Origin of the sequence: Helicobacter pylori, assembly GCF_003637685.1 — a bacterium.
GTDB lineage: Bacteria > Campylobacterota > Campylobacteria > Campylobacterales > Helicobacteraceae > Helicobacter > Helicobacter pylori_CJ.
In genome coordinates this window covers 115,343-166,970 of sequence record NZ_MVWW01000003.1, presented here as the reverse complement: position 1 = coordinate 166,970, position 51,628 = coordinate 115,343, and the positions used below count along the sequence as shown (strand labels likewise).

Annotated in this window: 28 protein-coding genes, 1 other RNA gene and 2 pseudogenes (1 of these 31 only partly in view); 20 read left to right on the top strand and 11 right to left on the bottom strand. The window is 39.2% G+C overall.

Annotation, left to right across the window (positions count from 1 at the left end):
• Positions 1 to 155: 155 nt before the first annotated feature.
• The gene (locus EAL44_RS03685) at positions 156 to 7,661 is read right to left on the bottom strand and encodes a vacuolating cytotoxin domain-containing protein (RefSeq protein ID WP_121074811.1); all 7,506 of its coding nucleotides are present in this window, start codon (positions 7,659 to 7,661) and stop codon (positions 156 to 158) included.
• Between the two features lie 80 nt (positions 7,662 to 7,741).
• Positions 7,742 to 8,740, bottom strand: a complete 999-nt coding sequence (gene gap / locus EAL44_RS03680) for a type I glyceraldehyde-3-phosphate dehydrogenase (RefSeq protein ID WP_121074808.1) — start codon at positions 8,738 to 8,740, stop codon at positions 7,742 to 7,744.
• 144 nt (positions 8,741 to 8,884) lie between these two features.
• Here gap and EAL44_RS03675 point away from each other — a divergent pair, with 144 nt between their 5' ends.
• From EAL44_RS03675 to hofG, 5 genes are all read left to right on the top strand, one after another.
• Positions 8,885 to 9,577, top strand: a complete 693-nt coding sequence (locus tag EAL44_RS03675; RefSeq protein WP_121074805.1) for a Bax inhibitor-1/YccA family protein — start codon at positions 8,885 to 8,887, stop codon at positions 9,575 to 9,577.
• A 96-nt stretch (positions 9,578 to 9,673) separates the two neighbouring features.
• Positions 9,674 to 12,931 carry a carbamoyl-phosphate synthase large subunit gene (carB, locus tag EAL44_RS03670; RefSeq protein WP_121074802.1) on the top strand — a complete coding sequence of 1,086 codons (3,258 nt, stop codon included), beginning with the start codon at positions 9,674 to 9,676 and terminating at the stop codon, positions 12,929 to 12,931.
• A 4-nt stretch (positions 12,932 to 12,935) separates the two neighbouring features.
• Entirely contained in the window at positions 12,936 to 13,367 is a 432-nt protein-coding gene (locus EAL44_RS03665) for a Sua5 YciO YrdC YwlC family protein (RefSeq protein WP_121074832.1), read from the top strand.
• 171 nt (positions 13,368 to 13,538) lie between these two features.
• Positions 13,539 to 15,977: a TonB-dependent receptor domain-containing protein gene (locus tag EAL44_RS03660; protein ID WP_121074798.1), complete on the top strand. Its 2,439-nt coding sequence runs from the start codon at positions 13,539 to 13,541 to the stop codon at positions 15,975 to 15,977.
• A 247-nt stretch (positions 15,978 to 16,224) separates the two neighbouring features.
• Positions 16,225 to 17,769 carry an outer membrane beta-barrel protein HofG gene (gene hofG / locus EAL44_RS03655; RefSeq protein ID WP_121074795.1) on the top strand — a complete coding sequence of 515 codons (1,545 nt, stop codon included), beginning with the start codon at positions 16,225 to 16,227 and terminating at the stop codon, positions 17,767 to 17,769.
• Between the two features lie 682 nt (positions 17,770 to 18,451).
• Here the strand turns inward: hofG and alpB are convergent.
• Positions 18,452 to 20,038 (bottom strand): Hop family adhesin AlpB, encoded by a 1,587-nt coding sequence (gene alpB, locus EAL44_RS03650; protein WP_121074792.1) that lies wholly within the window; start codon positions 20,036 to 20,038, stop codon positions 18,452 to 18,454.
• A gap of 21 nt (positions 20,039 to 20,059) precedes the next feature.
• Positions 20,060 to 21,625, bottom strand: coding sequence for a Hop family adhesin AlpA (alpA, locus tag EAL44_RS03645; protein WP_121074789.1), 1,566 nt, complete (start codon positions 21,623 to 21,625; stop codon positions 20,060 to 20,062).
• Between the two features lie 122 nt (positions 21,626 to 21,747).
• On the opposite strand from alpA, the pseudogene EAL44_RS08110 reads away from it, so the two are divergent.
• Positions 21,748 to 21,935: pseudogene (locus EAL44_RS08110) on the top strand (hypothetical protein).
• A gap of 591 nt (positions 21,936 to 22,526) precedes the next feature.
• Here EAL44_RS08110 and EAL44_RS03640 read toward each other — a convergent pair.
• The 3 genes and pseudogenes from EAL44_RS03640 to EAL44_RS03630 form a co-directional block, all read right to left on the bottom strand.
• Entirely contained in the window at positions 22,527 to 24,557 is a 2,031-nt protein-coding gene (locus tag EAL44_RS03640; protein ID WP_121074786.1) for an ATP-dependent helicase, read from the bottom strand.
• Between the two features lie 3 nt (positions 24,558 to 24,560).
• Positions 24,561 to 25,712, bottom strand: coding sequence for an Eco57I restriction-modification methylase domain-containing protein (locus EAL44_RS03635; RefSeq protein ID WP_162970344.1), 1,152 nt, complete (start codon positions 25,710 to 25,712; stop codon positions 24,561 to 24,563).
• A gap of 76 nt (positions 25,713 to 25,788) precedes the next feature.
• Positions 25,789 to 27,116: pseudogene (locus EAL44_RS03630) on the bottom strand (RNA-guided endonuclease InsQ/TnpB family protein).
• Positions 27,117 to 27,152: 36 nt separating this feature from the next.
• On the opposite strand from EAL44_RS03630, the gene tnpA reads away from it, so the two are divergent.
• From tnpA to EAL44_RS03605, 5 genes are all read left to right on the top strand, one after another.
• The gene (tnpA, locus tag EAL44_RS03625) at positions 27,153 to 27,569 is read left to right on the top strand and encodes an IS200/IS605-like element IS606 family transposase (protein WP_000717702.1); all 417 of its coding nucleotides are present in this window, start codon (positions 27,153 to 27,155) and stop codon (positions 27,567 to 27,569) included.
• Positions 27,570 to 27,816: 247 nt separating this feature from the next.
• The gene (locus tag EAL44_RS03620) at positions 27,817 to 27,981 is read left to right on the top strand and encodes a hypothetical protein (protein ID WP_121074783.1); all 165 of its coding nucleotides are present in this window, start codon (positions 27,817 to 27,819) and stop codon (positions 27,979 to 27,981) included.
• 9 nt (positions 27,982 to 27,990) lie between these two features.
• Positions 27,991 to 29,463 (top strand): disulfide bond formation protein B, encoded by a 1,473-nt coding sequence (locus EAL44_RS03615; RefSeq protein WP_121074779.1) that lies wholly within the window; start codon positions 27,991 to 27,993, stop codon positions 29,461 to 29,463.
• Between the two features lie 35 nt (positions 29,464 to 29,498).
• Positions 29,499 to 29,814, top strand: an RNA gene (rnpB, locus tag EAL44_RS03610) — RNase P RNA component class A.
• Positions 29,815 to 29,939: 125 nt separating this feature from the next.
• Positions 29,940 to 30,518 carry a tumor necrosis factor alpha-inducing protein gene (locus EAL44_RS03605; RefSeq protein WP_108393307.1) on the top strand — a complete coding sequence of 193 codons (579 nt, stop codon included), beginning with the start codon at positions 29,940 to 29,942 and terminating at the stop codon, positions 30,516 to 30,518.
• A 2-nt stretch (positions 30,519 to 30,520) separates the two neighbouring features.
• Here the strand turns inward: EAL44_RS03605 and pbp1a are convergent, their stop codons facing one another.
• The 4 genes from pbp1a to EAL44_RS03585 all read right to left on the bottom strand — a co-directional run bounded on the left by pbp1a (position 30,521) and on the right by EAL44_RS03585 (position 36,826).
• On the bottom strand, positions 30,521 to 32,506 hold the full coding sequence (gene pbp1a, locus EAL44_RS03600; RefSeq protein ID WP_121074776.1) for a penicillin-binding protein 1A: 1,986 nt from the start codon (positions 32,504 to 32,506) through the stop codon (positions 30,521 to 30,523).
• Positions 32,507 to 33,628, bottom strand: coding sequence for an aminotransferase class I/II-fold pyridoxal phosphate-dependent enzyme (locus tag EAL44_RS03595; protein WP_121074773.1), 1,122 nt, complete (start codon positions 33,626 to 33,628; stop codon positions 32,507 to 32,509).
• Positions 33,629 to 33,650: 22 nt separating this feature from the next.
• Positions 33,651 to 34,952 (bottom strand): chemotaxis chemoreceptor TlpD, encoded by a 1,302-nt coding sequence (tlpD, locus tag EAL44_RS03590; RefSeq protein WP_121074770.1) that lies wholly within the window; start codon positions 34,950 to 34,952, stop codon positions 33,651 to 33,653.
• Positions 34,953 to 35,056: 104 nt separating this feature from the next.
• Positions 35,057 to 36,826, bottom strand: coding sequence for an ATP-binding cassette domain-containing protein (locus tag EAL44_RS03585; protein ID WP_240448880.1), 1,770 nt, complete (start codon positions 36,824 to 36,826; stop codon positions 35,057 to 35,059).
• Between the two features lie 169 nt (positions 36,827 to 36,995).
• On the opposite strand from EAL44_RS03585, the gene EAL44_RS03580 reads away from it, so the two are divergent.
• The 9 genes from EAL44_RS03580 to EAL44_RS03540 all read left to right on the top strand — a co-directional run.
• Positions 36,996 to 38,528 carry a flagellin A gene (locus EAL44_RS03580; protein WP_121074764.1) on the top strand — a complete coding sequence of 511 codons (1,533 nt, stop codon included), beginning with the start codon at positions 36,996 to 36,998 and terminating at the stop codon, positions 38,526 to 38,528.
• A 117-nt stretch (positions 38,529 to 38,645) separates the two neighbouring features.
• The gene (locus EAL44_RS03575) at positions 38,646 to 39,302 is read left to right on the top strand and encodes a 3-methyladenine DNA glycosylase (RefSeq protein WP_121074761.1); all 657 of its coding nucleotides are present in this window, start codon (positions 38,646 to 38,648) and stop codon (positions 39,300 to 39,302) included.
• Positions 39,299 to 39,916 (top strand): hypothetical protein, encoded by a 618-nt coding sequence (locus EAL44_RS03570; protein ID WP_162970343.1) that lies wholly within the window; start codon positions 39,299 to 39,301, stop codon positions 39,914 to 39,916. The genes EAL44_RS03575 and EAL44_RS03570 overlap by 4 nt, the downstream gene beginning before the upstream one ends.
• Before the next feature lie 68 nt (positions 39,917 to 39,984).
• A complete protein-coding gene (hemE, locus tag EAL44_RS03565) occupies positions 39,985 to 41,004 on the top strand; it encodes a uroporphyrinogen decarboxylase (protein ID WP_162970342.1) in 1,020 nt (339 codons plus the stop codon).
• 9 nt (positions 41,005 to 41,013) lie between these two features.
• A complete protein-coding gene (gene hefA, locus EAL44_RS03560; RefSeq protein WP_121074755.1) occupies positions 41,014 to 42,447 on the top strand; it encodes an efflux RND transporter outer membrane subunit HefA in 1,434 nt (477 codons plus the stop codon).
• 10 nt (positions 42,448 to 42,457) lie between these two features.
• The gene (hefB, locus tag EAL44_RS03555) at positions 42,458 to 43,162 is read left to right on the top strand and encodes an efflux RND transporter periplasmic adaptor subunit HefB (protein WP_121074752.1); all 705 of its coding nucleotides are present in this window, start codon (positions 42,458 to 42,460) and stop codon (positions 43,160 to 43,162) included.
• A gap of 12 nt (positions 43,163 to 43,174) precedes the next feature.
• A complete protein-coding gene (gene hefC / locus EAL44_RS03550) occupies positions 43,175 to 46,261 on the top strand; it encodes an efflux RND transporter permease subunit HefC (RefSeq protein WP_121074749.1) in 3,087 nt (1,028 codons plus the stop codon).
• Entirely contained in the window at positions 46,258 to 46,821 is a 564-nt protein-coding gene (locus tag EAL44_RS03545) for an outer membrane beta-barrel protein (RefSeq protein ID WP_121074746.1), read from the top strand. Before hefC ends, EAL44_RS03545 begins: the two co-directional genes overlap by 4 nt.
• 162 nt (positions 46,822 to 46,983) lie before the next feature.
• On the top strand, positions 46,984 to 51,628 hold the beginning of the coding sequence (locus EAL44_RS03540) for a vacuolating cytotoxin domain-containing protein (RefSeq protein ID WP_121074743.1). Its footprint extends 4,919 nt past the window's final position; only the first 4,645 of its 9,564 coding nucleotides appear in the window; its start codon is at positions 46,984 to 46,986; the stop codon falls past the right edge of the window.

The following is a 51,628-nucleotide window of genomic DNA, read 5'->3' as shown; positions in this document are numbered from 1 at the left end:
GACTGATAGAATATTCAACGCCCACGCTCGCATACGCCCCATTTTCTTCAGCGATACAATAAGATAAAAATAATAAAGATAAAGGAAATAAGGTTTTTTGAAATTGCATGGGTGATCCTGCTATGAACTTGTTAAAAATGGGCTTAATGATACCATTAAAAAGCATAGCGCATACCAATGTTTCCGGTAATATTAATATCTTTATAATCAAGCCCAAACCTAGCCCCAATGCCCGCATTCACATAAAAGGTTTTGAATAACCTTATCTCCCCGCCTGTGATAATGCTGGCAAAAGTGTTGTATCTGCCACCATCTCTATAGCTTAGGGTGTTATTACCAATAAAACGCACCATTTTATCCCCCATAGAATTAATGAATAAATCTCTGCCCACATCCGCAATCACAAAATAATAGGAGTTTTTATTGAAATAATGCCGACTTTCTAGGGCAAAATTGATCGTTAGAACGGATTTTTTATTAGGATCAGCATTGGCTCTGAATTGGTTGTAAATAGGATCATCCATAATACCCCTTAAACCAGACAAACCAATGTAATAATAGGCTAAGCCTACTTGGGGTTTAAAAATAACGCTTTTATCTTTAAACATGAAATCATAGCCATAATTGATTTTAGCGTCAGTCGTCCAAGTGTCGTATCTGTAAGACTGATTGATGATTGAGAGTAGGGGGTCATAGGAGTTGATGAAAGTCTTATTGTATCCCCAAGTCTCATTCAAGCTCATGGTTAATTCGCTTCTTTTGATAAACGCTCGGCTATAAACGCCTATATTGACATTGCTAGAGCCTGATTGAGTGATATTTCCATGAAACCCGCTATACCCATAAGCGGCATAACCTCCCACAATCACGCCCTTAATAAATCGGTCATACCCTACATTGATACCATATAAAGTTCCAGTGCCTCCATTAATGAAACTAGCCCCTCCAACTCCTGTCGCCCATACATTATTTTTGACTCTGTTTCTTTGAGAGTATTTTAAAATCACATCCATAGCGTTAGGGATCGCATCAGCGAATCGCTTGTTTTTAAGGGCTTCTAAGCGTTCTAAGAAATCAGAACGAGCGAAAGTTGAAGTGTCAGAGAGCTTGGCTAAACGACTCATTTGCTGCGTGTAGGTGTTGATCTGTAAAATATTAGTGGCGTCATTTTTAAAATTAGGGTTAGCGATGACTTCTAAAGTGTTGGCAATATCTCCAGCGATCGTGGTTAAATCTTTTGTGGAATGGCTTTCTAAATAATAGGGAGCGAATAAAGGGCTTCCTTTAGTTTCAAAGATTTTATTGAGCCAATTAATCGCTTGATTGCCTCCAGCTTGATCAATATTATCCACGCTTTGAACGCCCTGAATTTGAGCGATATATTGTTTTAAAGTGGGGGCTTGTAGGTTATTGATAGGATCATTAGAAACAGCGATTTTCACTTTATTATAAAGAATGGAAGTGTAAATGTATTGATTTTGAGAGTCCTTAAAGCCTACCACTAAACCGCCATCTTTAACGCTCACGGCTTGCCCGTTATAAGTTAAGCCGTTGTCGCTCATCACCATGTGCTTGCCATTAATATCAATGAGCGCATAAAGCTTAAGGTAATTATCCAGGCTGCTGCCTCCTGTGATTTGGTTGTTATAGCCGTAATAAATGGCCTTAGCGCTATCAATCAGCGTGTAAGTGCCGACTTCTTTTGAAGAAGTGTTGAACTGGATTAAGGGGTTATTGTCATTAGCCATGATTGTCGCTGCGCCTTGAGCGTTGATAATAGCATGGCTAGCTGAATGACTGAGATTAAACACCAAATCACCATAGCTGTTAAAATTCCCCATGACATTCAAACCACTAGCGTTAGTGCTTAAAGTCGCTTGTTGGTTTAAGGTGAAATTACCATTAATATTGGCCGTAGAGTTAGAGGCGTTGTTAAAAGCGTTAGTGATCGTCAAATTATTGGCTTGCAAAGTCGCGTTTTCATTGAGATTGAGCGTGCCTATAACGCTATTATTTGTTACTTGAGACAAATCAATAGCCCCATTAGAGGTGATTGCGCCTAAGAAAGTGAAATTATTAGCGCGCACGCTTAAAGACTCATTAGTGGGGGTTACGCTAGAGTTTGTAGAAGAGCTGTTTTTGGTTGTAGGGCAACTGGCTAAATTGATACAAATTTCCCCTTTTTGAACGCTCACGTTATTCAAACCCGCATTAAGGCTTAAGCCATTCGTAGCGTTTAGGGTGGTGATATTGATATTAGAAACATCGTTAGAAGCAAAAATCAATGCGCCTTGATACTTGCTAAAGTCAATCGTATTATCGCCATTAAAAATAATAGACTTGTTAGCGACAAAATTCAAACTGCCCCCTGTGGCGTTGCTAAAAGAGCTGTTATTGACAAAAACATAGCCATTGCTTAAAAAGTTAAAATACCCTTTTTGCCAAAAATCATGCAAGCCTCTAGGCGATAAAAGAGCGCCTAAATCGTTTTCTTTGAGCGCATTTTGTAAAGAGGGCGGCAACACGCTCCCTAAACCTTGATTATAAACGCCGCTTAACCCGCCTTGAGAAATGATATTATTGATGATATTGCTCACTAAGCCTTGACTTTCTAGCTTTTTAATGACATCTTGTCCTAAAAACTCGTTCAACAAGTCGTTCGCTACCACACCAATGTCTTTTTGCAAGCTTGTAGGGGGGTTAGTAATATCCTTTAAAATCACGCTTAAAATAGAGCTTAATTCAGAAGCGTCTATATACCCACCGATAAAATTCAAAAGCCCTTTATCGTCTAGCATGCTTTTTAAAGACTGCTTAGCAAGGTAGTTTTCTATGAATGATGGGGTAACAAAATTGCCAAAAATGCTTAGTTTTTTACTGATAATATTTTGGATTTCATTCATGACTCCGCTATTATTCAATAAATTGTCTAAGTTATTTTGACCTATAAGTTGGCCCAAGGTTTCATCTTGCAAACTAGCGGGTAATTCCTTACTCAAAGGGCTTAGAGCGTTTTCTATAAAGTTTCCTAAACCGCCGGCTTGCTTGATTTTTTCCATAGCCACTTGACTAAGGACATTCGCTAAATTCCCTTGATTAAAGATTTTATCAATCCCTTCTTGGCCCAAAAGATTAAAGATATTGTCTGTAGCCTGAGCTTCTATGTTAGCTTTATTCAACACTAAGTTATTAGCGCTTTGAAAGGTTACATCCGCACTCCCTCCGCTTTCAAAGGCGTTACCACTTCCAATTGTTCCGGTAATATAAATGCTTTTAGCTTTAAAATCAGCGTTAATGTAGCCTAAATAAGGGGAAGTTGAGCCTAATAATTGCCCCAAGTAAGTGTTTCTAAAAGAAGAACAAGTGGCGCTATCTAGCGCGCAAGGACTGCTATAGCCATTGCCCCCAAACCATATAGAGCTAGTAGAGTTTGTAACATTATCTTGAGTAGCGCCTATAATTAGATTCCCGTTATTAAAGGTTTGATTGATGTTGTCAGTCAAATGGTTGATCGTTTCTAGGAGCGCTTGCTTTTGCGCTTGGGTGATCTTAATCTTATCCAAGAGTTGCAACACTTCATTAATATTAGTGATATTGTCTAGTTGGTTGGATTCAATCATTTCTTTTAAGGTAGCGGAATTTTGAGAAAGGATCCCTAAAAGCGTTTTTAAATTCTTGCTAGAAAAACCCTTATTGTAGATATTTAAACTATTCAAAGGCTGGTTAAACGGGCTATAAGTGCCTGGGGTTTGAGGAGTTTGAGAGCCTTTAGGGGTGAAAAGGCCTTTAATGTTGCTTGTCAAGTAATAAGTGCCTGCTTGATTGTCGCTATAATCATAGCTATAGCCGGTAGGATTTTGCTTAGAAGCTTGGTAATTATAAAGCTCGGGAGCGATATTAAAAATAGTGTTAGAAGCCGAGTTAGGGTTATTTAAAACTTCTATGGTTAAATCCCCATTTTTAATGCTCTCTTGAATGATTTGAGAAGAATTGAGAGGGTTTATAAACGACCAAGTTTGAATGTTGTTATTGTCGCTATAGGTAGCGTTTTGGATTTTCATGCCATAAAAAAGGATTTTTTCATAGCCATTAGCCCCACTAATGCCAGTGATCCCTTTTTGAGTGTTTAGGATGTTGTAAGTTACAGATTTTGTGATGTTGTCAAAAATATTGATGTCAGATAAATTAATATCCCCATTATTCCCTAAAACAAACTGCCCGCTAACGTTCATTAAAGCCTTAGTTAAAGAGGGCGCATAACCATTAAAATTTAACGCTCCATTAGCCGTAAGGTTATTAAAACTCAATGAGCTTGCGCTGTCAAAATTAAAGCTTGCTGTATCAGTAGTCGTGTTCCCTCCAAAATCAGCCTGGCTTGTGCCTTGAAAATTGATATTAGCGTTTAAAGAGTTTGTGTTATTGGCTGATAAAACGCTATCGTCTAAATTAATAGTGGTGTTGTTTGAAAAACTAGCGTTAGAAGCACTGAGCTTACTATTAGCGTTAAGACTGAGTGTCCCGCCATTAAAAGAGAGATTGCTAAAGGTCGCTTGACTCCCATTATAGATATTGAGACTCGCTTGATTGTTAAAAGCGCTCGCGCCACTCGCATTCAAAACGCTTTGATTGTCTAAACTCAAATTAGAATTATTATCAAGCGTTAAAGAATTTTTAAAAGTAACTTGACTTTTATTGCCAAGCGTGATATTGGCGTTGTTTTGCAAGGTTGTATCGCCATTAAAATTCAGCAAACTTTGAGAGCTAAGCGTGAAACTAGTGTTACCTAAAAGCTGTGTCGTAGCGTTAAAATTGCTTGTCCCCCTAGAATACAAAACATTAAAAACCGCTTGCGTGTTATTGAAAATAAGGCTATTAGCCTGCAAATTATAAACTGCCCCACCATTCAAACGAGAATTGATAAAGCTTAAAGAATTAGAAGCATTCGCGCTGATAGTGCTTGATCCTCCAGGGTTTGTAAAGCCGCTGAACGAAGCGTTAGAAAAGGAAATATTCTTAGCGCTAAAACTGAATTTCCCCCAAGTCATATCGCTAAAACTAGAATTGGTTACGCTGATATTATTCAGAGCGTCAAAAGCGGCATAGGAATGCTGACTAGCCCCCGTTTGAATCATTTTAGTAACGGTTTCAGCGTCATTATAATTCAAGCCATCCATAGTGATATTATCGCTTGCTTTAAAGGTGATGTTCGCTCCCCCACCATCTGAATTTGAAACGCCTTCACCGGTTTTAAAATTATTGGTCAAGTAAATGTTAGCCGCACTAAAAGTCCCCGTAATATAGCCAAAGCCTCCATGCCCTATCCAAATCAACCCATTATCATTCACGCTCTCTGTATCATTCCCTATAATTAAAGTGCCATTTTGGATATTAACGCCAAAACTTCTTCCAAACAAATTGGCTGTATAAGTGCTGAGTGTGTTCCCGCTTTGACCGCTCTGTCCTGAAAGGTTAGGATCAATATAATAAATGCCTTTGTTTGAGTAAATTTGATTTTGAAGATTATAGACCCCATTCCACACATTTGTTTTAGGTAAATTTTGATTAGGGGGAGTGTTTTGCGTTGTGTGTTTTGTGGGAGTTGGTGTTGGGCTTGGTGTCGGATTTGGTGTGGGGCTTGCATGTTTAGCTTTAGCTATCGCTTGTTTCAATCCCTCTTGTTCAGCGTTAAAAGCGTTTTCATCATTTTGTAAGGTTTGTTCATCTTGTTGTTCTTGTTTTTGAGCTTGAGTGAAAGCTTGTTCATTAAAGCCTGTGGTGGAGTTGGCTAATTGCTTGATTTGAGCTAAATCTTTTTCTAAGGCTTGCTCATCTTGAGCGATTTTTTGGTTGGTGTTTTCTAAACTTTGAGCGTCTTTAGCGACAGTAGCGTTTTTGCTTTGAGTGTAGCTTGTATCATTGCTTGCGATCTTATTATCACTAGTAGCGTTATTTAAAGCGTTTTGTGAGTTACTCAAGTCTTGTTGATAGGTTTGTTGGGCTTGTTGTTGAGCTTGTTTTTGTTGTTGGGCTTGCGCTTGTTGTATCGCTTGTTTCAATCCCTCTTGTTCAGCGTTAAAAGCGTTTTCATCATTTTGTAAGGTTTGTTCATCTTGTTGTTCTTGTTTTTGAGCTTGAGTGAAAGCTTGTTCATTAAAGCCTGTGGTGGAGTTGGCTAATTGCTTGATTTGAGCTAAATCTTTTTCTAAGGCTTGCTCATCTTGAGCGATTTTTTGGTTGGTGTTTTCTAAACTTTGAGCGTCTTTAGCGACAGTAGCGTTTTTGCTTTGAGTGTAGCTTGTATCATTGCTTGCGATCTTATTATCACTAGTAGCGTTATTTAAAGCGTTTTGTGAGTTACTCAAGTCTTGTTGATAGGTTTGTTGGGCTTGTTGTTGTAAATCGTCTCCTAAAAATTGGGTAATGATGGATTGTTTGTTAAAGGTTTCTTGTAAGGTTTCATCTTGCCCGTTAATATCAAAGGTTACATCATAGGTGTTATTGCCCACTTCAACATGGCTAATGGCTTTATCGCCCTTATAGTTGATTAGATCCCACAAATAGCTTTGATAAACCCCATACTGGATCGCTCCGTTTGTAGTGAGAATGTCATAGGTTTGATTATTATTAAGGGTTTGATTGAGGTTAAAGATCGCACCAGAATTAAAAGACACACTGCCTTTAAGGCTAGCAAAAGGCGAACTTGAATTTAAAGTGTTTGTGCCTGAAAAACTCACCTTGCTGGTATTAAAGCTATAAGACCCTTGATTGAAGGTGTCGTTATTAAAGCTAGCGCTGTTACTAAAGTTATAAGTCCCTTGATTGAAAGAGCTGTTTTCAAAAGCAGATTGGGTGCTGTTAAAATGATAAGTCCCTTGATTGAAACTGGTTTGATTGAAAGAGATGGTGCTATTATTGTTATTACCACTGAAACTAAAGCCCCCATCAGTATCATCTTTAAAGCTAGAGCCACTGACCTTGATATTAGAGCCTTTAAAATTCATGTAAGATTTTTGCGTCCCTGCATCGCTGTTATCCAAACTCGCTTGATTGATAGTGATATTATTGGCCGCATTAAAATTGAGCGTGGCCCCACCACCATCAGCGTATGAGTTTCCGGTTGTTAAATGGCTTGTCAAGTAAATGTTAGCCGCATCATAAGTGCCTGTGATATACCCTACATCACCTCCATTAATACCTGTGCCTCCAAAGCGGATATTCCCCCCTATATCAAGCGTGCCGTTATTGAATTTTTGCGTGAAACTAGCCCCACCAGTGCTATAAGTGGTAAGAGTGTTTAAATAATAAGTCCCAGAGCCTTGAGTGCTACTAAAAAGACAATAAGAGTTGTGCGTGGGTGAATTAGGACCGCTTTCAATATTGTCTTGATAATTCCAAGACGACCATGACCAATAACGGCATTCGTTAGCCCTTAGGTGGGATAATCCCCCTAACGCTCCTATCAATAAAACCGAAGCTTTTAAAAAAGATTTGTTGCGATTAGAGAGCTTTTTAATAGGTTTTAAAGCTTTTTTATGGCGTTTTAAGGTTTTTTCACGCTTTAAGATTTGATTCAATTTGAAAATTTTCTTTGAGATCTTATTCAATTTGAAAGATCCTTTTGAAATAAACCTAGAAATCAATCTGGCCTTTTTAAACGCCATTTAAAACTCCAATCGTTTTTATTAAATCCCACATTATACAATTTGATGTTAAACAAACTCAAAAAGATTCGCAAAATGACTTAATAATGATACATAAACTGCGCCATATCCACCAAACGATTAGAATACCCCCATTCATTATCATACCACCCCATGATTTTGACCATATTCTCTAGCGTGAAAGTCAAATCAGGTGCGATTATCACGCTATGCGGATTAGAAATGAAATCAGAACTCACCCTTTCTTTTAAATCTATCTCTAACACGCCTTTTAAAACCCCTTTGGAAGCTTCCATCAATAAATCATTGATGGAAGCTTTAAAGGCCTTTTTTTCTAAAAACAAACTCAAATCTATCATGGACACATCAAGGCTAGGCACTCTCACGCTATGCCCATGCATTTTATTTTTGAGATTGGGTAACACTTTATGCAAGGCTAGAGCGGCTTTAGTGGTGGTGGGGATAATGTTGCTTGCGGCTGCTCTTGAGCGCCGTTTATCCAAAGGGTGGGCCAAATCAATGAGTTTTTGATCGCTCGTGTAGCTATGAATGGTCGTTAGCATGCCCTCTTTAATATTAAAAGCTTTGTCTAAAATCGCACAAATGGGCGCGATAGCGTTAGTCGTGCAAGAGGCGTTAGAAACAATGGCTTGGTTTTGATAGAGAAAATGATTGACCCCATACACTAAAGTGGGGTATTGTTTTTCATCGTATTCGCCCATAAAAGGAGCGGACAACAACACCTTTTTAGCCCCAAGCAAAAGGTAATTTTCTAGCGTTTTAGGCTCTAAAAACTTCCCTGAACACTCTATGATAACACCCACGCCTTTCAAGTCTTTGATGCTATTAAAAACAGGGATTTCTAACGAGCCGATAATAAGCTTGTAATTAGAGTAACGCACCTCTTTAAAAAGCAGCCCATGCGCACTGTCATGCTCTAAAAGATAAGCGAGAATTTCCCAATTAGCGGGGTCATTGATGCCTATCACTTCTAAGTTAGGGTTTGTATCATTGCGTTCTAAAATCGCTCTTAAAACGCATCTCCCAATGCGGCCAAATCCATTGATAAAAATTTTCATCGTAACTATGATCCTATTTCCAGACTTCAATTTCAATTTTAGGGGGTTTTGTTTGGTATTTTACTACATTTTGCGCTATTATATTGGACCTAGCTATAGGGTTAATTAAAATTATTTATTGAGTTGAAATTCAAGGAGTAAAACATGGCATTGTATGACAGAGCTGATTCTCGTAATGCGTATGCAGAAAATTCTTTATTGCATGAAAGCGAGCTGGTGGGTTTTGTTAAAACGACTTACAAGTTCTTTGCGGGCAGTTTGTTATTAGCGACTATTGGGGCGTTACTGGGTTTAATGAACTTTCAAGCCGTAGTGCAGTATAAATGGGTGTTTTTTATCGCTGAAATTGTGGCGTTTTTTGGTTTGATGTTTTCTAAATCCAAACCCGGATTGAATTTATTCATGCTGTTTGCTTTCACTTCATTATCAGGGGTTACTTTGGTGCCTTTGTTGGGTATGGTGATTGCAAAAGCTGGTTTAGGAGCGATTTGGCAGGCTTTGGGCATGACAACTATTGTCTTTGGTTTGATGAGCGTGTATGCCCTTAAGACTAAAAACGACTTAGCGAATATGGGTAAAATGCTTTTTATCGCTTTGATTGTGGTGGTGGTGTGTTCGCTCATTAACTTGTTTTTGGGTAGCCCCATGTTCCAGGTTGTTATTGCGGGAGCGAGTGCGATTTTATTCAGTCTTTACATCGCTTATGACACCCAAAACATCGTTAAAGGCATGTATGATAGCCCCATTGATGCGGCGGTGAGCTTGTATTTAGACTTTTTGAATGTCTTCATTTCTATCTTGCAAATCATTGGTATTTTTTCAGACAGAGACAAATAGTTTGAAAAAATAGGGGGGGACGCCACGCAAAAACCTAATAAAAAATATTTTAAAACTAATAACGCTTCGTTTATATTCTTTCTTTAAGGATGAGTTATGCCTAAACGCACCGATATTTCCAACATTCTACTGATAGGATCAGGCCCTATTGTGATCGGGCAAGCTTGTGAGTTTGATTATTCAGGGACTCAAAGTTGTAAAACCTTAAAATCTTTAGGTTATAGAGTGATCTTAATCAATTCTAACCCAGCCACCGTGATGACTGACCCTGAATTTTCTCATCAAACTTATATCCAACCCATCACCCCAGAAAATATCGCCGCTATCATTGAAAAAGAAAAGATTGACGCTATTTTACCCACAATGGGCGGGCAAACCGCTTTGAATGTGGTCATGCAAATGCACCAAAAGGGCATGTTAGAAGGCGTGGAGCTTTTAGGGGCTAAGATTGAAGCGATTAAAAAAGGCGAAGACAGGCAGGCTTTCAAAGAAGCGATGTTAAAAATCGGGATGGATTTGCCTAAAGGGCGTTACGCTTATAACGAGTTAGAAGCCCTAGAAGCCATTAATGAAATTGGCTTTCCAGCCATTATTAGAGCGAGTTTCACGCTAGCTGGGGGAGGGAGTGGGGTCGCTTATAATATTGAAGAGTTTCAAGAATTGGCTAAAAACGCCCTAGACGCTTCGCCCATTAATGAAATTTTGATTGAAGAGTCCTTGTTAGGGTGGAAAGAATATGAAATGGAAGTCATACGAGACAGCAAGGACAATTGCATCATTGTGTGCTGTATTGAAAACATTGACCCCATGGGCGTTCATACCGGTGATAGCATCACGATCGCTCCAAGCCTCACCTTAACCGATAAAGAATACCAACGCATGCGCGATGCGAGCTTTGCGATTTTGAGAGAAATTGGCGTGGATACGGGCGGGAGTAATGTGCAATTTGCGATCCACCCAGAGACTTTGAGAATGGTTGTGATTGAAATGAACCCACGAGTGAGCCGCAGCTCCGCTCTAGCTTCAAAAGCGACCGGGTTTCCCATTGCAAAAGTGGCTACCATGCTTGCGGTGGGTTTTAGCTTAGATGAAATTAAAAACGATATTACCAACACCCCAGCGAGCTTTGAGCCTAGTTTGGATTATATCGTGGTGAAAATCCCTCGCTTTGCGTTTGAAAAATTTGCCGGTGTTTCTAGCACTTTAGGGACTTCCATGAAAAGCATTGGCGAAGTGATGGCGATAGGGGGGAATTTCTTAGAAGCCTTACAAAAAGCGTTATGCTCTTTGGAAAACAATTGGCTAGGGTTTGAATCGTTAGGCAAAGATTTAGAGGTGATAAAAAAGGAAATCCGCCGGCCCAATCCCAAACGCTTGCTTTATATCGCTGATGCGTTCAGGCTCGGCGTTTCTGTAGATGAAGTGTTTGAATGGTGCCAGATTGACAGGTGGTTTTTATCTCAAATTCAAAAGCTAGTCAAAGCAGAGGAGGGCATCAATTCTAGCGTTTTAACGGACGCTAAAAAATTAAGAGGGCTTAAAAATTTAGGCTTTAGCGATGCCAGGATTGCCGCTAAAATCAAAGAAAATGAAAATTTAGAGGTCAGTCCTTTTGAAGTGGAATTAGCTAGATCTAATTTACAAATCGCGCCCAATTTTGAAGAAGTGGACACTTGCGCGGCGGAGTTTTTATCGCTCACGCCTTATTTGTATTCCACCTATGCCCCTAACCCTTTGCCCCCTATGGAAAACAAACAAGAAAAGAAAGAAAAGAAAATCCTAATCATAGGCTCAGGGCCTAATCGCATCGGTCAAGGCATTGAATTTGATTATTGTTGCGTGCATGCGAGCTTTGCTTTGAAAGATTTAAACATTAAAAGCGTCATGCTCAATTGCAATCCAGAAACCGTAAGCACAGATTATGATACCAGCGACACGCTCTATTTTGAACCCATTCATTTTGAGTGCGTGAAAAGCATCATTCAAAGGGAGCGAGTGGATGGCATTATCGTGCATTTTGGGGGACAAACCCCTTTAAAACTCGCTAAAGATTTAGCCAAAATGCAAGCCCCCATTATTGGCACGCCTTTTAAGGTGATTGATATTGCAGAAGACAGGGAAAAATTTTCCCTCTTTTTAAAAGAGCTTGACATCAAGCAGCCTGAAAACGGCATGGCTAAGAGTATTGATGAAGCTTATAGCATCGCTAATGTGATTGGTTTCCCTATCATTGTGCGCCCTAGTTATGTGCTGGGCGGCCAACACATGCAAATTTTAGAAAACATTGAAGAATTGCGCCATTATTTAGAAAGCGTTACGCATTCTTTGGAAATTAGCCCTAAAAATCCGCTCCTCATTGATAAGTTTTTAGAAAAAGCGGTGGAATTAGATGTGGATGCCATTTGCGATAAAAAAGAAGTCTATATTGCCGGCATTTTACAGCATATTGAAGAAGCCGGTATCCATTCAGGCGATTCTGCATGCTTTATCCCTTCCACTTTAAGCCCTGAAATTTTAGGTGAAATTGAGCGAGTGAGCGCGAAAATCGCTCTGCATTTAGGCGTAGTAGGGCTATTGAATATCCAATTTGCTGTTTATGAAAATTCGCTGTATTTGATTGAAGTCAATCCTAGAGCCAGCAGAACCGTGCCTTTTTTAAGCAAGGCTTTAGGCGTTCCTTTAGCCAAAGTGGCGACTAGGGTTATGGTGTTAGAAGATTTGAAAGAAGCCTTGAAGTTTTATGATAAAAAAAATATCGTAGAATATTCTAAAGGCGTTTATAAGCCTAAAATGCCTCATTTTGTGGCTTTAAAAGAAGCGGTTTTCCCTTTTAATAAACTTTATGGGTCGGATTTGATTTTAGGGCCTGAGATGAAAAGCACCGGCGAAGTGATGGGGATTGCTAGATCTTTAGGGCTTGCATTTTTCAAGGCGCAAACGGCTTGCTTTAACCCCATTAAAAACAAGGGGCTTATTTTTGTCTCTATTAAAGATAAGGATAAAGAAGAAGCGTGCGTTTTAATGAAGCGATTGGTTGAGTTAGGCTTTGAATTGTGTGCCACAGAAGGCACGCATAAAGCTTTGGAAAAAGCCGGGGTGAAGTCTTTAAAAGTGCTTAAAATCTCTGAGGGCCGCCCTAATATCATGGATTTAATGATGAATGGGGAAATCAGCATGGCTATCAACACTAGCGATCACAAATCGCAAGATGACGCCAAACTCATTCGTGCTTCTGTGCTTAAAAACCATGTGAGTTATTTCACGACTTTAAGCGCGATAGAAGTCTTACTTTTAGCGTTAGAAGAAAGCTCTCAAAAAGACGAGTTGTTAGCCTTGCAAGATTATTTGAAGTAATTTGATGGCGTTAGTGTATCTCGTTCAAAGCGATACCACTATAGGACTGCTTTCTAAAGACAGCGAAAAGCTCAACGCCTTAAAAGGCCGCCCTAAAAACCAAAGCGTTTTAATAGAAAGCGCTGATTTTACTACCCTAAAAAGCCTAGTGCGCGCGCCCAATGCGTTTAAAAACCTCATTAGAAGAAGCGCTAAAACCACTTTTATTTACCCTAATTCTAAAGCCGTTCGTGTGATTAGGGGTAGGCATGGGGATTTTTTAAAGCGTTTTAAAACGCTTTATAGCACCTCAGCCAACCTCACCCAATGCACTTATGATAAAGAGATCGCTTTTAGTCTTGCTGATGTCATTGTGAGCGATGAAAGGGGTTTGTTTGAAAGCGCTAGTTCTAAAATATTCAGGCTTTATAAACATAAAAAAGTGAGAATAAGATAAAAAAACCTTTCGCATTCTGCACGTTTTGAAAGGGGTTTTTGTGGAATTTTTCTAAAAGTTTATCATTTGTTTATCAAAAATGGCTAGCTCTTTTAAGGTGATTGTAATATTTTTTTGATTATAATAACACCTTTTTTAAGAAAAATTATTATTATAAGTAGGATTTTAAGAATGAATGACAAGCGTTTTAGAAAGTATTGTAGTTTTTCTATTTTTTTGTCCTTATTAGGAATGTTTGAATTAGAGGCCAAAGAAGAAAAAGAAGAAAAAAAGACAGAAAGGAAAAAAGAAAAGAACGCCCAACACACTCTGGGTAAGGTTACCACTCAGGCGGCTAAAATCTTTAATTACAACAACCAGACAACCATTTCAAGTAAAGAATTAGAAAGAAGGCAAGCCAACCAAATCAGCGACATGTTTAGAAGAAACCCCAATATCAATGTGGGCGGTGGCGCGGTGATAGCGCAAAAAATTTATGTGCGCGGTATTGAAGACAGATTGGCTAGGGTTACGGTGGATGGCGCGGCGCAAATGGGCGCAAGCTATGGGCATCAAGGCAATACGATTATTGACCCTGGAATGCTTAAAAGCGTGGTGGTTACTAAGGGGGCGGCTCAAGCGAGCGCTGGGCCTATGGCTTTAATTGGCGCGATCAAAATGGAAACTAGGAGTGCTGGCGATTTTATCCCTAAAGGTAAAGACTACGCCATAAGTGGGGCTGCCACTTTTTTAACTAACTTTGGGGACAGGGAAACCATTATGGGCGCTTATCGTCATAATCATTTTGATATGCTTTTGTATTACACGCACCAAAATATTTTTTATTATCGTGATGGGGATAACGCGATGAAAAATCTTTTTGACCCTAAAGCGGATAATAAAGTTACAGCAAGCCCTAGCGAGCAAAACAATGTGATGGCTAAGATCAACGGTTATTTGAGCGATAGAGATACCTTAACGCTCAGTTATAACATGACTAGAGATAACGCTAACCGCCCTTTAAGAGCGAATTTTACAGGCACTTTTTTACCCTATTCTTGCGGTGATTTCAACGCTTTCCCTAACGAACAAAACCCTGATGATTGCTTGTTTGAAAATGACGCCAGTTTGTTTAAAACTTATAGCGTCAATTTAGTGCATAACGTGAGCTTGAATTATGAAAGGGAAGGGGGGAGTCGCTTTGGCGATCCTAAATTAAAAATCAATGGTTATACAAGTATTAGGAATGTCCAAATTGATCCGCTTTTCAGGCCTAACGATATAGCGGCTATCATCCCTTTCACCCCAAACCCGCAGCTCTCTCAAGGTGGAGAAAATCAATGCGTGGTGCAAGGGGGCATTTATGACGCTACTAAACAAACCTGCTCCATCACTTTTAAAAGCCTTGGAGGAGGATCTGTGGTCGCTAATAAAAATTTATTCATCATCAATTCTGGGTTTAATGCGAACGTGATCCACACCATAGATCATAAGAATGACAATCTTTTGGAATACGGGTTGAATTACCAAAATCTAACCACTTTTGATAAAGCGATCCCTAATAGCGAATTAGTCAAACCGGGCGATGCCCCTGATGCATGCTTAAGGGTTACAGAACCCAATGATCCTAACATGAACGGGCGCTGCCAACGAAATGGCGCTACGGCGAATGTAATTGGGGTGTATGCGCAAGCGAATTACACTTTGCATCCTATGGTAACTTTAGGGGCAGGGACTCGTTATGACGTTTATACTTTAGTGGATAAAGACTGGCAATTGCACATAACTCAAGGGTTTAGCCCTAGCGCAGCTTTAAACGTCTCGCCTTTAGAAAATTTGAATTTCAGGCTTTCTTACGCGTATGTAACTAGAGGCCCTATGCCTGGAGGTTTGGTGTGGATGCGTCAAGATAATTTGCGCTATAACCGCAATTTAAAACCAGAAATTGGGCAAAATGCGGAATTTAACACCGAATACAGCAGTCAGTATTTTGATTTCAGGGCTGCCGGTTTTATCCAATTGATTTCTAATTACATCAACCAATTTTCTTCAACGCTTTTTGTAACCAACTTGCCCGCGCAAGATATTATTTATGTGCCGGGTTATGAAATTTCAGGGACGGCTAAATACAAGGGTTTTTCTTTAGGCTTGAGCGTGGCGCGATCATGGCCTTCTTTAAAGGGGCGTTTGATCGCTGATGTGTATGAATTGGCGGCCACGACCGGCAATGTGTTTATTTTAACGGCAAGTTATAAAATCCCACGCACCGGCCTTAGCATCACTTGGCTTTCACGCTTTGTTACGGATTTGAGTTATTGCTCTTATAGCCCTTATCGTAACGGCCCTACGGATATTGACAGACGGCCTAGCAATTGCCCTAAAACGCCCGGGATTTTTCATGTGCATAAGCCCGGCTATGGGGTGAGCAGTTTCTTTATCACTTACAAGCCTACTTATAAAAAACTCAAAGGGTTGAGCCTGAATGCGGTGTTTAACAATGTTTTTAACCAACAATATATTGATCAAGCAAGCCCGGTGATGAGCCCTGATGAACCCAATCAAGACAAATACGCAAGGGGCATGGCAGAGCCTGGCTTTAACGCTAGATTTGAAATTTATTATAAGTTTTAATAATAAAGCTAAAAAATGAGGATTTCATGGGTAGCGGATCTAATCAAAAATAAAACATTCTTTAGAAGTAACAAATATATGATTTTAATCCTTTAATTTTAAACCAATTTACAATAAAGGGTTTTTCTTTGTAAAATAGGGTTGTGGGTTTTAATTAATATCTTAACTTCATGCTGTTTTTTTTTTTTTTGATTATAATTATAATCTCAACAAAAAAGATCATACAATTAAAATTAGGGAGAGTTTAGTGAGGCAAGAAAAGTATTTTTTGACTTCTTCTTTATCGCTTTTATCGTTTTTATTATGTCCTGTAGAAGCTTTTGATTATCGGTTTAGTGGTCGTGTGGAGAACTTTTCTAAGATTGGTTTTAACAATTCTCAAATCAATACCAAAAAAGGGATTTATCCTACTGAAAGTTTTATAGATATTGTTACTTTAGCGCAAGTCAAAGTCAATTTACTCCCTAAAGGCACCGAAAACCACAGGCTTTCTGTTTCTTTGGGTGGGGCGATTGCAGCCATTCCTTACGATAAGACTAAATATTATATTAACCAGGCTAACGGGAAGGTTTTTGGCTCAATTGTAGAGAATTTCATTGGGGGCTATCATGGATACTTTTTTAATAAGTATCTTGGCCCTGCTTATGCGGGGACTTCTCAATCAGCGAGCTATCATGCAAGGCCTTATGTGGTGGATACCGCTTTTTTACGATACGATTACAAAGATGTTTTTGGGTTTAAGGCGGGGCGCTATGAAGCGAATATTGATTTCATGAGCGGTTCGAATCAAGGGTGGGAAGTGTATTATCAGCCCTATAAGACTGAAACGCAAAGGTTAAGGTTTTGGTGGTGGAGCTCTTTTGGGAGAGGTTTGGCGTTTAACTCTTGGATTTATGAGTTTTTTGCGACCGTGCCTTATTTGAAAAAGGGAGGCAACCCTAGTAACAGCAACGATTTCATTAATTATGGCTGGCATGGGATCACCACAACCTATTCTTATAAAGGCTTAGACGCTCAATTTTTTTATTATTTTGCGCCTAAGACTTATAACGCTCCCGGTTTTAAGCTAGTTTATGACACGAATAGGAATTTTGAAAATGTGGGCTTTCGCTCTCAAAGTATGATCATGACGACCTTCCCTTTATACTATAGGGGGTGGTATAACCCAGAAACAAACACTTATAGTTTAGAAGACAGCACGCCCCATGGCTCGTTGTTAGGAAGGAATGGCGTTACTTTAAATATCCGCCAGGTTTTTTGGTGGGATAATTTCAACTGGTCCATTGGCTTTTATAACACCTTTGGCAATTCAGACGCTTTTTTAGGCTCTCACACGATGCCAAGGGGTAACAACACTTCCTATATCGGTAATGAAATCTCAATAACGACTAGGCATGCCGGAATGATCGGCTATGATTTTTGGGATAATACGGCTTATGATGGGCTGGCTGATGCGGTCACTAACGCGAACACTTTCACTTTTTACACTTCTGTTGGAGGGATTCATAAGCGTTTTGCATGGCATGTTTTTGGGCGCGTCTCTCATGCGAATAAAAATGCGTTAGGGCAAGTGGGGAGAGCTAATGAATATTCCGTGCAATTCAATGCGAGCTATGCGTTCACTGAATCGGTTCTCCTTAACTTTAGGATCACTTATTATGGGGCCAGGATCAATAAAGGGTATCAAGCAGGGTATTTTGGAGCGCCCAAGTTCAATAATCCTGATGGCGATTTCAGCGCCAATTACCAAGACAGAAGTTACATGATGACCAACCTCACGCTGAAGTTTTGATTTTCATCAAGTGGTAGCGTTAAGATTACTACTAAAACTATCGCTATAAAAATAATTTTCATGGTGGTGTCTCCTAACGGAGTGTCGTCCGCTTGCATTCTCCCAACCCATTTATTCAATGTTTTTACTTTGCTCCAATTGAGCATGATGATAAAAAATATTTTTAGTATTTTTTACAATCAATACTAAAGAGTCTGTGCAAGCAAGCGAGAGTTTCTTAAAAGTGCTTCCTAGAGGTTAGGGGGATTTAGTTTTGGGGGGGTTTCAAAATGCCCCTTATCCCCTTAAAAATGGGTTTTACCATAAGATTTACAAAATAAAGTTTTAAACCACAGAAATTCTAAATATCTTTAGCGTTTGAGCGCTTTCGCCATTAAAGCGTTATTAGGGGGTAATCTCAATATTTGACAACATTTGATAAATATTTTGGGTTGTTTTTCTAAGTATAAAAATTTTGAAGCGCTAAAGTTTTTTAAAAGTTTTTAATCAAGCGTTTTAAAATCTCAATAAGCCTTGAATGTTAAGCTTTTTGTGAGTGGTAGCTTTTAATAAAGCGTTCTTATTTTTAAGCGTTATTAGGGGGGGTCAATTCCATTATTTGATTATTTAATAAGGGTTTAAGTTGTTTTTAAAGTGGGGGTTAAAGGGTTCAATCAAAGCCTATAAAAGGCCTTGAGCTTTTTTAGAAGGCGTAGCCATAGACCCAATACACGCTATAAGGGCGGAAGTATTTCACTTCAGCGCCGCCAGCTTTATAGTAAGTGTTGTAAATCGTAGGGATTTGCACACCGATTTCTATAGAATGCTGGTTATGGCTTTTTAGGTCTTTTTTCAAGATACCAAAGTTCATGCGTAAGCCTAAGTCAAACAAGAATTGGAATTTCGTCGCTGTAGGCCTATTCGCAAGCTGAGGGCTGTTTCTTAGCGTGCTGATATAAGTGTCCCCTGCGAGTTGGATCCCCCCAAAGAAGCCCGCATTAAGACTTCGGCTACCAAAAGAGCGGCTAAACACATTGTAAAGCACATCAGTCCCCACCCCATAAGTGAGCAGATTGACTTGATTGTAAGTAGGGCCATTACCCACGCCCGCACCGTTATAGCTGAAGAAGCCGTAGTAGCGTAAGCCCACATTCTTGTTTTCCCCAAAGAATTGCTTATAACCGATTTTAGTGATAAACCCGTTAAACGCATTCACTTGAGAGCTGTTACCGGCAGCGAAATTCCCAAGCCATGGGTTAGCTTTAAGCTCGTTATTCAAAGCGGTAACTTTAGCCAAAGTGTTTGTGGTGTTGTTTAATAGTTGGGTAGAGCGCGCTTGATCAATATTCCCGCCATAGCTCACTTGATAGCCGGTTGAATTGCTGATGTTAGCGTTGTTGGCTAGCGTTAAAGCGTTTTGAGAATTACTGACGATGTTTTGCACCAAGCTAGTGAATTCCTTAGCGCTCAAATCATTCCCAGCGTTAGCGGAGTTGAAGACATGTTGCGCTAAAGCGGCATCCAAAAACGCTTGCGCAGCCCCGCTATCACCGCTTGGCCCCATGGTGATTGAAGCTTGCTTTAGGACATAAGCGATTTGTTGGGCGGTAACCCCATTCCCATAAACTTGATTGGTGTTATTTTGAAAAATCCCACCCGCTTGGTTGTTGGCGTTTAAGAAGGAGTTCATGTAAGTCAAATAAACGCTAGCGGTGTTAAGCTCGCTGAGCTGATTGGAGAGGTTTTGGCTCGTGGTGTTGTTGTTGCCTTGAAAAATATTGTTTTTGATTTGCTGGCTCAAGGTTTTGATAGAACTAACCATTTCCTTATAAAGATCCAGGTTGCCTTGGAAACAAGGGCTATTGTTAGTAGCGGCAGCTGCGGTCGTACCACTAGCGGCTGTGCCGTTACTACCACATTGTTGAACACTAGCGATATTCAAAGTAGGATACAAATCAATCAAATTGCCCAATTGGTTCATAAAGAGGTTACCCAAAGTCCCAGCGACATTACCTCCTGTGCCTGCAATATTGATATTGGTGTTGTTTGTTGTGGTAGAGTTTAACAGGCCTGCTAATTCTTCGGCTTTGATTTTACCCGGGTTTTTCACTTGCTGGACCACCTGACCTAATTCATACCCAAAGGTCATAAAGCCCCCATCTTCTTCAGCGCCCACCGGATTGAAGCTCAAGCTTAACGCTAGGCTTAAAGGGGCTAAGAATCTTACTTTTTGAGATTGTGTCATTAAATTTTCCTTAATCATTTTGAATGGCTTTAAATTTTGTTTCATGTTTGTCTCTTCCCCCCTTTCTTAGAATGAATACCCATAAGACCAATAAACGCTATAAGGACGGAAATACTTCACGGTAGTCCCTGCGGATTTGTAATAAGTGTTATAAATCGTAGGCACCACTACGCCAAATTCCACCGTGTGCTGGTTGTGGCGGTTGGATTTCCCGTCCAACTTACCGAAGTTCATCCTCATACCGAAGTCAAAGAGGAACTGGAAGTGCGTGTTATTGACTTTCCCATGCAATTTCACATTGGGGTCATCTCTGAGCGTGGATTGGACGGTTTCGCCGGCTAATTGGATACCGCTAAAAAAGCCCATATCCACAGAGCGGTTTTGATACGAGCGGCTAAAGATATTATACAACACATCTGTGCCTACCCCATAAGTGTATAACCCTACGCTATTTTGAGTGGATCTAAAGCCCACGCTCGCTCCGTTATAAGAAAAGAAGCCGTAATAGCGTAAGCCGATATTTCTTTTCTTCCCGAAGAATTGCTTGTAGCCTATTTTGGTGTAAAACCCATTCAAAATATTCGTTGAACGGCTGTTACCGGCTCTGAATTGGGGCAAGTAAGGCATGCTTCTCACTTGATTATTGAGCGCATTGATTTTATCCAAAGTTACTTGCGCGTTATAAAGAGCGTTAGGGAGCTGACTGGCACGCGTGTTCACAGCGTTGGCTTGGTTGGAATTTATCCCAGCGCTATTAACCGCGCTCCCGCTAATGGTGTTTTTAGTCAGCTCGTTATAAACCGCTTGAGACTGATCAATAATGCCTTGCACCAAACCTGTAAAAGCGGCTGAATTGAATTCCTTATTCCCAATGTTGGCGGCTACGGCGGAGTTGAAAGCTTCTAAGAGCAATTCATCTTGCTTGAGCAAGTTCGCTGCGTTATTGAGGATATTTTGTTGGTTTTGAAGGTATTGGATGGCTTGTGTGGAGTAAGTTTGACCATCTGAACCAGTCGCACCATTAGTTCCACTAGCACTACTAGTTCCATTCTTATTCATTGTCTCTAAAGCCTTATTCATCGCATTAAAAAACACATTCCCCGCGTTCAAGTAGGTGAGCTGTTGTTGCATGTTAGGGAAATTGGTGTTCGTGCCGTAGTTAGTCTGGCTGCCGATCGTGCTTAAAATCCTGTCAGTCAAGCTAGGGAGCCAGTAATAGCCCGCAGCGGTACAAGCGCTTTGACTATTATCAAGAGAGCTACTATTAGCCGTCCCTGCAGCCGCGCAAGTCCCACTGCCTACCGCACCCTGTAAAAGAGCGTTCGCAGACACATCGTTACCATTGAGTTTTGTGGGGTAAGCCCCTAAAAGCGAATAAAGGTATTGGGAGAAAGCGTTACTCAACGCCCCTGCGACATTGCCTCCGGTGTTGTTGTTTAAAATGTTGTTCGTTACATCAGCGTTAAGCTCTCTGGCGAGTTCGTCGCTTTTAGCACCGCCTGGGTTTTGGACATCTTGCATGACTTGTCCGAGCTGATAACCGACGGTGAAAAACCCTCCATCATCTTCGGCATAACTTATGCTAGCACAAAGGGCTAGACTAAGAAACAGCGTTCTATTCTTCTTTATCATAATTTTCCTTATCAATGGGATGCTCCTTGATTGAGATTAAATTTGGGATTTAGTTACATCAGAGCTTGTAAATAATGTTTAGTAATACAAATTGTTAGATGTAATTGTGATATTCTCACATAATGAAAATTAAACTAACCTTAAAAACCCCCTTAAAGACCCCTTATAAAGGAAATAAAGTTACAACAATTGAGACGCTTTTTACAAAAAAAAAAAAAACGGGATTTCATAGGGGATTAGCCTTAAATTTTGGGGGGTTTTAAAAACGCTTTTTAGCATTTCTAAGTTTTTTAATGTAAAATCACGCTAACGCAAATAGTCATTTTAAGTTATCTCTTTTGTTGCGAAAATTTGGAGCATGTTTAGGGTTTGGGATAATAGTGGGTGGTTATCCCAGAAAGGAGATAACCAACTATGAAGTTACTATTAGTAATCATAGTTTTAATGGCCATCGCAACGCCATTATACTAAAATTTTGGCTCTAGCGCAAGCTAGAGTTAAAATCTATGGTTGCTAGCGTTTTTTTGTATTTTTTGACTAGCGTCAATCTCTTTGATTGTTGATTATAAAAAACACACTTTCAACATCTTTCTAGGTTTTTTAAACTATAATCGCACCAACGCAAATAATAATTTCTAGGTTTCTCTTTTGTTGCGAAAATTTGGAGCATGTTAGGGTTTGGGGTAATAGTGGGTGGTTACCCCGGAAAGGAGATAACCGACTATGAAATTACTATTAGTGATCATAGTTTTAATGGTCCTAGCGACACCATTATACTAAAATTTTGGCTCTAGTGCAAGCTAGAGTTAAATCTATGGTTGCTAGCGTTTTTTGTATTTTTCTTACATCTCATAAAAATCCCATTATAATACTCATTAAACAAACAATACAAAAATCAATTTTATTTTGAATCAGGCTTCAAAAGCCCCGCTTCATACAAAAACACCGAGGGCTTATGCTCTTTGGGTTTGGCGTTTTCCCTCAATTCGTTTTTCGCATAAGAAAGCCATAAATTTTCCTTAGCCCTTGTGATAGCGACATAAAAAAGCCGCCGCTCTTCTTCAATACCCCCACCGGTATTCATGAGCTTATGGTTAGGGAAACGGCCTTCCATTAAATCTATAATATAAACGTCTTTAAACTCTAAGCCTTTAGAAGCATGCACGCTCAATAAATTCACGCCCTCGCCTTGCGTGGCTTCATTAGCACCTATTAAAGTGCCGTTTAAAAAACGCCCTAAATTTTGGTAATTTCTCGCTAAAGAACTCAGCAAGTCCATTTTTTCATTGAAGCGTTTTTGCGCTTGGAGTTTTTTAAATTCGTTATAAGATCCGTCCTTATTTTTAGAGCGCTCTTTTAAAAGGCGTGTTTTAAAGGTTTGAAAAAACACGCTTTCTAGAATGTGTTTGACTAAAGCGCTAGGGGAATGGGTAGGGGCTTTGGTATAAAGAATGAAAAAATCGCTAAGCATTTTAGCCCCATTGAGTGAGATTTTAGGGTGCATCAATACCGGGTGCGAATAAAACGCCTTGTCTATCACGCTATTAAACCTTGAGCTGTTTTCTAGGGCAAAAATTTCTTCAAAAAGCCCCATAGAGGTGATTTCTTTTTTCTTCGTGTAAATTTTGGCTTCTTGATTGGGCTGAGTTAAGGCCAATTTGAGATCGCCATTGCCTAAAAGCATTAAGGCTTCATGAATGTCTTTAGCGGTGTTAGAGCCAATATCGCTGATATAGCTTAAAATGTGGATTGCTGCCATAATGTCTTTAGGGTTAAATAGCAGCATGCAAATATCTAACGCTAACGCCACTTCTTTGGATTCAAAAAAGCTCGCGCTCCCTTTTCGTTTGCTTGGCACGTTGTGGGATCTTAAAGCGGCTTCTAATTGATCCGCGCTGGCGTTATTCCTAAAAAGCACCGCCACTTCTTTAAAATTTTTTCGCATGACAATGCGTTTAGCAATATCTTGGCATTGCGCGATATTGTCGTTGTAATTTAAAAGCGTGGGTTTATTGAATTTCCCTGATTTCACCACTTCTAAATTTTTAGGGTAAATGCGCTCATTGTGCTGTATCACTTGATTAGCGAGATCTAAAATCTCTTTAGAAGAGCGGTAGTTTTTAGTGAGCGTGAAAACCTGGGCGTTTTTGTATTTTTGAGTGAAATTAGAAATGATAGAAATATCCGCCCCATTAAAAGCGTAAATGCTCTGATCGTAATCGCCCACGCAAAACAAACTAGGAGGGTTGATAGCGTCTAAAATGGATTCTTGTAAGGGGTTAGTGTCTTGAAATTCATCGCAAAGCACTTCTTTATAAGGGCTAGGTCTTTCTAGCATCGCTTTTTTAAATAACAGCAGTAAGTCGTTATAGTCAATATAATTATGCTTTTTTTTAGTGTTTTCAAATTCTTCCAAAATGTTTTCATAAAAGGCGGCGTATGGTGCGTGTTCAGGGTTTTTATTAGAAAGCCATGCGCTAAAATCTTCTTGTTTTAGAGCGTTAGTGTAAAGAGAATAGAGGGCGTATAAATGCTGTGAAGTGTAGGGCTTTTTATCGTCATCTGTTAGCGCGTTTTTAGTGTCCACAATGCTTTCTAAAAGTTTTCTCAATTCTTTGGGTTGCTTCAGGCTTAAGTTTGGGTAATGCTCTTTTAAATAGCGATACGCTACCGCATGGAAAGTGCCCGCTTCAATTTTGGAGCTTAATTTAAAATATTTAGCCACCCTGGCGATCATTTCATTACTCGCTTTATTGGTGAAAGTCAAAAGCAAGATTTCTTCAGACTTGATGCCGTTATCAAGCAGGTATAAAATGCGCCCCACAATCGTAGAAGTCTTTCCTGTGCCAGCGCTCGCAATGACTAAATTATGCCCTTGTAAAGCCGAAGCCGCTTTTTTTTGCTCAGGGTTTAATTGCAAAGTTTCTAACAAGTTTTATCCTAAATTGAAAAAGTCTTTAGGCAAAAGAGCGTTTTCTAAAGAGCGCTGCGAAAACAAAAAACGCCCATCGCACACAAAGCCCAATTCTTGCCAGTTGATAGCGTTGAGTTTGTCGCAGAGGTTTTGTAAATCCAAGTTTTGGTCATAAGGGAATAGCGCTAAAATAGAGCCGTCATAATTAGGGCATTGGTGGATGAAAAAGGGGTTTTTTTGGCGCGTTTTGGCGTTGACATAAATGCGTTTTTTAGGGGATATGTGATGCATTCTCCCCCATTCAAACCAATTACTTTCATTGAATTTTTTAATCTTTCTTTGCATCAAGCTGTCTTTATGTTGGAGTAAATAATCATTAGGTTTATTGACAAAAACCATTTTTTCTAAAACATTGGTTCTTTTGGTGATTGAGGTGACAAATTCTAAATTCCCGTATTTTTCATTTTTAAAAATTCTATCGCACCCGCTCACTGCCCCCACTTTAACCTTAAAAATCTCGCTTAATTTTTGCGTGTAAGATTGGTTGAGGAAATACAAAATGCCTTTTTTGCACACAAATTGCAAACCATCGTTGGCGATTCTACTGAAATTGCCCTTACAAAAACGAAAAATCACGCAATTAGGCATGGCGTTTGGGAAAATCTTTTGATCGCCTAATTCAAAAAAATGCGTTATCGTGCCTTCTTTGTAAATCCATTCGTTTAATTTCACGCTGGAAGTGGATTTTAAAAAATCCCTTGGGGTGATGAAAACCAATTCACCTTGAGGCTTTAAATGCCTGATCGCTTTTTCTATGAAAAACAAGTAGAGATTACTCCTTTCATCAAAAAGGCCGTAATGGAGTTTTTCTTTCGTGCTTGGCGCAATATCCTTGTGCTTGACATAGGGCGGGTTGCCAATAATGGTGTCAAATTGATTTTCTAAAGAGTAGTCAAAAAAGTCCATGCAAAGGGCATTTTTAAGGCAGATTTTAGGATCGATTTCAATCCCTACAGCCTTTTTTAAACGCTTTAAAAAACTCCCATCGCCCGCGCTTGGCTCTAAAACACTCCCATGATTGTGTTTGAGAGTGAGCATGAAATCCACTATATTGTTAGGGGTGAAAACCTGCCCTAAAGTTTTAATCTCTAATTGATGCAAAAAATTCTCCAAAAACTTCTTTGAACGCTAAGTGAAACCGCCCCTTGCTAAAGCAAGGAGCTTCCTAACTAAAGCGCCCTAATGGACACTAACACGAAAGGCTTTGTTCTTTAAAGTCTGCATGGATATTTCCTACCCCAAAAAGACTTAACCCTTTGCTTAAAATATTGTTCGCAGCGTTGATGTCTCTGTGTTCTCTATACCCGCATTCTAAACACCAATATTGCCTGTGATTCAATTTAAGCTTGTGGTTGATATTCCCACAACAATGGCAAGTTTTACTCGTATATTGTGGGGGAACTTTCACTAACAATTTGCCATTATGCTGTTGTTTGTAGTCTAAAAAAGAGATGATTTGATAGAATGAAGCGTTTAAGATAGATTGATTAAGACCACTCTTTTGTTTAACATTTTTGAGTTTAGCTCTTTTAGTCATGTTTTTTACTTGCAAATCTTCAACTACTATCCATTCAAATTGCTTTGAAAGTTCGCTTGTGATTTTATGGTATCTGTCTGTTTTTTGATGACTAGACTTGTCAAAGGCTTGGTTTAATTTCTTTTGCGTTTTGTAAAAATTACCTCCTAATTTGGTTTTGTTTTGTTTAGACTTTAACACCCTACGGCTTTGTTTTCTTTGCAATCTTTTAAATTTTTTAGAGTATTTTTTTAAAGAATACAATTTGGAATAAGTAGGGATAAGTCGTTTAGTATCCAACTCTTCATCTATTTCTATCCCTAGTAATTCTTTCATGTCTGTTTGGTATTGCTTAAAGTCCGTTAGTTTTTCATGGTTGTTTATGCCACAAGAACAAGCTATATCAAGGATATTCAAATCTAGCCCCACACCATTTTTAGGGTTTTTGATGATAGTAATGTCTTGTTCGTATTCCACGCTAAAACTAACGAAATATTTTCTATGGCTGCAAGAGATACTAATTTGTTTCACTTTAAAATTAGGGGGAAGTCTCTATGCATGCGCATGAGTAAAGGCATTTTCATCAGAGTGAATGTCTTGAAGCGCTCATCATCGCTCTCTTTGATAGAGAAGCCTTGATTGTTCCACAAAAAAGATTGTTTGGCGAATTTAGAGTTTTTGAATTTAGGAAAGCCCCTGTTTTTAACTTTAAAAGCATCTTTTAAAGCCCTTTCAACATTCATGCGTGCTTGTTGGGCTATCACACTACTAAAGCTTAACCCCCTAGCGTTCAAGTGGTGTTTAATCGCTTTGTCTAACTCGCTTGATTTTTTCCACTTTCTTTCTTTGGGAGGTAAATCTTTGTTTGTTTCATATTGCTCTTGCAGTAAATTCAAGCCAATATTATAAGCTTGATTATAGACAAAAAAAGAGTGTTGCAACTTATCTTGTTGTTCTTTAGTGGGATACAAGCGGAATTTAAAACCCTTATTGACTTTCATAGAAGTATTTTAACCTCTTTTTGTTAAAATAGGTCTATGAAAAAAATTGATGATATGAGACACGGAAGACATTGTGTTTTTTTAATGCATGCGCATTTGGTATTTGTTACTAAATACCGGCGTAAAGCGTTCAACAAGGAAGTGATAGATTTTTTAGGATCGGTGTTTGCTAAAGTGTGTAAGGACTTTGAGAGCGAATTGGTAGAATTTGATGGGGAGAGCGATCATGTGCATTTGCTTATCAACTACCCTCCAAAAGTGAGCGTGAGCAAGTTAGTTAATTCTTTAAAAGGCGTTAGCAGTCGTTTGACTAGACAACACCATTTCAAAAGCGTTGAAGCTAGTTTGTGGGGGAAGCATTTATGGTCGCCTAGTTATTTCGCTGGGAGTTGTGGGGGAGCGCCTTTAGAGATGATTAAGCAATACATACAAGAGCAAGAAACACCGCATTAAATTAGCTAACTTTGATTTTTAATAGAATGCGCTAAAAAGCGAATGGATCTAGGTGAAACGATATTCAAATAGCCTAACGGCTAAACGCTTACATCTCCGCCCTAAAGGACGGAGTTTTTCGCGCTAGTGGGATAAATAGGGCTTTCTCCCTTAATATAATTTTCTCAAAAGTTATCCACTAGATATTTTTTTATTTATTAAATAGTTTGTTTTTGAGTATAATCCTACGAAAATTTTAAGGAACGGCATGGAGTTTTTAGGACTGATTTTAAGTCTAGCCGCTATTTGGATAGCGTTAAAAAAGCCTGAAAAAGAAAATTGGGCGTTTGGGATTTTGGTTGTGGTGTGGTTAGTGGAGCTTATTATTTTTATAGCCCATAGCTCTAGCGTTTTGCCTAACATGAATCTATAAGGGGGATACATGAATAAAGAAACCCGATTTTATAATCTTTTTTCTTTGGCGGTTTTAGGGATTTTGATCTTTCCTGTGGGTTTGGCGAATTTTTATTTTGGTTATGTTTTGAAAGATTCGCCTTGTATTTTTTGCTGGGCGCAACGCATCAACATGATTTTAATAGGGGCGGTGGCGCTTTTGGTGGTGCGTTTTGGGTTTAAACCTAAATACATTGCTTTGCTGTTACTTATGGCTAGTAGCGGGCTGTATGAGAGCTTTTATCATACCGGTAGCCATGCTTTAGAAGATGTGGGGCAGGGCTTCGCGCTCGCTATTTTAGGCTTGCACACGCAGTTTTGGGCGCTTTTTGTCTTTTTTAGCGTGATAACGCTTTTAGGGGTTTTACTCTTTTTTGCCCCTAATGCCCAACCTTTTAAAGATCGTTTGTTAAATGCGCTCCAAAAAAGCGCTTTTTATGTTTTCTTTATGGTGGTGGGTTCTAATGCAATACAGGCGTTTGTTTCTACTGGGCCTTTCCCTTACATAGGGCAAAGCGATCCCGTGCGTTTTTCGTGGAATTTGAAAGAATCGGTCTGGTCTATGGAGAATTGGGATCATTTGAAATTCCCAAGAAGCGTTTTGGGCAGAAGAGATGTAGGCGAGCCTTTGAAATTGAGCGCTTTGCCTAAAGATAATGATTATGAGCATTCGCCTCTAGAAATCGCAAAATCGCTGAAAATTGAGAAAAAAGAAGAGCTTTCTTTGAAATTGAATGGAGCGATCACGGATTTGAGTTTCAATGAAGACAAGGCGATCCTTACCACAGAAAACCAAGGGCTTTATCTTGTAAGTAACGATTTGAAAACCATTCATAGCTACATGGTGTTGGATAGTTATTATAGCGCGACGGTGGGGGCGTTTGTGGGGGCGGATTTTAACGAAGATGAAAACATTGTGATCATGGGCAATAATAAAACGAGCGTAGAAATCACTCCTAACAAAAACGCCAATGCACTTAAAAACTTCCCTTATTTTTTAGAGGGGGCTAACTCTTTTGATGAAGTGGAACGCAGCCGCTTAAAAACTTCTAGGGCGAAAAACTATTATGTTAGCGCTGTAAGAAGAGGGGCTAAATTCACTTATTTAGCCACCGCTCCTAACAAGCGTTATAAGGATTTGATCATTATCTCCATGCTCAATAGCGACAAACAGGTGCATGGGGAGTTTTTACTTGAACTAGGTAATGCCAAACTTAAAGAAAAAAGGAAACTGGGCGAGTTAGTCATCAGCGCGCTAGCTTTAAAGGATAATAAGCTTTATGCGTTCAGTAAGGAATTTAACACGCTTTTAGTCATAGACCCTACAAAAGAAGAGATCCTTGAAGTTTATGGATTGCCTAAAGAGATTAAAAATATCAGCGCTTGTGGGTTTAGGGATAATGAGCTTGTCCTTGTGAGCTATGAGAATAATAAAAATATTCTCTATACCCTTAGTTTTTAAACTCTTTTAAAGCTGCTTTTTTCTAATATATTAACGCATTAGAAGATGGTCGCTATTTTAGAATAGAGGAAAGTCCGGGCTACATTAGACAAAATTCCATCTAACGGATGGCTAGCGCAAGCTAAGGGAAAGTGCCACAGAAAGCAAACCGCCTTTTTAAGGTAAGGGTGAAAGGGTGGGGTAAGAGCCCACCAGAGCTAAAGCAATTTAGCTTGTTTAGGCAAACCCAATTTGTAGCAAGAAGCGCATGGTAAGTCTAAATTGATACACGCTTCGCTTGAGGAATATTGCAAAATATTTCCCAGATAAATGGCCATCCATTGACAGAACCCGGCTTATTCTAATGCTTAACTGCATGTTGGTTTTTTTTAATAAAGTTTCAATCATTTTATTTTTTTTTATTTTTTACCTAATTATTGTTTAAAATCTTAAAGATTTGTGTTACACTCTGTAAAATCAAAATCAAAGGGGATAGCGTGTTAGAAAAATCTTTTTTAAAAAGCAAGCAATTGGTTTTATGCGGATTGGGTGTTTTGATGTTGCAGGCTTGCACTTGCCCAAACACTTCACAAAGGAATTCTTTCTTGCAAGATGTGCCTTATTGGATGTTGCAAAATCGCAGTCAGTATCTCACGCAAGGGGTGGATAGCTCGCACATTGTGGATGGTAAGACAACTGAAGAGATAGAAAAAATCGCTACCAAGAGAGCGACAATAAGAGTGGCGCAAAATATTGTGCATAAACTCAAAGAGGCTTACCTTTCTAAATCCAACCGCATCAAGCAAAAAATCACTAATGAAATGTTTATCCAAATGACACAGCCCATTTATGATAGCTTGATGAATGTGGATCGTTTAGGCATTTATATCAATCCTAACAATGAGGAAGTGTTTGCATTAGTGCGCGCGCGTTCTTTTGATAAGGACGCTTTGAGTGAAGGGTTGCATAAAATGTCTTTAGACAATCAAGCGGTGAGTATTCTCGTTTCTAAAGTGGAAGAAATCTTTAAAGATTCTATCAATTACGGAGACATTAAAGTCCCTATAGCCATGTAGGCTTAGAACAATAAGCGTTCTTCGCTATCGTCTGTTCTTTTGGGGGTGGGGGTGATAGAGTTTGGGGTTGAATAGTAGGGGATTTTATCCACGATTTCTTTACGCAAGCCTTTGGGGACATCAAACTTTCTTTTTAAAGAAGGTTCAATCGCTAAAATATTGCGCATGAAATACGAATACACAGGCGCGCTCACAACGCCCCCTCCCCCTGTCGCTCCTTTGCTAATAGGCGTATTATCGTCTCTCCCAAACCAGATCACGCTTTGTAAGGTGGGGGTAAAGCCAATGAACCAAGCGTCAATATTGTTGTTAGAAGTCCCGGTTTTACCGGCGATTTCTAAACCTTTAATGCGAGCTAAATGCCCTGTGCCGTTTTCTACCGCATTCATCAGCACTGAAAGGGTTAAAAAGGCTTGTTCTTTAGAAGTGATTTTCTTGGTTTCCATAGGCGTGAAAGTTTTGACTTCGTTTTGTTGGTTGGTGATGCTTTCAATGAGCATGGGTTTGAGCATGGCACCGTAATTAGAAAATAAAGAATACTTTTCAGCCGCATCAATGGGCGAGATAGCAAAGCTCCCTAACACAATAGACAAGTCCTTAGGGAGGTTTTTAAACCCCATATCGCTTAAAGATTGATAAATTTTTTCAAAGCCAAGCTGATCGCTTAAATTGATCGTGGCTAGATTTAACGAATGGCTCAAGGCTTCTTGCAAGGTTACAAGCCCTAAAAACTTGCGAGAATAATTGCTAGGGTGCCATGCGTGGTTTTGTTCGCTGTTTTTGCTATAATTGCCATTTTCAAAGTTCCGCGCGGTATCAGGGATTTTAGAAGTCGTGGAATAGCCATTATCAAAAGCGATTTGATACACAAAGGGCTTGATCGCGCTCCCAAATTGCCGTTTGGCTTGTGTGGCGCGATTGAAAGCGCTTTTTTTATAATCAATCCCCCCCACTAAAGCTAAAATCTTACCGGTGCTCGTGTCTGTAACTATCATGCTGGCGTTCAAGTTGTCTTCATCTTCATCAGATGCGTTAGTTTTTGGCTTTTCTTTAGCGATTTTTTCTAAGATTTTTTGATGCCCAAAACGCAAGGACTCTAACGCTAAGCGTTGGTAATCCAAATCTATCGTGATCTTTATGGTATAGCCTTGAGTTTTTAGCCCGTCTAATTGATCCAATTGCTTCAACACTTCATCCACGACATAGGGAGCGATGTTTTGCGTGGAAGTTTGGTTATAGACGATTGGCACTTCATTGAGAGCGGATTTGAGCTCGTTAGAAGAAATCCAGCCTAAAGAATACAACCGCCTTAAAATATCATTAGCCCTAGAAAGTGAAAATTCTAAATTTTTGGTAGGGTCATAAAAACTCGGAGCTCTGGGCAAGGCGACTAACATGGTGATTTCTTTAAGCGTGAGTTTGTCAAGGGGTTTTTTAAAATACCCTAAGCTTGCGGTTTTCACGCCATAATACCCATGCCCAAAAAAAGTTTGGTTCAAATAACGCTCTAAAATTTCTTCTTTGCTTAAGACTTTTTCAATGCGTATGGAGATGATAGCTTCTTTGAGCTTTCTGGTTAGGGTTTTTTCTCGTGTGAGCACCATGTTTTTAACGAGTTGTTGGGTTAGAGTGCTACCCCCTTCAGTGTAACGACCGCTTTTAGCGTTTTTAATCATAGCGCGCATGATAGCGTCTAAATTGATCCCCCCATGCTCAAAAAAGAGGGTGTCTTCTACCGCTAGAAGGCTTTCAATAAATCGTGGGGGGATTTCTTCAAAACGCGCATAAAAACGAAATTCCTTATCATAAATATTAGCGATCAAACGCCCTTTTCGGTCTAAAATCTGTGAAGCGACGCCCGGGCGATAATCTTTAATCTTAGCAATATCCTTATCCGTAGTTACCCAAACTTGAGCGATAAGAATGGCTAACAACCCTATGATAATCAAAAATAAAACGATAAAACCATAAAAAATCTTTTTTAGCATTTAACCACTCTTAAAAGAAGATTGTATTTTAGAATAATCTAAAAGGGTGTTCGCAAGCTTTTTGGTGTCTTCTAGGCTGTTTTTGAGGGACAAAGAGACTCGTAAAAGGGGTTTAGAAACCGTGGGGGGGCGGATAGCTCCCACTAAAAACCCTTTTTCTTTCAAAAAATGATGAGCGTTTAAAAGAGCGGGATTGTTTTCAAATTCTAAAGTAAAAAATCCTGCAAGCGTTTCAATGCCTAAGGTTTCAAAAATAATCTGTTGGTGTTTGCTAAGCTCATTTTTTAATTCTTGCTTTTGCGCGATAAAGTATTCTAAATGGGCTAAAGTTAAAGCGGTGTCTAACAGGCTTAAAGCGGTAGTGTAAATCACGCTTTTAGCGCGATTGGTTAAAAACTCTATGACTTGTAAAGGGGCTAAAATACATGCCCCATAGCTCGCAAGCGCTTTAGAAAAAGTGCTGAGCTTAATGATTTTGTCTTTTTCTTTGATGCGATAATATTCTAAAAAACCCAACAAATTTTCGCCGATAGTCCCAAAACTATGGGCTTCATCTACGATTAAAAAAGCGTTAGGAATCTCTTGAATGATCTCATAAAAATCATAAGGAGCGACGCTCGCATCCATAGAATAAACCCCCTCAATGGCTATGAATTTGAGCTTGTTTTTAGGAGCGTTAAAGAGTTTTTGTTTTAAATCTTTAGCGTTATTGTGCGAGAAAAAAACCACTTGATTAGGTTTAGCTTTGGTGCTAAAAATCCCGCTTGCATGGTAGTGTTCGTCCATGAATAAGAGGGCGTTTTTGACTAAAAGGGTGTCTATTAAAGCCAGATTACCCAAAAAACCACTCCCCACTAAAAGAGCGCTTTCAAATTCTAACAAATTGGCTAATCGTTCTTCTAATTCTGCATGCAAAGGGTGGTAGCCATTCACTAGCATGGAAGCCTTGGGGGAATGAGAAACAAAGGATTGGAGCTTATTAAAAGCGTTTTGAAGCAAGTCTTTTTTCACGCTCAAACCCAAATAATCATTAGAAGCGTAATCCTTTAATAAAGGGTCAAACAACTCTCTTTTGCGGTAGCGTTTGGCATGGTGTAGGGCTTCTAAGGATTTAGAAAACATCAAAATACTTCATTGAATAAAATCATTCGCCTTTTTGAATTTTTTCAATGATTTTATTGAGTTCGTCTTGTTTTTCATAAAACATCTTATCAATATTTTCTTTGACATGTTTAGCACTATCTTCCATTAAATGCACTTTATGTTCTAGGTATTTTGAATCGGTAATGTGGTCTTCTTGAACGGCTTTAACCAAATCATTAGCTTCAGCATGCACGCTCGCATGGTGGCTTTCTAAAGCTCTATAGCCTGAAGTGTTAGCAAAGTTTTCTTTACCCGCGCCCTCATAATACCATTTGCCTAAACGGCAATTCTTATGGCTGGTAATATCAAAGGAATTGAGACCAAAGACCATGCCATAAAGATTGTTTTTAAAGACCACATGATCGAGTTTGGCTAGACCGCAAAACACCCGGTTATTGATATTGTAGATGGTGTATTTTGCGGCTTGTGCGACAATCATGTTATTTTTCACGGTGGATTTAAGCTCTTCCACATCACCCTTAATAGAGCCTACAATAGAATTAATATCGTGGGTGTTGGTTTGAATATCGTTCGCTTCTTGTTGCATGCTTTTAACCACGACAGCGATTTCTTTAGTGGCTTTTTGGGTTTTTTCAGCGAGCTTTCTCACCTCATCGGCCACCACCGCAAACCCTCTCCCATGCTCGCCCGCTCGTGCGGCTTCAATGGCGGCGTTTAGGGCTAAGAGATTGGTTTGCTCTGCAATATCATCAATCAAAGAAATGACTTGAGTGATTTCATTGCTCCGTTGGTTGAGAGAGTCCGCTAGCGAAGTGGCGTTTTGCATCTTTTCATAAAGCGATTCAATGTCTTGACCCGTTTTATTAACGGTCCCTAATCCTTCAGTAGAATGCGCTTCGCCATTTTTAGCCGCATTCAAGAGCAAGCCTGTTTCTTGATGGAAATACTGCATGCTTTCTTGCGCGTTCTCTAAGCCCTCTTTTAAGCTCGCGCAAAAAGTCTTAAACAAATCATTTTTATGGTATTCCCCCACACAACCTGTTTTTTTAGCCAATGAAAAATACTGCACGCCGTCAATATTTTGGCTTTTTAAAGAATAAGAAACCCCTTGCAAATTAACGCTCTCTGCATTTTCTTTAAAATGAACGCTTTGTTCTTCTAAATTGTTTAAGCTTGCAAGATTCCCGCTCTTAAAAACGACTTTATTGTTTTTAATACCCACAAAACCTTCATGCAAACACAAATTTAAAAGGTTTTGATAGAGATTGACTTCTTTTTTTAACTCCGCAATTTCAGAATCTTTTTGACTGATTTGGAGTTGCAACTGCTTATTCCCAAACATGGTAGTATCCCTTATTTAAATTTGAATCTTTTGAGATTATACCTAAAAATAACCAAACATTTTTTGAAATAGCGTTTAAAATCAAGGAAGCGTTCAACCGCTCGTTAGTATTGTTGTTTCAAAAACAATTCGTAAAATAATCCCTGTTTCTTTATAAGGGTTTCAAAGTTGCCCTGTTCTATTAGTTTGCCTTGATCTAACACGATAATTTCATCAGTTTGCTTGACACTATTCATGCGGTGTGTGATAATTAAAGCCATTTTAGATTGCGATTTTTTAAAAATAAAATCTAAAAACTCTTTTTCCATAATGGGATCGATGGCACTGCTTGGCTCATCTAAAACAATGCAATTACTTGGTTTTAAAAAGGCTCTTATGGTAGCTATGCGTTGCTTTTGACCTAAAGAAAAATCTACCCCATTATATTGTGTTCCAAATAATGCGTTGCTATAATCATTAAGACAATTTTGAAAATTTTCATCAAAAGATTTTAGCATTTCTCTCTTTTGCTTTAATTGCTCTCTTGTGGGGTTGTTTTGCATGAAAAGATTATCATCAATGCTATACCCAGCATAAAGAGAAAAATCTTGGAATATGGCACTCATTTGTTGGTGGTAGCTGTTTAGCTCTAAATCCTGTAACGAGTATTTGTTATTGATAATAATTTGACCTGAATTTGGGATATAAAACCCTAACAATAATTTAATCAGCGTAGTTTTTCCGCTAGCATTCTTGCCGACTAGTGCATAAATTTTATCAGAGTGTAAAGAGAGATTAAAGTTTTCAAAAATAAGTTTTGAATTAGGATAAGAGAAACTAATATTTTCAAATGTAATGCTATGGATTTTTTCTTCTAATCTGATTTGTGTTTCTGGTTTTGGCATTTTGTAATCTAAAATACAGAAATAATTTTCAAAGTATTTATTGATAGCAAAAAACCACTTTCCATAAAATGATAAATCTTGTAGTTGCTGTTGGGTAGAGCTAAATGCTTGGATATACCCAGCAATTGCTCCCACACCAATTAATTTTGAAAGGATAATAAAAACCATTAGAAAAAATAGTGCGATACTTAGAGTAGTGATTAAAATATCAGCATATATGGTAAGTATTAAGTTTTTTTGGGCGATTTTCACAAAATGATTGATATATAATTCTTTGTTTTCAATAAATTTATGATGAAAATTTAGCATGAAGTTAAATAATAGGTTGTCCTTGTTCTTTTGGTTATCTAGTCCAGAATATAGATAATTTTGTATGCTCTCTTTTTTGTCTTGAAGCTTATCTATGGAAGCACTATGTTTTTTTGCTATATGGTTGGAGATGAAAATGCAAGGCACTGTTGCAAAAATCATTATAAAGGGTAGATAAATACTAATAGAAAATAATATACCAAATAGACTAATAAGCCCTATAATGCGTTGCAAGTTAAAAAATAGATTACTGACATAATTTAGGGGGCGGATGTGCAGTCCATTATGGATAGTGTTAAGCTTGATAGTATGGTCTTTATCCTCAAAAAAACTTAGATTTTTAACCTGTGTGAGTTTATTGGCAAGCTGAGTGATGATGCTTATAGAAAATTGTTCGGCAATAATGGTTTGCAAGCTTGATAAAATTCCTGAGAACACATGCGTTAAAAATAGCAAGACTCCCCATAGTAGCAAAGTTGGTAACAGCAAGCTGTATTCAAAATGCGTATGATTTTGCAATAGGTCTACCACAATATCAATCAATCTTATCATAACAAGAATATTTATAGATGGAATAATGCCGATAAATAGCACTGTAATTGATGCCAACACAACACATTTTGGTGAGCTTTTATAGAGTGAAACAAAAGTCCTTAATGGAATGTTTTTTATGGTATCCATTGGTGTCTGCATTCATCAATAATAAAATTTTCTTTATTATAACCCATTTTCATTCCCCTAATTTTATTTTTAAAAAATAAAGCCCTTTAAAATTTCAAACTTTAACCGATAATAGTTCCAACCAAAAGCAAGGATGCCTTTGGGTTTTTTATAACAAGGAGTTACAACAATGGCTTTTCAGGTCAATACAAATATCAATGCGATGAATGCGCATGTGCAATCCGCACTCACTCAAAATGCGCTTAAAACTTCATTGGAGCGATTGAGTTCAGGTTTAAGGATTAATAAAGCGGCTGATGACGCATCAGGCATGACGGTAGCGGATTCTTTGCGTTCACAAGCGAGCAGTTTGGGTCAAGCGATTGCCAACACGAATGACGGCATGGGGATTATCCAGGTTGCGGATAAGGCTATGGATGAGCAGTTAAAAATCTTAGACACCGTTAAGGTTAAAGCGACTCAAGCGGCTCAAGACGGGCAAACTACGGAATCTCGTAAAGCGATTCAATCTGACATCGTTCGTTTGATTCAAGGTTTAGATAATATTGGTAACACGACTACTTATAACGGGCAGGCGTTATTGTCTGGTCAATTCACTAACAAAGAATTCCAAGTAGGGGCTTATTCTAACCAAAGCATTAAGGCTTCTATCGGCTCTACCACTTCCGATAAAATCGGTCAGGTTCGTATCGCTACAGGCGCGTTAATCACGGCTTCTGGGGATATTAGCTTGACTTTTAAACAAGTGGATGGCGTGAATGATGTAACTTTAGAGAGCGTGAAAGTCTCTAGTTCAGCAGGCACAGGGATCGGCGTGTTAGCAGAAGTGATCAACAAAAACTCTAACCAAACAGGGGTTAAGGCTTATGCGAATGTTATCACTACGAGCGATGTGGCGGTCCAATCAGGAAGTTTGAGTAATTTAACCTTAAACGGGATTCATTTGGGCAATATTGCAGATATTAAGAAAAACGACTCAGACGGAAGGTTAGTCGCAGCGATCAATGCGGTTACTTCAGAAACCGGCGTGGAAGCTTATACGGATCAAAACGGGCGCTTGAATTTGCGCAGTTTAGATGGCCGTGGGATTGAAATCAAAACCGATAGCGTCAGTAACGGGCCTAGTGCTTTAACGATGGTTAATGGCGGTCAGGATTTAACAAAAGGCTCTACTAACTATGGGCGGCTTTCTCTCACACGATTAGACGCTAAAAGCATCAATGTCGTTTCAGCTTCTGACTCGCAACATTTAGGCTTCACAGCGATTGGTTTTGGGGAATCTCAAGTGGCGGAAACCACGGTGAATTTGCGCGATGTTACCGGGAATTTTAACGCTAATGTCAAATCAGCCAGTGGCGCGAACTATAACGCCGTGATCGCTAGCGGTAACCAAAGCTTGGGAGCTGGGGTTACAACCTTAAGAGGCGCGATGGTGGTGATTGATATTGCCGAGTCTGCGATGAAAATGTTGGATAAAGTTCGCTCTGATTTAGGTTCTGTGCAAAATCAAATGATTAGCACCGTGAATAACATCAGCATCACTCAAGTGAATGTTAAAGCGGCTGAATCTCAAATCAGGGATGTGGATTTCGCTGAAGAGAGCGCGAATTTCAACAAAAACAACATTTTGGCGCAATCAGGTAGCTATGCGATGAGTCAAGCCAATACCGTTCAACAAAATATCTTAAGGCTTTTAACTTAGTTTTAAGAAAGGTGTTTGTATGGGGCTAACGCTTTAAGCGTTGGCTTTTCGCTTTAATTTTTGCTTCTTTTTCAATAAAATACTCTTTTTGATTTCTTTTTATCATAGGCGGTTATTGTGTTGGATAGTTTTGAGATTTTAAAGGCTTTAAAGAGCTTGGATTTATTGAAAAACGCCCCTAGTTGGTGGTGGCCTAACGCTTTGAAATTTGAAGCTTTATTAGGGGCGGTTTTAACGCAAAACACTAAATTTGAAGCCGTTGTGAAATCTTTAGAAAATCTAAAAAACGCTTTTATTTTAGAAAATGATGATGAAACCAATCTTAAAAAAATCGTTTCTATAGAGTTTTCAAAGCTTGCAGAGTGTGTCCGCCCTAGCGGGTTTTATAACCAAAAAGCCAAACGACTGATTGCTTTGAGTAAGAATATTTTAAAAGACTTTCAAAGTTTTGAAAATTTTAAACAAGAAGTAACTAGAGAGTGGCTTTTAGATCAAAAAGGCATTGGTAAAGAAAGCGCGGATGCGATTTTATGCTATGCGTGTGCTAAAGAAGTGATGGTGGTGGATAAATACAGCTATCTTTTTTTAAAAAAATTAGGCATAGAGATAGAAGATTATGACGAATTGCAACATTTTTTTGAAAAAGGCGTTCAAGAGAATTTAAAAGCCGCTTTAGCGCTTTATGAAAACAGCATTTCTCTAGCGCAACTTTATGCGAGATTCCATGGAAAGATTGTAGAATTTTCCAAACAAAAATTGGAATTAAAGCTTTGATTTTTAGATTTTTCTTAATCTTAAGCCTTTTGAAAGGGGTTTTATTGGCCAAAAAGGATTTAAATTTCTTTAAACCTTTAGAGCCTACTAAAAAATATTTTGGCTCTTTTAAAATCGGCTATCTTTATCAGCATGCCCAAACGACTAAAAGATCCCCTATCCGCCCTAAAAACCGCTCTCCTATTTTAATGGATAAAACTTACCATGACGCTTCTTTAGGCTTTCAGGCAGGATATATTTTAAAAAAGAACGCTTTATTAGGGGGGTATTTGGATGCAGGAATGGGCGATTCGTATTTCATGAGCGCTGGGTTTATGGCTGGGGTTAGGCTTTTTAAGGGGTGGGTTATCCCTAAAATCGCCTTAGGCTATCAGCTCCAAATTTTAGGGGCTAAGATTGATAAGTATCAATTCAATATCCAATCAGCAGTGGGGAGCGTGGGGTTGTTTTTCAATGCGGCTAAAAATTTTGGCTTGAGTATAGAAGCAAGGGGCGGTATTCCTTTTTATTTTATCCAAAGCAAATTTTCTAAAGCCTTTGGCACGCCACGATTGAATATCTATTCTATCGGTATCACTTTCACCTTTTATGATTTTACTAGATTTTTAGGGTAAAATATTCGTTTTAAAAACTAACTATAGAGTATAAAAACAATAATTAGACAAACCTTTAAGGATTTATGATGATTTTCATTGACGCATGTTTTAAAAAAGAAACGCCTTACACGCCCATTTGGATGATGAGACAAGCGGGGCGTTACCTTAGCGAATACCAAGAAAGCCGTAAAAAAGCGGGGAGTTTCTTGGAATTGTGTCAAAATAGCGATCTAGCCACAGAAGTTACCTTACAGCCGGTAGAGATTTTAGGCGTGGATGCGGCTATTTTATTTAGCGATATTTTAGTAGTGCCTTTGGAAATGGGCTTGAATTTGGAGTTTATCCCCAAAAAGGGGCCGCATTTTTTAGAGACGATTACGGATTTAAAAAGCGTGGAAAACTTGAAAGTTGGGGCTTATAAACAACTAAACTATGTCTATGATACGATTTCTCAAACGCGCCAAAAACTTTCTAAAGAGAAAGCGTTGATCGGCTTTTGCGGATCGCCTTGGACTTTAGCGACTTACATGATAGAAGGCGAGGGGAGCAAATCGTATGCCAAAAGCAAGAAAATGCTTTATAGCGAGCCTGAAGTTTTAGAAGCGCTTTTAGAAAAATTAAGCCTTGAGTTGATAGAGTATTTGAGCCTTCAAATCCAAGCAGGGGTCAATGCGGTGATGATCTTTGACTCATGGGCTAGCGCTTTAGAAAAAGAAGCGTATTTGAAATTCAGTTGGGATTATTTGAAAAAAATCTCTAAAGAGCTTAAAAAACGCTATGCGCATATCCCGGTTATCCTTTTCCCTAAAGGGATTGGCGCTTATTTTGATAGCATAGATGGGGAATTTGATGTGTTTGGCGTGGATTGGGGTACGCCTTTAGAGACAGCAAAAAAGATTTTAGGCGATAAATATGTTTTGCAAGGGAATTTAGAGCCCACCCGCCTCTATGATAAAAACGCTTTGGAAGAAGGCGTTGAAAAGATTTTAAAAGTCATGGGCAATCAAGGGCATATTTTTAATTTAGGGCATGGGATGCTGCCGGATTTGCCCAGAGAAAACGCAAAATATTTAGTGCAATTAGTGCATGCTAAAACCAGGCGATAGGGGGGCTTGATGAAAACTATTATAAGATATGCGAGTTTATGGGGCTTGTGTGTTACTCTAACTCTAGCGCAAACCCCCTCTAAAACCCCAGATGAAATCAAGCAAATCCTTAACAATTACAGCCACAAGAATTTAAAGCTCATTGATCCGCCGACAAGTTCTTTAGAAGCAACACCGAATTTTTTATCCTCGCCTAAAGAAACGGCGACCACGATCAATCAAGAGATCGCTAAATACCATGAAAAAAGCGATAAAGCCGCTTTGGGGCTTTATGAATTGCTAAAGGGGGCTACCACTAACCTCAGTTTGCAAGCGCAAGAACTCAGTGTCAAGCAAGCGATGAAAAACCATACCATCGCCAAAGCGATGTTTTTGCCCACTTTGAACGCGAGTTATAACTTTAAAAATGAAAACAGAGATACTCCAGAATATAAGCATTATAACACCCAAGAACTCCAAGCTCAAGTCAAATTGAATGTGTTTAACGGCTTTAGCGATGTGAATAATGTCAAAGAAAAGTCTGCCACTTACCGCTCCAATGTAGCCACTTTAGAATATAACCGCCAAAGCATATTTTTGCAAGTGGTGCAACAATACTACGAGTATTTTAATAATTTGGCTCGCATGATCGCTTTACAAAAGAAATTAGAGCAAATCAAAACAGACATTAAAAGGGTTACCAAACTCTATGATAAAGGGCTAACGACCATTGATGATTTGCAAAGCTTGAAAGCGCAAGGAAATTTGAGCGAATACGATATTTTGGACATGCAATTTGCTTTGGAGCAAAACCGCTTGACTTTGGAATACCTCACTAATCTTAGCGTGAAAAATTTAAAAAAGACCACGATTGATGCGCCTATTTTGCAATTAAGAGAACGAAAAGATTTAGTTTCTTTAAGAGAGCAAATTTCTGCACTCAGATACCAAAACAAGCAACTCAATTATTACCCCAAGATAGATGTGTTTGACTCATGGCTTTTTTGGATCCAAAAACCCGCTTATGCCACAGGGCGTTTTGGGAATTTCTACCCCAATCAGCAAAATACGGCTGGGGTTACTGCGACTTTGAATATTTTTGATGATATAGGCTTGAGCTTGCAAAAACAATCCATCATGCTAGGTCAATTAGCGAACGAAAAGAATTTAGCGTATAAAAAATTAGAGCAAGAAAAAGACGAACAGCTTTACAGAAAATCGCTTGATATTGCCAGAGCTAAGATTGAATCTTCTAAGGCTAGTTTGGATGCGGCTAATCTTTCTTTTGCCAATATTAAAAGGAAATACGACGCTAATTTAGTGGATTTCACCACCTATTTAAGGGGTTTAACCACGCGCTTTGATGCGGAAGTGGCTTACAATTTAGCGCTCAACAATTATGAAGTGCAAAAAGCCAATTACATTTTCAACAGCGGGCATAAGATAGACGACTATGTGCATTAAGGGAATGAAAATGATACGAAAAATTTTAATAGGACTTTTTTTGAGTTTTTTGAGCATGGAAGCTGGCGAAAAAGTGTATGCGATTTTCAATGTGAAAGCGATGCAAGATTCCAAACTCACCTTAGATAGCACAGGGATTGTGGATAGCATTAAGGTTACTGAGGGGAGCGTGGTCAAAAAGGGCGATGTTTTGTTGCTTTTGTATAATCAAGACAAACAGGCCCAAAGCGATTCTACCGAGCAACAACTCATTTTCGCTAAAAAGCAATACCAACGATACAGCAAAATTGGGGGCGCTGTGGATAAAAACACTCTAGAGAGTTATGAATTTGCTTATAAACGCTTGGAATCAGATTACGCTTATTCTATTGCGGTATTGAATAAAACCATTTTAAGAGCTCCTTTTGATGGCGTGATAGCGAGCAAAAACATTCAAGTGGGCGAGGGGGTGAGCGCGAACAGCACGGTGTTACTGAGATTAGTCAGCCATGCCAGGAAATTAGTCATTGAATTTGATTCTAAATATATTAATGCGGTCAAAGTAGGGGATACTTACACTTATTCTATAGATGGGGATTCCAATCAACATGAAATTAAAATCACTAAGATTTACCCCACCGTTGATGAAAACACACGAAAAGTGAGCGCTGAAGCCCTTTTATCTAAGCCTATGGCAGTGGGGCTTTTTGGCGATGGGTTTATCCAAACGAAGTAATAGGGTATTTTGATGTATAAAACAGCGATTAATCGTCCTATTACGACCTTGATGTTTGCTTTGGCGATTGTCTTTTTTGGGACTATGGGTTTTAAAAAATTGAGCGTGGCGCTTTTCCCTAAAATTGATATGCCTACGGTGGTGGTTACTACGACTTATCCTGGGGCTAGCGCTGAAATCATAGAGAGTAAGGTAACCGATAAGATTGAAGAAGCGGTGATGGGGATTGATGGGATCAAAAAGGTTACTTCCACGAGTTCTAAAAATGTGAGTATCGTCGTCATTGAATTTGAATTAGAAAAACCTAATGAAGAAGCCCTAAACGATGTGGTGAATAAAATTTCTTCGGTGCGTTTTGATGACTCCAACATTAAAAAACCCTCTATCAATAAATTTGATACCGACAGCCAAGCTATTATTTCATTGTTTGTGAGCAGTTCAAGCGTGCCAGCTACAACCCTTAACGATTACGCTAAAAACACCATTAAACCCATGCTCCAAAAAATCAATGGGGTAGGGGGCGTGCAACTTAACGGCTTTAGGGAGCGTCAGATTAGGATTTATGCCGATCCCACTTTGATGAATAAATACAACCTGACTTATGCGGATCTTTTCAGCACGCTTAAAGCGGAGAATGTGGAAATTGATGGGGGGCGCATTGTCAATAGCCAAAGGGAATTGTCTATTTTAATCAATGCGAATAGTTATAGCGTGGCGGATGTGGAAAAGATCCAAGTGGGTAATCATGTGCGTCTTGGGGATATTGCAAAAATTGAAATCGGTTTGGAAGAAGACAACACTTTTGCGAGCTTTAAAGACAAACCCGGTGTGATTTTAGAAATCCAAAAGATTGCGGGAGCGAATGAAATTGAAATCGTGGATAGGGTGTATGAAGCCTTAAAACACATCCAAGCCATAAGCCCCAACTATGAAATCAGGCCTTTTTTAGACACCACGAGCTATATCCGCACCTCTATTGAAGACGTGAAATTTGACCTAGTCTTAGGAGCGATTTTAGCGGTTTTGGTGGTGTTTGCGTTCTTGCGTAACGGCACGATCACCCTTGTTTCAGCGGTCTCTATCCCTATTTCTATCATGGGGACTTTTGCGCTCATTCAATGGATGGGTTTTTCATTAAACATGCTCACCATGGTGGCTTTAACGCTAGCGATAGGGATTATCATTGATGATGCGATCGTGGTGATTGAAAACATCCATAAAAAGCTAGAAATGGGCATGAACAAACGAAAAGCGAGCTATGAGGGGGTGAGGGAAATTGGCTTTGCTCTAGTAGCGATTTCAGCGATGCTGCTCTCTGTGTTTGTGCCTATAGGGAACATGAAAGGCATTATTGGGCGCTTTTTCCAAAGCTTTGGGATCACGGTGGCTTTAGCGATCGCTCTATCATATGTGGTGGTCGTTACGATTATCCCCATGGTAAGCTCAGTCGTGGTCAATCCTAGGCATTCTCGTTTTTATGTGTGGAGTGAGCCTTTTTTTAAGGCTTTAGAGTCTCGTTATACCAGATTGCTCCAATGGGTATTAAACCACAAGCTCATTATCTTTATAGCGGTGGTTTTGGTGTTTGTGGGTTCGCTTTTTGTGGCTTCTAAATTGGGTATGGATTTCATGCTTAAAGAAGATAGGGGGAGGTTTCAAGTGTGGCTTAAGGCTAAACCGGGCGTGAGCATAGATTACATGACACAAAAGAGTAAGATCTTTCAAGAAGCGATTGAAAAACATGATGAAGTGGAATTTACCACCTTGCAAGTGGGTTATGGCACCTCGCAAAACCCTTTTAGAGCGAAGATTTTTGTACAACTCAAGCCTTTAAAAGAGCGTAAAAAAGAGCATCAATTGGGGCAATTTGAGTTGATGAGCGCTTTAAGGAAAGAGTTGAGAAGCATGCCTGAAGCTAAAGGTTTAGATAGTATTAATCTTTCTGAAGTTGCTCTTATAGGGGGTGGTGGGGATAGTTCGCCCTTTCAAACCTTTGTGTTCTCCCATTCTCAAGAAGCGGTGGATAAAAGCGTGGAGAATTTGAGAAAATTCTTATTAGAAAGCCCTGAATTAAAAGGCAAGGTTGAGAGCTACCATACAAGCACGAGCGAATCGCAACCGCAATTGCAACTCAAAATCTTAAGACAAAACGCTAACAAATACGGCGTGAGCGCTCAAACCATTGGCTCGGTGGTGAGCTCTGCTTTTTCTGGGACTTCTCAAGCGAGCGTGTTCAAAGAAGATGGTAAAGAATACGACATGATCATCAGAGTGCCTGATGACAAGCGCGTTTCTGTAGAAGACATCAAACGCTTGCAAGTGCGCAACAAATACGATAAATTGATGTTTTTAGACGCTTTAGTGGAAATCACAGAAACTAAAAGCCCGTCTAGTATTTCTCGCTATAACCGTCAGCGCAGCGTTACGGTGCTTGCTGAGCCTAATAGGAATGCGGGCGTTTCTTTGGGCGAGATTTTAACGCAAGTGAGTAAAAACACTAAAGAATGGCTGGTTGAAGGGGCGAATTACAGATTTACCGGAGAAGCGGATAACGCCAAAGAGAGCAATGGGGAGTTTTTAGTCGCTTTAGCGACAGCGTTTGTGCTGATTTATATGATCTTAGCGGCGTTGTATGAGTCCATTTTAGAGCCTTTTATTATCATGGTTACCATGCCTTTAAGCTTTTCAGGGGCGTTTTTTGCTCTAGGTTTAGTGCATCAGCCTTTGAGCATGTTCTCTATGATAGGCTTGATTTTGCTCATTGGTATGGTGGGTAAAAACGCCACGCTTTTAATTGATGTGGCGAATGAAGAGCGTAAAAAAGGTTTGAATATCCAAGAAGCCATTTTATTTGCCGGCAAAACCCGTTTAAGACCGATTTTAATGACGACCATTGCGATGGTTTGCGGCATGCTGCCTTTAGCGTTAGCGAGTGGGGATGGATCAGCGATGAAGTCTCCTATAGGGATTGCGATGAGTGGGGGCTTAATGATTTCTATGGTGTTAAGCTTACTCATTGTGCCGGTGTTTTATCGTTTGCTCGCTCCCATAGACGACAAAATCAAGCGGTTTTATCAAAACCAAAAAACTTTAGAATGAAAAAGATTGCTTTCATTTTGGCTTTATGGGTGGGCTTGTTAGGGGCGTTTGAGCCTAAAAAAAGTCATATTTATTTTGGGGCTATGGTGGGTTTAGCCCCTATTCAAATAAAACCGGCTAGTGATTCTTCTTATACGGCTTTTTTATGGGGGGCTAAAGGAGGGTATCAATTCGCTTTTTTTAAAGCTCTAGCGCTAAGGGGTGAATTTTCCTACCTTATGGCAATCAAACCCACCGCATTGCACACGATTAACACTTCTTTATTGAGTTTAAATATTGATGTGTTAAGCGATTTTTACACTTACAAAAAATACAGCTTTGGGGTGTATGGAGGGCTTGGGATAGGGTATTTTTATCAAAATAACCATTTAGGCATGAAGAATAGTTCGTTTATGGGTTATAACGGCTTGTTTAATGTAGGGCTTGGCAGCACGATTGACAAACACCACCGCGTAGAGCTTGGGGCTAAGATCCCTTTTTCAAAGACTAGAAATTCTTTTAAAAATTCTTATTTTTTAGAGAGCGTTTTTATCCATGCGAGTTATAGTTACGCTTTTTAAAGGAGGTGTATTACAGAAAGTAACTAACTGATGGTTTTTATAATGAGATTGGTTACTAACATATAAAAGGATTTGTTTTGTTTTCTTTTAATTGATATAATGACCTTTTTGTTGTAGATAGTGTTAAGAAATGTAATTATATAATATGAAAGGGTTCAAAATATGACTTATAGAAATGGCAAAATAGATTTAAAGGAACGCTTTAGTAAAAACCGCTCTTTTAAGGGCGTTAAAAAGAAAATCGCTAAAAAATATACAATCAAAAACTCGCCTTTGACAATTTATTCCTTAAAAACGCATTCAAATTCTTCTCTATCCATTAATAAAAAAATCTTTTTAGGGCTAGGGTTTGTCTCAGCTTTGAGCGCTCAAAGTGAAGATTATAATAGTTCGGTGTATTGGCTTAATAGCGTGAATGAAAACAATAACAACAAATCCTACTATATCAGCCCCTTACGCACTTGGGCTGGGGGGAATAGGAGTTTTACGCAAAATTACAACAACAGCAATTTATACATAGGGACAAAAAACGCTTCCGCAACGCCCAATCATTCTTCTGTATGGTTTGGGGAAAAGGGCTATATCGGTTTTATTACAGGGGTTTTTAAGGCTAGAGATATTTTTATCACAGGAGCTGTTGGATCGGGTAATGAATGGAAAACTGGCGGAGGTGCGATACTGGTTTTTGAAAGCTCAAACGAATTAACCACTAACGGAGCTTATTTTCAAAATAACAGAGCCGGAACACAAACTTCTTGGATCAATTTGATTTCCAATCACAGCGTGAATTTGACAAACACGGATTTTGGCAACCAAACCCCTAATGGGGGCTTTAATGTGATGGGGCGAAAGATCACTTATAATGGCGGGATCGTCAATGGCGGGAATTTTGGCTTTGATAATGTGGATAGCAATGGCACAACCACCATTAGCGGAGTGACTTTCAATAATAACGGTGCACTCACTTATAAGGGTGGGAATGGTATTGGGGGGAGCATCACCTTCACTAACTCTAGTATCAATCATTACAAACTCAATCTTAACGCTAATAGCGTTACCTTTAATAACAGCACTCTAGGGAGCATGCCTAATGGCAACGCTAACACCGTAGGGGATGCTTACATTCTTAATGCAAATAATATTACTTTTAATAATTTGACCTTTAATGGGGGTTGGTTCGTTTTTGATAGACTTGATGCTCATGTTAATTTTCAAGGTGCAACCACGATCAATAACTCCACTTCGCCTTTTGTCAATATGACCGGTAAAGTTACTATTAATCCTAATGCGATTTTTAATATTCAAAATTACACGCCTAGTATAGGGAGCGCTTACACGCTCTTTAGCATGAAAAATGGCAACATCACTTATAATGATGTCAGCAACTTATGGAATATCATCAGGCTTAAAAACACGCAAGCCACAAAGGACAATAGCAAAAACGCTACTTCCAATAACAACACCCACACTTACTATGTAACCTACAATTTAGGCGGCACGCTTTATCATTTCAGACAAATTTTTAGCCCTGATTCTATTGTTTTACAATCTATCTATTATGGCACGAACAATATCTATTACACCAATAGCGTGAATATCCATGACAATGTCTTTAATTTAAAAAATATTAACGATGATAGGGCTGATACGATTTTCTATCTCAACGGCTTGAACACTTGGAATTACACTAATGCGAGATTTGCTCAAACCTATGGTGGGAAAAACAGCGCTTTAGTCTTTAACGCTACGACCCCTTGGGCTAATGGCAGTATCCCTAAATCTAACAGCACGGTGCGTTTTGGGGGGTATGAGGGGGTCAATTGGGGGAAAACGGGCTATATTACCGGCACTTTTACAGCCGATAGGGTTTATATCACCGGCAACATGATGTCTGGTAATGGCGCTCAAACCGGTGGGGGGGCGACTTTAAATTTTGTGGGCGCGACTGAAATTAATATCGCTGGAGCCACCTTTAAAAACCTAAAAACCACTTCACAAAATTCTTACATGACTTTTATCGCTTTAGGGGATAGTTCTGGGAGCGGTAAGATCAATGTTTCTCAGTCTGATTTTTACGATTGGACGGGTGGGGGGTATGATTTTACCGGTAACAGCACTTTTGATAGCGTGAATTTCAACAAGGCCTATTATAAATTTCAAGGGGCTAAAAACACTTACAATTTTAAAAACACGAATTTTTTAGCAGGGAATTTCAAGTTTCAAGGCAAGACCACCATTGAAAAATCTGTTTTAGATGACGCTTCTTACACTTTTGATGGCATAAATAATACCTTTAATGAAGACAAATTTAATGGCGGTTCGTTTAATTTCAACCACGCAGAGCAAACAAACGCTTTTAATAACAACTCGTTTAATGGCGGATCGTTTAGTTTTAACGCCAAGCAAGTGGATTTTAATCATAACTCGTTTAATGGGGGGGTGTTTAATTTCAACAATACCCCTAAAGTCAATTTTACTGATGACGCTTTCAATGTGAATAACCAATTCAAAATAAATGGCGCTCAAACGGATTTTACTTTCAATAAGGGCGTTGTTTTCAACATGCAAGGGCTTTTGAGCAGTTTAAGCGTAGGCACGACCTATCAATTGCTTAACGCTAAAAGCGTGGATTATAAGGATAATAACGCTTTGTATCAAATGCTGCGTTGGATTAGTGGGGAAAACCCTAGCGGCACGCTAGTAAATAAGGATCAATCCACGCCAAACAATACTAAAATTTATAATGTCCAATTCACCGATAACGGCTTGACTTACTACATTAAAGAAAATTTTAATAACGGGATCACGCTCACTCGTTTATGCACTCTAGGGTATACGCATTGCGTGAATATCCATAATGAGGTATTCCATCTTAAAAATGTCAATAATAACGCCAGTAACACCGTGTTCTATCTCAACGGCATGACGACTTGGAAGATCGCTGGCACAGGCGTTTTCACGCAAGATTATAGCGGCACTAACAGCGTTTTAGTGTTCAACCAAACCACTCCCTTTCTTGATGGGGCGAATCCCGCTTCTAATAGCGTGGTGGGTTTTGGGAAAACTTCAGGGGCTGAATGGGGGCTAGTGGGCTATATTCAAGGCACTTTCAAGGCGAGTCAAATTGATATTACCGGCACGATTCGTTCTGGTAATGGGGCCAAAACCGGTGGGGGTGCGACTCTAGTGTTTAACGCTCAAGAGCGTTTGAATATCGCTAACGCTCATTTGAATAGCGATAAAGCCGGTTTGCAAAATTCATGGATGAATTTCATTGTTAATAATGGCAATTTGAATGCAACAAACGCAAATTTCAGTAACCAAACTCCGTATGGAGGCTTTAACCTTAAAGCGGGTGATATTGCTTGGGATGAGGGATCTGTGAGTGGAGGGGGGAATTTTGGCGTGGATAACGCTAGTGCTAATGGGAATGCCGTGATTAAAAATGTTAATTTTAGCGATAACGGCACTTTGATTTATAAAGGGGGTGAAAACAGTGCCGGAAATTCTTTAACTCTAGAAAACAACACCTTCAATTCTTATAATATCAACGCCAGAGTGCAAAACCTTATTTTCAACAATAACTCGTTTAATGGCGGTAGCTATTCGTTTAGTGATACTAAAAATGTTACTTTTAAAGGCACAAACACGCTCATTAATAGCGATCCTTTCAGCCGCCTTCAAGGATCAATCGCTATTGACAATAATAGTGTTTTTAACATTGAAAGGGATTTGACCGATAAAACCACTTACACGCTTTTAAGCGGGGATAGCATCAAATACAATAACCAAGCTTTAGCGGACAATGCTTTTTCAAAAAATTTATGGAACCTGATCCATTATGACGGCGAACAAGGGACTTTATTAAGAACGGATAATAACACTTTTTTCGTGCAATTCACCCAAAGCAACGGCCAAAAATTTGTTTTTGAAGAGACTTTTAACCCGGGCTCTATCACCTATAAATATTTCACTATCCATTCTTCACTTTTTCACACAGATAATGATTCTAAGGATATTTGGAGTCAAGTGAGGAAGCAATTTGATTTTATTCCAGGAAAAACCCCGGTGTGTGTTGGCGTGTGCTATATCGCGCCTTATAAAAATCAAGATCTTATCGGCTCTAGCGCTTTTGCGTGGTCGCTGAACTTTGGGGCTACGGTGGTAGGGACTTTGCTTTTAGGGAGCGCTCAAGAAAAGGCTAATGACAATGGCGGATCGATCTGGTTTGGTAAGAATAATTTGCTGTATTTGCATGGCAATTTCAACGCGACTAATATCTTTTTAACGAATAATTTTAATGTCGGCAACCCTAATGCTGGCGGTGGGGCGACAATCAATTTTAACGCTGATGAAACCTTGAACGCTGACGGGTTGAATTACACGAATTTCCAAACCGTGGCTATGGGCTTACAAACCAGCGCGAGCCAGCATTCATGGGCGAATTTTAATTCCAGGCTTTCTATGGAAATTAAAAATTCTAACTTTAGGGATTTCACATGGGGAGGCTTTAATTTTAACTCAGGGCGTATCGCTTTTGAAAACACCACTTTTAGCGGCTGGACCAATATTAACGGAGCGACAGAAAGCGCTTCATCGTATGTGAATATGGTTGCAAATACGGATTTGATTTTCACTGATTCCATTTTGGGTGGGGGTATTCGCTATGATTTGAAAGCTAATAACATTATTTTCAATAACTCTCAAATCGTCATTGATGTGTCTAAAAATGTGAATCAGTCTTCATTGAATGGGGATGTGACTTTCAATCATTCCAGGCTTTCAGTCAAACCCAACGCTGCTATTA

What these genes read in the sequence shown, in the direction of transcription:
- EAL44_RS03545 (WP_121074746.1), top strand. Translation starts at nt 46,258, where the DNA reads ATGAAAAAGATTGCTTTCATTTTGGCTTTATGGGTGGGCTTGTTAGGG.
- EAL44_RS03615 (WP_121074779.1), top strand. Translation starts at nt 27,991, where the DNA reads ATGAATAAAGAAACCCGATTTTATAATCTTTTTTCTTTGGCGGTTTTA.
- EAL44_RS03665 (WP_121074832.1), top strand. Translation starts at nt 12,936, where the DNA reads ATGGCGTTAGTGTATCTCGTTCAAAGCGATACCACTATAGGACTGCTT.
- EAL44_RS03620 (WP_121074783.1), top strand. Translation starts at nt 27,817, where the DNA reads ATGGAGTTTTTAGGACTGATTTTAAGTCTAGCCGCTATTTGGATAGCG.
- hefC (WP_121074749.1), top strand. Translation starts at nt 43,175, where the DNA reads ATGTATAAAACAGCGATTAATCGTCCTATTACGACCTTGATGTTTGCT.
- tlpD (WP_121074770.1), bottom strand. Translation starts at nt 34,952, where the DNA reads ATGTTTGGGAATAAGCAGTTGCAACTCCAAATCAGTCAAAAAGATTCT.
- alpB (WP_121074792.1), bottom strand. Translation starts at nt 20,038, where the DNA reads ATGAAACAAAATTTAAAGCCATTCAAAATGATTAAGGAAAATTTAATG.
- EAL44_RS03675 (WP_121074805.1), top strand. Translation starts at nt 8,885, where the DNA reads ATGGCATTGTATGACAGAGCTGATTCTCGTAATGCGTATGCAGAAAAT.
- EAL44_RS03685 (WP_121074811.1), bottom strand. Translation starts at nt 7,661, where the DNA reads ATGGCGTTTAAAAAGGCCAGATTGATTTCTAGGTTTATTTCAAAAGGA.
- gap (WP_121074808.1), bottom strand. Translation starts at nt 8,740, where the DNA reads ATGAAAATTTTTATCAATGGATTTGGCCGCATTGGGAGATGCGTTTTA.
- alpA (WP_121074789.1), bottom strand. Translation starts at nt 21,625, where the DNA reads ATGATAAAGAAGAATAGAACGCTGTTTCTTAGTCTAGCCCTTTGTGCT.
- EAL44_RS03580 (WP_121074764.1), top strand. Translation starts at nt 36,996, where the DNA reads ATGGCTTTTCAGGTCAATACAAATATCAATGCGATGAATGCGCATGTG.
- hefB (WP_121074752.1), top strand. Translation starts at nt 42,458, where the DNA reads ATGATACGAAAAATTTTAATAGGACTTTTTTTGAGTTTTTTGAGCATG.
- hemE (WP_162970342.1), top strand. Translation starts at nt 39,985, where the DNA reads ATGATTTTCATTGACGCATGTTTTAAAAAAGAAACGCCTTACACGCCC.
- EAL44_RS03585 (WP_240448880.1), bottom strand. Translation starts at nt 36,826, where the DNA reads ATGGATACCATAAAAAACATTCCATTAAGGACTTTTGTTTCACTCTAT.
- tnpA (WP_000717702.1), top strand. Translation starts at nt 27,153, where the DNA reads ATGAAAAAAATTGATGATATGAGACACGGAAGACATTGTGTTTTTTTA.
- EAL44_RS03660 (WP_121074798.1), top strand. Translation starts at nt 13,539, where the DNA reads ATGAATGACAAGCGTTTTAGAAAGTATTGTAGTTTTTCTATTTTTTTG.
- hefA (WP_121074755.1), top strand. Translation starts at nt 41,014, where the DNA reads ATGAAAACTATTATAAGATATGCGAGTTTATGGGGCTTGTGTGTTACT.
- EAL44_RS03595 (WP_121074773.1), bottom strand. Translation starts at nt 33,628, where the DNA reads ATGTTTTCTAAATCCTTAGAAGCCCTACACCATGCCAAACGCTACCGC.
- pbp1a (WP_121074776.1), bottom strand. Translation starts at nt 32,506, where the DNA reads ATGCTAAAAAAGATTTTTTATGGTTTTATCGTTTTATTTTTGATTATC.
- carB (WP_121074802.1), top strand. Translation starts at nt 9,674, where the DNA reads ATGCCTAAACGCACCGATATTTCCAACATTCTACTGATAGGATCAGGC.